This window comes from Paraburkholderia lacunae (assembly GCF_003353175.1).
GTDB lineage: Bacteria > Pseudomonadota > Gammaproteobacteria > Burkholderiales > Burkholderiaceae > Paraburkholderia > Paraburkholderia lacunae.
This window is the reverse complement of sequence record NZ_QHKS01000031.1, coordinates 1-57,671: the sequence shown is the minus strand read 5'-3', so window position 1 is coordinate 57,671 and position 57,671 is coordinate 1. Positions and strand designations below refer to the sequence as shown.

The window sequence follows — 57,671 nt, the reverse complement described above, 5'->3', positions numbered from 1 at the left end:
CCAGCGCGTGTCGGCAGGGCCTGCGCACAGCACGACTTCACCGAAACGTCGCGGCATGAAGTCGTCCATCGCTATGCCAGCGTCGCCGGGCACAGCGATCGTCAAATTGTTTTCCGCATCGATTGCCAGCTGCATAGTGCACTCGCTCCAGTCGTTGATCAGGATGTCCGCATCAGGTTTGGCACCGATCGACATCATTGTTGTACTCAACTCTATTTGAGCGCCGGCATGGAAGCCGGTCAGTACGCGAATTTCTTTGGACATGAACGAAACCTCTTCGATTGTGATTGACGGGATGGCGCCCGCCGTCACCATCCGCGTCCGCGGCGGATCAGTGCAGCAAGCGCGGACACGCCCATCGCGCGGCCCGCGCGGGTGCGGCTGCGCCCGAGGTTGAGCAGCGCGATGGGCAACAGCAGATTCATCGATTCCTCCGCGGCGGACAACGGGCGTCGAGCGGCCCCGCGCGTTCCATTTTGTGTGTTGCTTTGTGGATTGTTTTGCATGTCGCGTCCGGCCCGCGTGGATGCCGATACGAGCCGGTCGCGTATCTGGGCGAGCGTGGTGCGCGAGGTGCGCTCGCCGTCCGGCATCTGCAGAAATTCGCGGACGATCGCGAGCACGACATACGTCGGGCTGGCACGCCCGGGCTCTTTGCCCGCAACGGCCGGCTCCTGCTTGCGCGCCGCGGTTTGCACGCCGATCAGCGCAGCCTCGGCCTGATTGCCAGGCGAGCAAGCCGGTCCATGGCTGACCGCGCCCGAGTGCTTCAACAGCGCCGTCTCGTCGCGCGCCGCGCGCTGCGAAAAACGCATCGGCAGCGCGCGCGCAGGCAGATCGTGCGTGTCGTCGGAACGCGCCCATTTGTCGTTCGGCTCAGCGCCCGCGGAATGCTCGTCCTGATCGAAGCCATGCTGATTGCCGCGCGGCTCTCGCGCATCGACCCGCATCACGTCGGTCTGGCTGCGCCGCAGATGCTGGTCGAGCATCATCAGCAGTTCCTCGCTCTCGGCAGCGGGGTCGTTCGCGTCCGGACTCTCGGCGCTGCGGCGCTTCCTCAGCGACGGGCGCTTGGCGCGCGTCAGCGCATGTCCGTGACGGTGATGCGGCACGGCCAGCGCCGCCTGTTGCTGGGCGACAGTATCAGCATCCGAAGAAAGATCGGCGGGCGGCGTGTAGCCGCCGCCTATGCGTGGAATGCTCATGTGAACATCACCTGTACTAGGGTGCGCGCGAAGTTCTGGATCGCGGCCGCGCCCCATGGCGCGGCGATTACGATGACGACCGTGACGACCACCAGTTTCACGCTCTGCGAAATGCTGGAATCCTGCAATGACGTGACGGCTTGCAGGAACGCGATGAGCAGGCCGGTCACGGCCGCCACCGCCACCGGCGGCAACGATACGAGCAGGCACAGGGTGAGCGCCTGCGTGGTGAAATGAGTGATCGCGTCGTATTCCACGGCGTTACCTGTAGGTGGAGATGAGACCGTGGATCAGCGTCGACCATCCATCCATCGAAACGAACAGCAGCAGCTTGAACGGAATGGCCACGTTGGTCGGATTGACCTGCGATAGCCCGAGCGCCATCAGCACGTTGGCGATGACGAGGTCGATCACGATGAAGGCGAGGTACAGCAGGAAGCCCATCTTGAAGGCCGCGGTCAGCTCGCTCAGCGTGAAGGCGGGCGCGAGCACGATGAGATCGTCCTGCTTGAGTTCGGCGGCGCGCTCGGGCGGCCAGATTTCGCGGGCCGAGCGCAGAAAGAAGGCCTTCTCGCGCTCCGACGCATGACGTTTCAGAAACACGCGAAACGGTTCGCGCGCGGCATCGAGAAGCGGCATCACCTGCATGCCCGAGCCTGCCTCGTTGGATAGCTGCGCGCGGTGCATGGCTTCCATGCCGACCGGCGCCATGATGAAGCACGACACCATGATGGCGACGCCATTGAGCACGGAAGTGGGCGGCACCTGCTGCAAGCCCAGCGCGTTGCGCAGCAGCCCGAGCACGACCACGATCTTCGTGTAGGACGTGACCACCATCGCGGCGAATGGCAAGACGGCCAGCGCGAGCGCCGCGACGAGCAGCGAGGCGATTTCAGGTGTGCCGTTCATCGGAGTTCGCAATGTGCTGGATGAGGAGGCCGAGGTTGTCCCCGACCGCGACGAGTTCGCCGAGCGCGAGCGTCTGCCCATGCGCGACGAGACGGATTTCCGCATCGGCAAGCTTGAGCGGCAGCGTCAGGACGTAGCCGGGCCGCAGCGCAGCGATTTGCCCGAGCGGCAGATTAACGGTCACCACTTCGATATGCACGGGCAGTTCGACCTCGTTCAGATCGACGGTGCGCTCCGCGGTGGCGGTCTCGCCGGCGAATCCGGCAGCGCTCTCAAGGGAAAGATCGGGATCGTGGCTCATCGTCTCAGGGAACGTCTCAAGGGTCATGTGGTGGCCGTCGATGCGGGCCTGCGCGCAGGCGGCGCGACCATCCGCTGCGCCCCATAGCACGGTCGCGTGTTCGAGCGGTGCGCTTTGCGCATAGCCGCTCGCGCGCGGCCATCCGAGCAGGACGTCGCCGACGCGCAGCGAGGCCAGTAGCGCCGTCGTGCAACGGCGGGTACGCAAGCGGATGCGGGTTGGCACGGCGATGGCGGCAAGCGCGTCGGGCAGCGCGACCGAAGCCGCGCGCGTGCCGGTCATGCGGCGCTCCAGCGCGGCCGCGAGAGGCGCGGGGGCTTCCAGCAGCACCGCCGTGTGGGCGGGGTTGTCCGCCAGTCCGTATTCAAAGTGGAGCGCGCCGGCGGCGTTCTGGCTATCGGGCTGTTCGGCATCGAGCGAAATGTCCAGCACCGAGGGCTGAGCGACGCCGTGACCGGCAAGCGTGTCGAGCGGTGCCGCGAGCCACAGATTGCCGAGCGCCGCGCGACGGTCCGGGTCCGGCTCCAGGGCAATCGCCTCGAGCGCGGCGTGACGGCTCACATCGACGCAAACGCACAGCTCGCCATGCGCGCTGCCGATGCGCAGGCGCGCCGTGCGGTGAGAGGACAAGGATTGCGCCGCTGCCGGTTTCACGCCGAGGCCGCCGCGCGCATCGAACAGCGCGCGCGACACGCCGGCGAGCGCCGGTGTATAGCAGCGCAACCGATCGCTGATGCTGGTGCAGCCATGAGGCATTGACATGATCTCGAACCCTTCAGATAACTGTAACTTCCACTGCGACGCGACCGCCGAGACGTGCTTCGAGGCGGGTCCTGAGCTCGTTGCTGTTGTCACAGATTAGCTGCCGCGCCCGCGCGTCCCGGCTATCGAAACGAAGAGATAAACTCCAGCCCGAAAGACTCAAATGCAGCTCGGTGCGCGGCAGAATGGCCGGGTCAAGTTCGACAGCGACGTCCCACTGGCCCGCACGTTCGACGGCGGGGTTGGTGCAAAATCCGGCCACGCGTTCCGCGAGATGCTCGGCGAGAAGATCGCCCTCCGCCGCCCTCGCACAGCGGCGGATCATCTGCATGCCGAATGACGGTTCCGCAACGGCGTGCTGCGCGTCTTGCGTGGCTTCATGCACAGATTTGCCTGGCGCGCCGCGCACGCCAGCCTTGCGCGCCGGACCTTTTGCGTGTGCCGCGGAAGTGCACGCGCGGCGATTCTCGCGAAGGGCGAGCAACGCGCCGTTCAGCGCAAGCGAGGGCGGCAGAGGAGGCACGGCGGGCAGCAGGGGCAAAGGCGCATCCGTGGCGCTGATGCCCTCGGCTGCTTCCTGGTGTTGAGCGTCGCCGCCGGAGTCGTCGCCGCCGCCCTGCGCATCGTCGTCAGGCGCGGGTTCGCCGGGCGATTCCTGCTCCTGCTTTTCATCACGCCAGGCCTCGCCGGCCTGCTGCCGCGCGGTCTCATATAAGGTCTCGAAGCGTTGCGCGCCGGCGCCGCTCTCGCCGGTTTTGCCGCTCGTGCCCGAGGTGTGCGGCGCAGTCGGCGGCGTGATGCTGACTTCGCGCGTGGAGCGAATCCGTGTCATCGCGTAACCTCCGCTCAGAAGGCGACGCGGCCGACAGGCTGAAGATCGACGCCATCGCCCAGTTCCTGGAACGAATAGACCTGCAGCCACTTCATCCGTTGCTCGATCATGCGGCGGAAGTAACGGCGAATGTCCATCGACGTGACGATCGCGAGGTTGGGCTGCGGCTCTGTGCCGACCAGTTCCTCGAGCGCATCGAGCAACTGGTCGATCTGTTGCGGTTCGAGCGTGAGGAAGTTGCCGGCGGGCGTCTGCTTGATCGATTGACGGATGGTCTGCTCGACCTCCACGTCCAGAACGATCGCCGGCAACTGCCCGGTGCCACCCGTCGCCCGATGCCCGATGAAGCGGCCGAGATCGCCACGCACGTATTCGGTGAGCAGCAGCAGGTCTTTTTCCTTAGCGCCCCAGTTCACCAGGCTTTCGAGAATCGCCCGCAAGTTGCGGATCGGCACGTGTTCTTCGAGCAGCCGCTTGAGTACATCGGCGATGCGCAGCACCGGCACCACCTTCTGCACCTCGGCGACTAGCCCCGGATACTCGGTGCCGACGCGTTCGAGAATCCACTGCGTTTCCTGCAAGCCGAGAAACAGATGTGCGTGTTCGCGCACCGCGTCGCCCACCGCATCGGCAAGCGCCTGTTCGCGGCCGCTGCGTGCGGGCGCGAGTTCGACCGGCGGCTGCGGCACGTCGTGCAGCAGTAGCTGATAGGAGGCGTCCGGCACAGCGTCCGCCGTCCATACGGCGGTGCGCGGGAACGGCAGGCCCAGTTCGTTGACGAGCGCGCGGCGCGCCGCATCGAATGCGCGATTGAGTTCCGCCGTGTCGAGCTTCGCCGCGAGTTGTGGCGCGAGGCGCACCGAGAGCGGCGCGGCGAACGAAGGCGGATGCGCGCCGATGGTCGGCGGGTGTCCCTTGTGGCCGTCGGTGCGTAGCGAGGGGAGCTCCGGGCCGGCGTGCGGCGCTTTGTCCTTCAACTGCTTGCGCAACACGTGGCCGGCGCCGAACAGTGCGACCGCGAGCACGACGAACAGCGCGGAGGGAAAGCCCGGCACCAATGCGAAACCGCCCAGCAGCGCGGCGGCGCTATACAGCGCTCGCGAACTGGTGGAAAGCTGGCGCACGATCTCGGTGCCGAGCGAACTGGGCTTGCTGTGCTCGTCGGCGACGCGGGTGATTAGAATGCCCGCCGCCACCGAAATCAGCAGCGAGGGAATCTGCGAGACCATCGCGTCGCCGATCGACAGCACGGAGAAGCGGTTGGCCGCTTCGCCCGCTGTCATGCCGTGGTAGCTCACGCCGATCACGATGCCCGCGAGAATGTTGACGAGCGTGATGACGAGGCCCGCGATCGCGTCGCCCTTGACGAACTTCATCGCGCCGTCCATGCCGCCGTGCAACTGGCTTTCGATCGCCAGCATGCCGCGGCGCTTTTGCGCATCTTCGGCGGTCATGTTGCCGGCGCGCACGTCGGCGTCGATGCTCATCTGCTTGCCCGGCATCGCGTCGAGCGTGAAGCGCGCGCCGACTTCCGCCACCCGCTCCGAACCCTTCGCGATCACGATGAATTGCACCGTCGCGATGATCAGGAACACCACCAGGCCGACCACGAGATTGCCGCCCACCACCAGCTCGCCGAAGCTTTCGATGATGTGCCCAGCCTCCGCATGCAGCAGGATCGACTTGGTCGACGCGATGTTCAGCGACAGCCGGAACAGCGTAGTGAACAGCAGCAGCGACGGAAACGAATACAGCGCCGTCGCGTACGGTATGTACATCGTCACCATCAGCAGCACGACGCTGATCGTAATGTTGAGCCCGAGCAGCGCGTCGATCAGAAACGGCGGTAGCGGCAGGATCATCAGCGAGATCACAGCGACGATCAGCGACGCGATCGCCACCTCGCCGCCGAACTCATTGAGGCGGAGCGTCTTCAACATGGTCTTCTCCATCGGATGTCAGGGGGTTGCCTCGGTGCCGCCGCGCCGTCCGCCGATGCCTTCCACCCAGGCGAGCACCGCGGCGACCGCGTCGAACAGCGGCTCGGGAACCGCGTCGTCGAGCGCCACGCGGTAAAGCGCCCGCGCCAGCGGCGGATTGCGCGCGATTGGTATGCCGTGGCGGGTCGCGGCCTCCCGGATTACGCGCGCCTCCGCGTCCACGCCCTTGGCGATCACGCGCGGCAAGCCGGATTCGGAGGGTTCATAGCGCAGCGCGACCGCGTAGTGGGTCGGGTTCACCACGACCACATTCGCGTTCTTGATCGGCTGCTGCCGATCGGAGGAAGCAGCCTCGCGCGCGATCTTGCGGCGCTCGTTCTTGATGTGCGGATCGCCTTCGGAATTCTTGTGCTCGCGCTTCACTTCGTCCTTGCTCATGCGGTGATCGCGAATGAACAGCCAATGCTGCACGCCATAGTCGGCGGCGCCGATCACGAGATAGAGCGCGCCCGAGATGCCGAGCACCTTGCACAGCGTGCCCCAGGCAATGCTGTCGATGCTGCCGATCGGCTCGTACACCACGCCGACCATTAGCGGCACGAGCAGCACGAGCGTTTTCCACAACACCGCCGTGATCACGACCGCCTTGATGACAGTCTTGGTGAGATCGATCAGCGAGCGCACCGAGAAAATGCGCTTCAGGCCGGACGCGGGATTGATCGCGTCGAACTTCGGTTCGAGCGGCTTGAGCGAAATCTGCAATCCGACTTGCGCCGCGATCGCGGCGATGCCGACGAGAGCCGCGCCGAGCGCAATCGGAAGGATTAGCATCACGGCGTGCAGGCCGGCTTCGACGAGCAGGTCGTGCAGCGGCGCATCGGGCGTCTGCAAGTGGGCCACGTCGAGGCCGCTGCGCAATACGAGGCGCAGTTGCTCCGCCATGCGCGGCCCGCCGACGCCGAAGCCGACCGCAGCGGCGAGCAGGATCGCCGCGAACGGGAGGTCCGTGCTCTTCACGGTCTCGCCGTCGCGTCGCGCGTCGCGCAGCTTTTTGTCGGTGGGCTGTTCGGTCTTCTCGTCAGACATCGCGAAGCCTTCGTGCTGTGGATTGCGGTTAATTGCAGTGGATTGCGGCGGATTGTCATGGGCATGCGCCGCCCTGGCCCGCCCGCGCGGCGAACCAATGGGTCCGGCGCCGAACCGGGCGCCGGCGGCCCAATGTGCGGTCCGCCCGCGAAGCAGGCTTTTCGTTCGGAGCGCTCGCGGTTCGTCGTTACTCGCGTTCGCGGGAGCCGCCTCGCGTTACGGTTCGCACACCGCCGGCCACAGCGTTGTCGTCCGCCATCTCGGCAGACGCGCAGACATACGGCGTTTTGATCACCAAAGGAGTGCTCCATGTCCCTGACGAAATGCAGTAACCGGCTCGTGTCGGCATTGATCGAGGCGCTGATGTTCGGCGCGAAACATGGCCATATCGAGCAGTCGGAGCGGCTGCTCGCCGCGCTGCACGTGCTGCGTCCCAACTTCGTCGAGCTGCATGCCTACGACGCGTGGATGATGATTCGCCGGCGCGACTTCGCCGAGGCCGTGCGCCTCTTGCGCCCGCTCGAGCAGCAGGCGCTGCGCGGCTCGTTCGGTCCTTACGTGGCGGCGCTGCTCGCGGTGTCGCTGTGCGGGCTCGACGACCCTGCGTGGCGCGTCTATGCCAACGAGGTCGCGAGCCGCAATGAAGACCCCGATTCCGTTGAGCTCGTGATGACGCTGATGGGTAAACAGAGCGCAGCCGCGGCGCCGGCCGCCGAGGTGCAGATCGACCGCGGCGAGCTTCAGAAACTGATGCAGCATCGCCATCTGCGCGCCTAGTGCAAGGAGCATCGCGATGAACGTAACGATCCCACCCATCCCGCCGCTCGACGCCGCGTCCGCGGTGCGACCCGACGAAGCCGTTGGCCGCGCCGGAACCGGCGGCGCGTCGGGCCCCGGCGCGCTGCCCGAGCCTGCCTCGAGCCTCGTTGACCTGTTTCGCAGCAAGCTCGACGCGGCGCGTCTCGCACCGCCGAGCGCCTCGCACACGCACGGTCCGTCAGCGTTGTCCGAAGTCGTCACGCAGCAAGACCAGGCGGTCGCGAACTTGCGCGGCGAAGTGGACCGCTTCGCCGGCGAGGTGCCGACGATGACGATGCAGGAAGTGGCGGCACAGTCGATCAAGATGCAGCTCCAGGTATCCGAGATGGTCGGCAAGATGTACGTCGGCGAGGCGGTCGCGCAGGGCACCAAGGGCTCCGTACAGACGCTGATGAAGAACCAGTAGTTGGCGTACGAACGACAGGACGGACTAAATGGCTTCCTATTTGAAACTGGCGCGCACGGTCGTGCTGCTGTGCTGCGTGACGGCGTTGATGACCGGCTGCAGCAAGCAACTGTTCGCGCAACTGTCGGAAAGCGACGCGAACGACATGCTGGCCGTGCTGCTCGACGCGAGGGTCGACGTCTCCAAGCACAGCGACGACGGCGGCAAGACCTGGAGCGTGGCGGTCGAAAGCGACCAGTTCGCCCGCGCGATGGACGTGCTGCGCGCGCATGGCTTGCCCCATCAGCGCTTCCAGAATCTGGGAGACATGTTCAAGAAGGACGGACTGATCTCCACGCCGACGGAGGAGCGTGTGCGCTTTATCTACGGCGTGTCGCAGCAACTCTCCGAGGTGCTGTCGCGAATCGACGGGGTGGCGTATGCGAACGTTCAGATCGTGCTGCCGAACAACGATCCCCTTGCCGCGACGGTCAAGCCGTCGTCGGCCGCGGTGTTCATCAAATACCTGCCGGGCACCGATGTGTCGACGCTCACGCCGAATCTGAAGAACCTGGTCGTGCATGCTGTCGAAGGGCTGACCTACGACAACGTTAGCGTGACGATGGTGCCGGGCACGGCGGCGCCCGAGCCGCCGCCGCCGGTTGCGCCAAGTTTGCCGCAGGAGTGGTTGTGGGCCGGTGGAATCGCCGGGGCCGCCTTGCTGGCCGGCGCGCTGGCGTATCTCGCACGCCGGTTCGGCGCGACGCTGAAGGGCGCGGGTACGCGCTTGCGTGGGCGTGCCGGCGGGGTGGCGACATGAGCTTGAGTTACGCGCAGGCATCGGCGGCTGCAATGGGGACAGGCGCCGACTTGCCGGATCCACAGCGCCAGCTCCGGTGGCTGAATTCATACGAGGCGCGCATTGCCGACGCGGCGGCCCGGTTCAGCGAGCGGCAATGCCGGCGTTGGGGCGCGCCGTGCACAGACCGCGCGAGGGCCGCCTGGTACGCGGCGCGCGACCTATGGCTCGGCGCGTCGATGCCGGTCAGCGCGTATGCGCCGCGCGCCAACCGGCTTGCCTTGCTCGACGCAGCGTCGCTGCGCCCGGTGCTGGCTGCGCGCGCGATCTATCCGTCGCGCGGAACGCTGCGCCGGGTTGTGTCGGGCGCGCGGCGGCGCGCGCTCGCCGATGCGCTGGGGGACCATGCGCTGGCCGCGCTCACGCAGTTGGGCGTGAACGCATCGACGGCCAACGCGCCCCTTCCCGCCGATCTGTCCGCCGATGCACTGGTTTGCGCCGGCCGCGCGCTGTTCGAAGGCGACGAAGCTTGGCCGCTTGCGCCAGCGCGCAGATTGATCGGCTTGACGCTGGACGATGACGCCGAGGAGACCGATCTCGCCGCTTGTGCTCGTCCACGCGAAGCAGCGACGTCCGATGCCGGGCCCGACGCTGAGGGCGAATCGGAAGAGTTTCTGTCCGCGGCCTGCATGCTGTTTCCGGAGCTGACATGGTTATTTGGCTAAGAGCCCAGCAGGGCGGGATCGGCATCGAGAGCGATGTCGTGCGAGCAGCGGACCTGGCGCAGTTGATCGAACTAGATCGTGCTTCCGGCCACTTCGAACGGCGTGCCGACGAAATGCTCGCGAGCGCGCGGCGAGAGGCCGAAACGATACAGCGCGCGGCCGATGAAGAGGCCGAACGCACGCTGCGTGCCGCCCAGACGAAGTACGACAACGCCGCGCGCCTGGGTTACGAGGCTGGACGCCGTCGCGCGATTCGTGAAGCGCACGAAGCGATGCTGCACGGCGCGGCATCCGAGCGCGACCTGCTGGTGGCGTTGCGCGAGCGTGTTGCCGACATCGTCATGCGTACCGTTACGCGGGTGCTCGGTGAAGCCGATCGCGACGCGTTGTTCGCGCAGATCGCGGTGGGGCTGTCGCGCAGTCTCGAGGGCACGTCTTTCCTGACCGTCCGCGTCGCCGACTGCGACGTGGATGAGGCGACGCGAGCGTTTCGGCGCGTGTGCGACGAGCATCGCTGGCCGGTGAATCCCGAGGTGGTGAGCGATGCCGAGGCGGAGCCCGGCAGTTGCGTGTGCGAATGGGACCACGGCTTGGTCGAAGCCGGACTGCCGATGCAGTTGCGCGCGATCGCGAGTGCCATTCGACGCGTGACGCGCACCGACACGGAGCAGCAGGCCGCGGCCGCCGTGAACATAGCCGCCGACCAACTGCTCGCCGATGATCCGCAGTTCGATGACCAGCCCACCGGAGCGCCGCAATGAACGAAGTCACCGCTTTCATCGACGCGCTGAGCCAGGAACTCGCCGAATCCGACGGTACGACGCGTCACGGCAAAGTGGTCGAGGCTGTCGGCACGTTGCTGAAGGTCGGCGGGCTCGACGCGACGCTCGGCGAGCAATGCGAACTGCGCGACGCGCGCGGCGTGCTGCTGCAACGCGCGGAAGTGGTCGGTTTCACGCGTCAGTTCGCGCTGCTCGCGCCGTTCGGCAGCGTCGCCGGCTTGTCGCGCACCACGCGCGTCACGGGGCTCGGGCGTCCGCTGTCGGTGCCGGTCGGCGAGATGCTGCTCGGACGCGTGGTCGACGGCCTGGGCGAACCGATCGACGGCCTTGGGCCGTTGCATTGCGCCGCGCCACGCCCCGTGATGGCCGCCGCGCCCGATCCGCTGAAGCGGCGCATGGTCGATACGCCGCTGCATACGGGCGTGCGGGTCATCGACGGGCTCATGACGGTGGGCGAGGGCCAGCGCGTCGGCATCTTCGCGCCCGCGGGCGTCGGCAAGAGCACGCTGCTCGGCATGCTCGCGCGCGGAGCAGCGTGCGACGTCAACGTGATTGTGCTGATCGGCGAGCGCGGCCGCGAGGTGCGCGAATTCATCGAACTGATCCTGGGCGAAGCGGGCATGGCCCGTAGCGTGGTGGTGTGCGCGACGTCCGACCGCTCGTCGATCGAACGCGCCAAGGCGGCTTACGTGGGCACCGCGATCGCCGAGTACTTCCGCGATTGCGGCTTGCGCGTGCTGCTGATGATGGACTCGCTGACCCGCTTCGCGCGCGCCCAGCGGGAGATCGGTCTGTCGGCGGGCGAGCCGCCGACCCGCCGCGGTTTTCCGCCGTCGATTTTCGCCGAACTGCCGCGACTGCTGGAACGCGCCGGTATGGGCGAGGAAGGTTCGATTACCGCTTTCTACACGGTGCTCGCCGAGGACGAGGAAGGCAACGATCCGATCAGCGAGGAAGTGCGCGGTATTCTCGACGGACACCTCGTGCTGTCACGCGCGATCGCGGCGCGCAACCGTTATCCGGCCATCGACGTGCTGCATAGCCTGAGCCGCGTGATGACGCTGGTCGCAAGCCCCGAGCATTGCAGCGGCGCGGGGCACGTGCGCAAGCTGCTCGCTCGCTTCGACGAGGTCGAATTGCTGCTGCAGATGGGCGAATATCAGCAGGGCGCCGATCCGCTCTCCGACGAAGCGATTTCCCAGCACGAGGCTATCGAATCGTTCCTCGGCCAGAGCACCGAGGAACTGACCGAAGGCGAGGACAGCCACGCGTTCATCTCCGGCTTCGCACAGTCATGAGGGCGCTCGTGATTCGCAAGTGGCGCACCATCGTCGCCGCCAAGGCCCGGCGCTGCGAGCGGATCGAGGCCGATCTCGCACGGGAACGCGAGGCGCTCGCCGAGCGCGAGGCGCAGTTCAAGGATGCCGCACAGGCACATGTCGAAGCGCAGCAAAAGCGCGCGGAGCACGAAGCGCGCATCGTCGCCTTGCTCGACGGCGACGCGCGCGTCGCGACGTCCGACTATCTGTGTCACGACGCGTGGCGCGCGCCGCTGAAGGAAGCGCTGGAAGCCGCGCGCGCGGCGGAGCAAAAGCGCCGCACGGCGCTGGATCGTCAGCGGCAGAAGGTGGCCGAGGTGCAGGCGGCGCTCGCACGCGCGCAAGCCGCGGTGGAGGAATGTCGCCGCAAGCTCGATACCTTGCTGCGGGCCGCCGCCACGGCCGTCGAGCTCGCCGCCGACGAGGAAGCCGCGGAAAACCTGCTGGCGCGCCGTTACGCGAGGTAGCCGATGACACATGATTTTCACGCGTGGGCCGAGGCCCTGCTCGGCTTCTTCGAGGCGTATCACAACTTCATCGTCATGCTGATGCTCACGGGCATTCGCATCATGGTGACGTTCATCCTGCTGCCCGCCACCAGCGACACCGTGTTGCCCGGCACCGCGCGCAACGGCGTGGTGTACGTGCTGACGATGTTCGTCGCGGCGGGCCAGGTTCCGCAGGCGTTCGACTCGCTCAACAGCGCGGCGCTGCTGGTGCTGGCCTGCAAGGAAGCGTTTCTCGGTTTCGCGTTCGGCTATTGCGCCGCGCCGGTGTTCTGGATCGCGCAGTCCCTCGGCACCTTGATCGACGACCTCGCGGGTTTCAACAACGTGCAGATGACCAACCCGCTGCGGGGCGATCAGAGCACGCCGGTTTCGACGCTGCTGCTGCAACTCGTCGTGACGCTCTTCTATATCGGCGGCGGCATGCTGTTCGTGCTGGGCGCGCTCTTCGAGTCCTTCAAATGGTGGCCGCCGTATGTGCTGTATCCGTCGCTCTCCAATACGGCGGAGACGTTTCTGATCCAGCGCACCGACACGATCTGGACGGCGCTCGCCAAGCTCGGCACGCCGGTGATGCTGGTGCTGATACTGGTCGATCTCGGCCTCGGCATTGTCGCGCGCGCGGCTGACAAGCTCGAACCCAGCTCGCTCAGTCAACCGCTGCGCGGCGTGATCGGCGTGCTGATGCTGATCGCGCTCGTCGCGGTGTTCGCTTCACAGGTTGTCGGCGACGTGCAGCTCGGCGGTCTGTCGGCAGCATTGGCGAACGGCATGGTGGCGAAACCGGCACACTGAACATTGTTGTGAAGTCCCCTGCTGATTGTTGAGTTTTGTTGAGCACGATGTCTCTACCATGGTTTCCGTGCCCGGCGATCGCCGGGACCACAGGTTCGCAGGGCGGATCAGATGGTCCGCCACATCGGTCACTCCTGAGGTGGAACCATTATGTTTTCGACAATTTATTTCGCGCTGTCGTCGGGGCTCGCGCAGAAGAACCGCTTGCCGGCGTATGCGGCCGCCATGCTCGACGGCGCATCGGAACGCGGCTATTGCCTCGTCGACGATGTGCTCGAACGCCCGTCCCACAAACTGGATGACGCGGACGTCGCGCGTCTCGTCGCCGTAGCTGATGCATCGCTTCTGCTCGGCTACGAGCAGGATGCCGAAGAGATGTACCGGCGCGCTCAGAAAACGATCGTGGGCGATGATGACCGTCTGCGCATCATGTCGTGCCGCAACACCGGTTGGCAATTGATGATGCGTGACCGCTACGCGGCCACCGCCAAGTGCTTTGCGCGTATCATCCAGGACGAGGCGGCGAGCCCCGCGGAAGTTCTCGAGGCATTGATTGCATCGGCCATGGTGCAACATCAGGTGGGACGTCAGCGCGATGCGGACGACGCGCTCCTGCAAGCCGCCGAACTGGCCGACATGCATGAGGAACCCGGCTGGCGACTCGTGATCGCGCTGCTCGCGCGCGAATTTGACGTGCAATTGCGCATTCGCACGGCGACCACGCTGAGCGATCACGCGTTCTGGAGCTCGGCGCATGTGGCGCGTGCTCAAAGCGCGGGCGACCGCGCAGAAGTGACGCACAAGCTCACCGAAACCACGGTGCTGATGTCGCCGATGCCGGCGCTTCTCGCGCAGCGCCACGAGTATCTGGAACAGATCGCGGCGCTGGCGCGCGGTGAGCGCATTGCCGCCGCGCCGCTCTTCGACGCGGTCAGCCGGCCGCAGCATTTTCGCGGCGCCGGCCAGGCGTTCCTCGCGAAGCTGGACATCGTGCTCGCTGGACTTGCTGGCGGACTCGACGATGTCGCCGATTCGGTGCTTGCCAAGATCAGCCGCGCCGAAGCGGATACCGGCACACGCCGCTGCAATTTCGACTACCTGTATTGCGTATCCAAGATCGCGGTATGGCGCGGCAACCCAACCGAGGCGCTCAAGCTGTACGCCAGCTATGCGTCCGAAGCGTTGCGCTGCCTGCGCAGCGAGACGCCTGGCCTCGGCGCGATTCAATCGCCGGCGAGCCGCGCACTGCCCGCGGACGACGTTTCGGCGCGCCTGCCCGCGAAGTATCGCCGCGCATATCGCTACATCATCGAGAATCTCGATCGCGCCGATTTGAATACCCGCGAAATCGCCTCGCAGATCGACGTCACGGAGCGCGCGCTTCAAATAGCCTTCAAGCGTTCGATCGGAATGTCGCCGGGCGGGCTGATCCGCAAGCTGCGGCTCGAAGGCATTCGTAACGACCTGTTGAACGACGAGCGCATGCAAGGCTCGATCTTCGATACGGCAAGCCGCTGGGGCGTGAAGAGCCGTTCCGCGCTCGCGAAGGGTTATCGCCGCGAGTTCAAGGAATCGCCGTCAGAGACGATGCATCGTTAAGCGGAGCCGCCATGAAAGCTATCGTTCCCGTCCGCCGCGGCGCGGCTGTCCGTATGCGCACGCTGTGCGCGGCCCTCGTCGCAGCCGGCGCGCTGGCGTCGCCGTTGCCGGCCCATGCAGAACGTGTCGCATGGCAGGGCACGCGCTTCGAGTACGTCGCGGATCATAAAGACCTCAAGGATGTGCTGCGCGATTTCGGCGCGAGCCAGCACGTGATGACGTGGATCTCGCCGCACGTCGAAGGCAGCGTGTCGGGCCGGTTCAACGCGGCGCCGCAGCGCTTTCTCGATCAGATGGCGGAGTCGTTCGGCGTGCTGTGGTACTACGACGGGTCCGTGCTACGTATCTACGGCGCGAACGAAGCCCGCAGCGCGACGCTTGGTCTGTCCAACGCCGGCACCGAAGATTTGCGGCGCGCGCTGGGGCGCTTGCAGATCGACGATCCGCGCTTTCCAGTGCGCTACGACAGCGTGTCCGGCACGGCGGTGGTGTCCGGGCCGCCGCGCTTCGTCGAACTGGTGACCGACGTCGCGCATCTGATCGATCACAAATCCGAGTCGGGCGAGAAGGTGGTCGTGCAACGCTTTCCGCTGCACTACGCATGGGCGACCGATCGGACCATCACGATCAACGGCCGCGGCATTGCCGTGCGAGGCGTCGCGTCATTGCTGCGCACGCTGTACGGCCAGGGTGTTCCAGCCAACGGCGAGGCCTCGGGCGATGCGCCGCCGGCTCGGCGCGACGCATACCGCGTGCCGAGCGTGCGCGAGATGCAGGACGACGGAATGACGACGGGCGTGACCCGGACGGCGGGCGGGCATCCACCGCCGTTGCCAACGCTGCCCGGCCTCGGTGCGGGACAGTCGTATGCGAGCCCGGGCGAGGGAGGGGTGGCGCCGCCTGCCGGAAGCGTCGGCGACGGCGGCATGGAACCTGTCTCCGCGCGCGACGGCACGGGCTCGGCATCGTCCTCGGCGAGTCGCGCGAGAGCAAGTACGGCTGCTGGCGGTGCGCCGACCATCGAGGCGGATTCGCGCAGCAATTCGATCCTGGTGCGCGACCGGGCGGAAAACATGGCCGCGTTCGGCACGCTCATCGAATCGCTCGATACGCGGCCGGGCATTCTCGAAATCGACGCCAGCATCATCGAAATCACGGATAACGCGTTGCAGGAACTCGGTGTCGACTGGCGCCTGCATTCCGGGCACATCGACATTGAGACAGGCAATGGGCAGCAATCGCAGACGGGCAACCCCGGCTCGCTCAATCCACAGGGCTTCGGCAATCCGCTCGACGCGACCACCGCCGGCGTGCTGGCGACGCCGGCGGGCGGTGTGCTGACCGCGGTGATCGGCGGCGCGGGACGATATCTGCTGACCCGCATCAGCGCGATGCAGCAGACCGACCAGGCGCGCATCACGGCGAGCCCGAAAGTCGAGACGCTTGACAATGTCGAAGCGCTCATGGACAACAAGCAGACGTTTTATGTGCAGGTGTCGGGTTATCAGTCGGCGGATCTGTACAGCGTGTCCGCCGGGGTGTCGCTGCGCGTGCTGCCCTCGATCGTGAGCGCGGGCAATGGCGAACAGATCCGCATGGACGTACATATCGAGGACGGCAGGCTGACCGATCAGCAAGTCGGACAGTTGCCGGTTGTCAGCAACAGCACGATCGACACGCAGGCGCTCATCAAGGAGGGCGATAGTCTGCTGATCGCGGGCTATTCTGTGGATCAGGACGATCACACTGAAACGGCGGTGCCGCTGCTTTCGAAGATACCGGTGATCGGCAACCTGTTCCGCTATCGCAAGCATCAGGGGCAGCGATTTCAGCGGCTGTTTCTGCTGACGCCGCGGGTGTTGTCAGCGGCTGCGGGTGGTGGTGGTGGCGGGGGAGATGCAGTTCCAGGTGGTAATGGCGCGGGCTTCGTGCCGTCGCCACCGCCGCCCCCGCCGGATGCGATGAATCTTCCGGGGCAGCCCGCTGCGGCCCGTGTCGCCCAGCTCGTTGGGTTGCCGCCGCCCCGAACGGGTAGCAGCGGCGGCAATGGCGGCAACATGAGCATGCCCTTGGGCGATAAGCCTTGAGGTGACGCGTTAGGTGGGGTGCCTCTGCTCGCTGCAAGGCCGACGGCACCACCGCCCGGTTTGTTCGTCACTCTGTTGGCCTTGCCCGCAATACTTGCTTTTCATTCCGCCCCTGCAGCGAAGCTTTGAATATCAATAGAGGGGGCGGGCAACAGTCCTCGGTAGGCGTTCTGGTCGAAGGGACCAGCCGCCTGGTGCTGCCTGCGAAGATGGAAGATGCCACGGCGGCTTCAGCGCTGGCGGGCTTCTCCGCCAGACTCAATTCGATTGCCGAGCCCTTACGGCAGAACTTCACCTACGACCAGGGCAAAGAAATGTAGCGACATAAAGAGCTCGCCGCCGCCACCGGCGTGAAGGTGTACTCCTGTGACCCGCACAGTCCATGGCAACGGGGCACCTGCGAAAACACCAACGGGCTGCTGGGACAGTATCTGCCCAAAGGCACGGACCTTTTGGTCTACAGCCAAGATGAACTCGATGTCATTGCCGACAGTCTGAATAGCCGGCCGCGCGCCACACACGCCTTCCATTCCCCATTCGAGGTCTTCGCCGCGACACTTGCTTCAGCAAGTCAACCTCAAGGCTCGAAACATTAATCCCGCTGTTGCGCGGCACCCTTGAAAGCACCCAGAGAAAAGTAAAAGACGGAGCAGGAGAGACACGCGAGGATGACGAATAGCAGGCTTGATGGTCCATCCATTATTCTGGATACGTAGCCGTATGAGAAGGCTTGCATTACAACTGAGGCCATGACGTACAGGAAATATTTCATCGTTGTGGGCTTATTGCGCAATGCCGTAGATTACATGCTCGTCTTCCGTTGCGTGCAGCCAACGCTTTGCATTTTCGCAGACTTTCTATTTGTCGGGATCTGTTGGGAAACGTCATTCAATTCCGAAAAATTGTTCAGATTCACACTGCGGCAGAGCGAAATGGTTTTAATCAATTGTTTTGACTTCACCAATTTTCATAAACAATCAGGCGCTCCTGCTTCTCTTGTCGGAGGACATCACATAACCATAGTAGAACCGGCGGTCGCGTAGGGTGCCGCGAAACGTGACTTTCGGTTTCCAAAATGAATACAGCCCGCACACCGTGCGGGCTGTATCGTTACTGCGGCAAGGTTACCGTTAGCGCAAAACAATCAGAGTCCGAAGCCTGACTGCCGTCAGGCGACGCGCCGCTGGTTGTCCGCAAGATAGCTGAGCAGCAGCGTATCGAGCACGCCCGGAGGCGGTCCCGCCTGCAGGGTCTTTTCATCCTTTTCCTTTTCCTTGTCCTTGGAGTTGTCCTGCTTCTCCCTGGAGTCGGATCTGGTTTCGGTTTTCCCGTCCTGCTTGTGCCCCTCGGCGCTGCCGTTCTTCGGTGTTTCACCTTCCGCTGAACGGGTGTCATGCGAGCCTTCCACGCCGCGATGCCCGCCGCGCCGGCCGGAGCCGCCAGAGGCGGAGGCCATCGCCATAAGCGCTACCGCGTCGCCGCCCGTCGCGGTTGCGGTCTCGGCACTGCCGCCGCCCAGCAGCTTGTCGCCCAGCTTCTGCGCGCCCTGGCTGACCTCCATCTCGCTGACCGACTTGATGACCTTGCCGACGCCGCCATGCATCGCGGCTGCGATCGTGTTGTCGAGCGTCTCGCTGCCGATATGCGCCGCGGCGAGCGTCGAGGCTGCGACGGTCGCACCCAGGCCCTCGGGCGTGAGGTCGGCGGCGGCTTCGAGCGCATCCTCCCCGACCTGCGCCAGGTCGTTCACCATGCCCTTGAAATTGCCGTGCGCGAGATCCTTCACCGCGTTGACGGAGCCGGATACGACGCCCTCGACGGATGACACGAGGTCCTGGGCAGCGGCGTCGACGCCCTCGTTGACGTCTTTCTTGACCGTCTCGACTCCCTTTTCGACGCTATTCAACACCTTGTCGAAACCCTTGCCGAGATGCAATCCCTGCAAACCTTCGAGCGTGGCTTCCGCGCTGGCGGTGGCCGCGTCCGTCGCAGCCTTGCCGACGTCATCGGCCGTCTTCAGCAGGTCTTGCATGGCGAGCTTCATATTGCCCTGCATGAGCGCTTCAGTCATTGCCAGTGCGTCCTGCAGCACCTTTTTGAAATCCTTTTCCAGCACATGGGCCACATGCTCGACGCCGTGCGCGACCGATTTCGCGGCCTTCTCGATGTCGTGGCCAATATGCTGGAACGCATGCTTGATTTTCGAAAATATACTCATTGTGTGCTCCTCGATGCGCGCGGCCCACGCAAGGCGGGGCCGATCGGATGGCCTGCCAGCGGGGCCGCGCGACGATGTGGGTGGAATTGCCTCAATTCGTCGACGTTTTCTCGCTCATCGCCTTGTTGAGCATCGGCAGCAATTGCGAAAGCAGCTTGAGCAGTTCGTTGGTGAGCGTGCTCGGATCGGCCGTGCCGTTGTTCGACCCGTCCGTGCCGTCTGTGCCGTTCGTGCTGGTGTCGCTTGGGTCGCTCGCGCTGTTCGGATCGGTGTCGCCGTTGCTCGAACCGTCGGATTGCGACGACCCCTGGAGCTGTTGCAGCAGTTGGATCACTTCGGAAAGCAGATCCTGAATCTGCGAGGTCTGATCGCCACCCTTGTTCGCACCGCCGCCGCCGGCCTGGCCGCCGCCTTGCGCGCCCTGGATCTGTTGCAGCAGCTTGAGAATATCGTCGATCATGCTCGCAGTCTGCTTGTCGAGCCCCTGGCCGCTTTGCGACGACTGCTGCAGCATTTGCAGGATCTGCTGCAGCAGCGACATGATCTGGCTTTGCACGTCGGTCGAGTCGTTGCTCGGATCGACGTTGTTGTCGGTCGACGGACCTTGCGTCGAGTTCGGACCTTGCGTCGAGTTATCGCCGCCACCGCCGCCGGCAGACGGGTTGCCGCCTTGCGAGCTGCCGTTCACCTTCTGTTCGATGATCGCGAGGATCATTTCGAGCAGCTTCTCGATATCGTTGTTGCCGAGCTTGCCGCCGCCTTGCAGGTCCGATTCCAGTTGCTGCAGATCGGCCTGGATGGCGCTGCTGCCGGAGTCATTGGTAATCTTGCTCATGAATAGCCTCTTACAGTAAACGATGAGAGAGGCACAGCGGCTTTGAACACGCTGCGCATTTGAAATCCGATTGGCCGCGCGACGGCCGCAGCATGGCGATCGTCCCGTAACAAAGCGTAAGAGACTGGCTTGATTGTGTTGTTTCGTAAAACGAAACATCAAGCGTGGCGGCGAATCGGCGGGGAAGGGGGGCGGGGGAGAGAGCAGACGGCGCAGGAAGACGATGCGGCGCCGCGCGAAACGCGCGGCGCCGCACTTACCGGCGAACCGGAAAAAACCGGCAAACGACTAACGATCAGGAACGATCGGGCTCCGGCGGCGTGACCGGCCGCTCCGCGCGCAGCACGCTCAGCTGACGCGGATGGGACACCTCGGTGACGCGCTGCAGCGTTGCAAGGAAGCTCGGTCCAAGCGTGCGCGACGCGCCGTTTGTTTCCAGCGAGTACAGGAAGCGGTTATCCCAACTGTCGTCTGCCTCGAGCAGGGTGGCGATCTGCGCATTGCGCTCGTTGATCTGCGCGAGGTCGCCCTTGCCTGGCTTCGCGCCAGGTGGTACCACCGCGTCGCGCAGCTCGCGCAGAATGTTGATCTTGCTCGCCGCTTCAGGCTTGAGCCAGACACGTTCCGCAAAGAGCTGGTTGCCGCGTAGCGCGTCCTGATCCACTCGCGCAAGATAATCGTCGATCGGCTCGGATTGCGCGGCGCCCGCTGGCTGCTTGTTGTACGTGTCGTCCCACGATGCGCGGCGGCTGTCGACATACCGCTTGAACTCCTTCATGCTCGTGAAGGTGGTGTCGCGATAGCTGAGCGATGCGTCGATGTGGCCGTCTTCCTCGGCGATGCGCCATGTGGAACCCGTCTCCGATTGAAGCACCGTGGTGCCGAAGCCGACAATCGAGACATTGGGCAGCACGACCGATTTCACGTGGCCCGTCTCGTCGGCGAAATTGCCTTGCGGCGCGAGGCCGGCGACGAGCGTAGCCGATGCACCTGCCATGCGCGCGCTACTGCTGCCCGCGAACTCGGCTTTCAACGGACCGGTTTCCTGACGGTGCGTGCGCGTGAACCAGGTCTTCGTGCCGCCCGCCTGCAGCGACGGGCCGATCTTGTACCCATCGTGTTCGTAGCGGACACCGGTCGACGCGTTGACCGTCGTCGAAAGCGATTGCGCCTTGGAGTCGAGCCAGTTCACCGACACGTCCGGATCCTTGTAGAACGAGTGAGCAATGGCGTCCCACATCGACCCCGCGTCGTGCGGCAGACCGCGGTTCGGCCCACTCGCGGTTGCCTCATCGATCACGCCGAGCATCTTCGCTCGCCACGGGTCGGGCTCGCCCGCGGGCTGCTGCCCGGCCGGCAGCGTGCCGGTCGGCTGAAGCCGCGCGCGCACCATCACGCCCTTCGGCTGCGACGCGTCGAAAACGGCCGGCAAGACTTGCGCCGAGCCGATCGCCTGGAAGCTCTTGTGGAACAGATTGACGCCGCTTGCCGCGCTCACGCCCGCATGCGACGCCCAGCGTCGATCGCTGCCGATGAACAGTTGCCCGTGATTCGCCGAGGAACCGCCGTTGATCATCGCGTGGCGGCCGTGGATTAACTTGATATCGGGTCCGGCGAGCACGAACGGCAGCTTGCTCGCGCCCGGCAAGTTGAGCAGTTCGGCCACGCCGGTGTTGATGCCGAACTGTCCGCCGTCTGACAGGCGCACGTCGTAGGTCATGCGCGGTTCGGTGATGACACGCCTGAAGTTTTCAAGCACGGTCTGCGGCGTGGAGCGGTCGGGCGTTGCCTCGCCGTTGCGCTCGAGCGTCGTCAGGTTTTTCAGCGCGGCTTTGAATTGTGCAGCTTGCGACGCGGCGGGCGCGGTCTGCGTTTCTACTGCCGTGATTTCATCGGTTTCGTCCAACTGTTCGGATGCCTGTTGCGTCGTCGGCTGAGGCGTTGCGTCGCGCGGCTCACTGGCTTCGAGGCGGTTGATCCAGCTTTCCAGCGTCGCGGTCGTGAGCCGCGAGCCGGTGCGCGATTTCAGCGCGGCATATTCCGGACTGAGCTTGACTTCCGTTTCGCTGACGCCGGTCAGTGCCGCGGCGCGTGCGGCGATCGCATGCCGCATGTGCTTCGGCACGCTGGTCTTGTCACGCCAGCCCTTGTGCGCCACGCGCTGATACCACGCTTCGAGCGTCGCGGCTTGCACGGCGTCGGCAATGCGCGAATCGGGCGGCCCGTCGCCATGCGTTTGCGCGCGCTCCGCGAGCGCGCCGCCCAGTTGCCAGATCACATCCGCCTTGAGCAAATCGTCCTCGGGGTGACGCAGGCTCGCGCCGCCGGTGCCAAGCGCAAGCGCGGACATCGGCGACTTGTTGAAGCCGAACATACGCCGCAGGTTCGCGAGCGTGCCCGGTTGGCTGGCACGCCGTGCGTAGCGCGACAGCTTGAAGAGTCGGTTCTGCGCATGCGCGAGCAGCGTACCGGGCCCTTCATGCGTGAAGCCGCAGCGCCACGTGAAATACGCGGACTTCAGGTGCCGCTCGGGTTCAGCCGTCGGATCGTCGGCAAGCTGCACCGCGGCCAGCAGCGCCTTGGCAGGCACGCTGACATCGCCGTTCATGCGCTGCGACGGCGGCACGTTCGTGATGCCGGTCGGACGCTGATGTTCGGGGAGCGCGGCCAACGCGAGGCCGACGACTTCATCCATGCTCTGCGGCGGCGGGTGGCCTTCGGGCAGCGCGGCAATCAACGTGTTGGCCGCGCGCAGCGCGAGCTTCGTGGCGTCTTCGCGCATGGCGTGCTGGACTGGGTCCGCGTCGGCGGCGACGTCGCCGCTCAACGTACGCAGCGTGCCGTAACCCAGCGACGATACCGCGAGCCGGTGCGCCAGTTCGAACGCGCCGCCTTTCACTTCGAGCAGCGGACCCATACCGCGCAAGTCCTGAAGCGCTCTGCTTGCGCGGCCGACATCGGCGCCGAACGCCTGATTCATGCGGCGCAGCACGAGTTCCTGACGGGCCGCTGCCTTCAACTGGGTGTCCATGTCGCTGCCTTCGGGTGCGCCGAGACAGGCTTCCAGTTCGCTCGCGAGATCCGTCGTGGGTTTCTGCGGACCGAGCCCCGACCGATTGAAGAGCCGCGCCGCGACCGACGCCGCACCGCCTTCGCTGACGACCCGCTCGGCGGGCGCGGTCTTATCGGTTCCCGCGAGCGTCAGTGCGACGTTGTGCTTGTGCCTCGCGATGGCCGCGGGCGGCGTCGCATTTTTATCGGGCTTGTGACGCTGATCTTCTGTCACGCCGATCTTCGCGCGTGCGGTCGTGGGACGCGCTGTCGTGACGGAGCCCAACAGCGAGTTCGAGACCGTCATCGGCCGCGGCGCGAGCGTGCGCTTCAGGTTCGACCAGAAACCGTCGCGGCGGCGGCTTGCCGTGGGCCGCGTCGTTTGCAGTCCCGTCGCGGCAGAAGACGACGTGCCGGCGGTGACGTCGCCGGTCGCCACGGGCTCGTGCGCGTGGCCCGAACTGGATACTTTAGGAGGAGTCATGGGCGTTGAGATGAAGTGGACCATTGGACGCAGGCCGCTGCGGCTTGCGCGGATGCCGAAGTGGCGCGCGAGAGCGGGCGTGCCGGGGTATCGACAGGGTAGCCGCGAGATGCGGCGGCCCGGCTGCCGTTGCAGCGAAACGCAGTGCGCGCCGGCGAACTCACCGGACCATCGCGGGGAAGATCGAAGGTTTCGCTCCGGTCGATAAGGTTTCGCCGGTTGGCCGCTCATGTCATACGCAGTCCCGATAATCAGCGGCATCGGAGGAGGAAACATGCGGTTTACCAACATGTTGCGGAATGCGACGTCGATGCTGCGGGGAACGCCGCGCTCGTCGACGACAGTTGCTCCGGCCGCGAGTCCCATCGGGTCGACGGGAGCAGGCGTGCAACCCGCGTCGCCGGGCGCGCGGGCGGGCGCCAAGGCAGGCTTCGCAGCCACGCGTGAGCGCTTCAAAAGCCTGCTTGGATTGAGCCGTCCGCCGTACGCGACACCCAAGGTGCCGACGGACCGCCGGGCGCTCGTGGAAACCGAGTGGCGCATACCGTTCGTGCGCGCGAACAGGTTCGGCCGCTCTTTTCCGGCACACGCTGTGCGCATTGCGCCGCAGAAACCGGCTCGCCCACTCGATCCGTCCGGCGACTGGGGCGAGGTGAGCAGGGCGGGCCCGGCGCCGGGTACGAGCGCCTCCGCCCAGCGGCGCGCGGCGAAGGCGCAGCGCATGCTGGCCAAGACGATCGGCAAGTTCACGGCGAAGCGCGCGGACAAGTCGGCGAATGCCGACGCGGCACACGCAAGCCGACGCCCGCACGATGCGGCCGAACTCGAGCACTGGCTGAATCATCGGGAAGGGCTGGATAGCTGGGTGCGGGAGTACTTCGGCGCGGCGGGCGGCAGCAGTGCGGGGACGGCAAGCGAGGGTAACGTCAACGAGGGCAACGACGTCAACGGAAGCGACGACGTCAACGAGAACAACAACAACAACCCCAACGACGTCAGCACCACCCCGAACAGCGACCCAGCACCTGCCGATCCAGTCGCCACCCTGTCCGCATTGCTAGCCCAGGCGGCGCAGCGAACGGAGGCCGTCCACGCCGCCACGGGCGAGGCCATCGAGCAAGCCGGTTCATCCATAACGGACAGCACCCATCGATTCGCGCCTTCGCTGATGCTCGGCTATGCCGTGCTCTCCGCGCTCGGCTCGAACGAGCCGGCGCGCGCGGCGGCGGCATTGCAGGCGTTGCCGGAAGCGGTGAGCATCGAAGAGATCGCGCAGCGGGCCGCGACGTTCGACCCGAACGCCGCGCGCCCCTATGTCACGACGACGGAACAGCAGCCACCGCTAAATGACGAGCCTGTCCGGGTAAGCCATGCGGACGAAGCGTCCGCCGAAGAAATCACGTCGGAAGACGCAGGCGAAACCACTCACGACCACGGCACGGTTGGCACGACCAATGCGGTAGATCCCACTTCGTCTCACGAGCCGGTCAATCAGGCGCACGAAGACGCGTGGCGCATTGCCCGCTCGCTCGCGCACACCCACCTGGGCTTCGACGTACTGAAGAGCCTCACCCGCAGCGACGCATCGGGCGCCGACAATGCGACCGCGCTCGCGCTGCTGCAAGCGTGGCATGCGTTGCCCGAGCCGCCCGCCGATCTCGATGCGGCGCTCGCCGCCGCGCACGCCACGGTCGACGACAAAGGCAACCTCGCGCCACGCGTGCTGCGTGCGGTGTCGGGCTCGAGCACGCCGCGCGATGCCGCGGCGCTGTTCGCGTGGCGCCAGGAGTTTCGCAGCGACGCGCCAGGCAGCCCGCTGAAGCAGGCGCAAACGCGGCTGAACCGTTTCGTGACGCGCGGGATATTGCGGCTCGACAAGGCCAACTGGTTCTTTCAGCGCATGTTCGGCATGAAGAAGTCCGCGTTGCGCGGCATGATGCTTGGCACGTCGAGCGCGGCGCTCGCGTCGTACACGAAAGAGGCGACCCGTTACGCCGACGCGCTCAAGGCGGCCAGCGCGACTTTGGCCGCCTCGCTGCGCAGCCCGCGTCTCGCGCTCGGCGCGCCGGATGGTCCTGAGGCGCGAGCGCGTGAAGGCGCGGCGGCGGCGCTGGAGGCGATTGCCGCGCGGCCCGCGGCGCACATCGGCGATCTCGAATTGGACGAAGCTACCAGGGCCGCGCTGGAAAATCGCGAGCCGGTGCCGGGCGTTGCGCAACGCGACGAGGCTCCTTCACTGCTCGACCTCGGCGCGTTGCGCGACTGCGCGAAGCGCTTTCAGGTGCATCGATGGCAAGACGTGAAAACCGCGCTTGCTCACGCCGAGAAAGTCGGTGACGCCAAGCCGCTCAAGCCCGAGCGATTGGGCCGCGAGGAAGTCAGAACCGTGCTGCGTCAGTTGATCACCGATCTGCAGCAATCGACCCAGGTCGCTTTCGCGGACGGTGCGCGCTACGGCTTCAGCACGCGCGGTCTTTCGGTGTCGGCCACCAAAGGGCTGCATCACCACTTGCCGGTCGGGGGCGAACTCACGCTTGGGCATTACCGCGGCCGCCGAGCCCTCGTGACCCTGCAGCGCAATAACGTCGGCTTCGATATCTTCATCGGCACGGAACACAGCAAGCGCTCGCAGCTAAAGGTGGGCGCCCGCATCGGCTACGCCAGGCGTCTCGACTGGCTCTGCGGCTTGCGCCTAGGCGGCTCGCTGCGCATCGCGCCGGTCGATCGCGAATTGCGCGAGCCGCGTGGCGTGATGATCCGCGTCGCCCGCGAGCGTCTTACCGACGAGAACCTCGACTGGGTCGCGATGAAGTACGACGATCCGCGCACCACCGAAACCGTGCTCGACATGGTCGACTTTCTGTTCGAGGAAGCGCGCGAACCGGTGCGCAAAAAGGGCGCCGAAACCTCGCTGTTCGAGCGCCTTGCCGAGCGCATCGGCGAGCGCACCGATATTTCGATCGGCTGGCAGGACGGTAGGACCAAGGCATCTCGCCAGAGTATTCAGGCAACGGGAGGCGCGTCGGTGGCCGGACCCCAGGCGACGGCACGCGGCACTTTCGGGCTCGACGGCACGGTGACCGTGGACCTGAACAGCCGTAACGACACGGCCGTCAACGAGGCAACCGGTTCGCTCCGCTACGACCGCCGAACCGTGACCTCGAGCATGCGCGTCTCCATGCAGGGCACGGCCGGCGTCGGCCCCGCCTGGCATAAGGGCGACCTGACGGGCGGGCTGCCAGGCGCGTCGCCGCTCGGGATCGGCGGCGCGCTGCCGGAGCGGCTCGTCGCAGCGCGCGTGATGCTGCCGGAGCGCGAAGGGCGGCTGCTCAATCGCGGCTGCTACGCGGACCAGCAGTTCGCGTCGTTCAACGCCTTCATCGCGGCAGTCAACAGTTCGCGCGAAGAATGGATCGAGATGTACCGGAACAGCCACAACTGCGACTATCCGACGGCTGTCGTCAAGCTGAACGCGGACCTCGCGATGCTGCGGAGCCATCAGCGCTCCAATCACACGTTCCTCGTGCGGCGCCGCCTGAAGCCGGAGCACGCGCGGCGCGGCGACGTCTATCGCGCGCTCGAACGCATGCACGACGCCGCCGCGCAAACCGCGGGCGGCAAAGGCGAGGACTGGTCGCGTCCGCTCGACGCCATGCTGCGCGAGCGCGCGTCGTGGCTCCCGGAGCGGATCGCGGTCAACGAAGTGGCGGGACGTGTGCACAGCACACCGGGCGTGATTACGCCGATCGGCGGCGTCGCTTCCGCAAGCGTGCTCGCGCAGCGTGAACTGCTGCGCTCGAAAGCGTGAGGTGTCGAAGGGCCGGATATCGATGAGTCTGCACAGGTTTGCGTGAAGTTGCGCAGGGTTGCGTCGGCGTTTCGTGGGGTTTCGTTAAGGGATGCCATGTTTCGCTGCAACCGCAAAGGAGGGCGCCGGGAGGCGCCTAGCATGCTTTCGCGCGCCACCCTGAAACTCTCTTGGAGAAAAACATGACTCGCATCAATTCGGCTCACACGTCAGCGACCGATCACACCTCGGAGGCCGGCTCGTCCGGCACCGGCGAATCCGCCGCGCGTCGCGGCGGCACTTCGCGCAAGCGCGGCGCAACGTCGCTAGGCGGCACGGGGAGCCCGCAGCCGTCGGCGCCCAAACGCGCCGCAACCGGCGGTGGCGAGAGCGCCAATCCGCCGGTGCGGGCCGGCGCGGACAAGCTGCTGCGCGCTCACACCCGCTTTTTCGACGACAACAGCGTGTCGGTGCGAGGCTTCGACGTGTCTCCCGCAGGGCCTGGCGCAGCGGGGCAGAAGCGCGCGGTTTCGCAGGCTCTGCGCGGCACGCCTGAACTGTCCGCCATGCTGACCGCCACCGTCGACACCATGGCGCAGCACCCGCTGGAGAATGCGCACGCGAGCCGCAACGCCACCGGCGACTGGATGTCCGATTCGCACTTCCACCCGACGAATTACGTGCAGCAGGGCATGGTGCCGCGCGAGATGTTGAAGATGATGGACGAAGTTGGCATCCACCGCACCGTGATGTCGCCGATTCCGACCGACGTGATGCCGTGCGGCAGCCATGACGAGCACGCCCACGCGCCGAACCACAACAACATTCCCGCCGAGTCGTACTACGTGCAGCAGAAGTACACCAACATCCAGCCGCATGAGTTGACGCAGGGTGTCGAGAAGGAAATCACGCAAGGCGCGCACTTGATGCTGAACCAGCAGGTGGATGCCGACACCGCGTTGTTCATGCAGATCGCACAGCTCTCTCATGCCGAGCGCGATCGCCTGGATCCGATGGTGACCGGCCTGCACCTGGGTTCGCCGCTGAGTCCGCAAGCGCTGCTCCTGAAGCTCGCGACGCACCCGGGCATGTTTACCGGCGTGGGCGAAGTGACGATCCACAAGGAACTGGTGCAGCAGCAATACGAGGGATCGCGCCAGGCGAATCTCACTAACAACGTGCAGTCATTCAAGCATCTGGTGGCGACGGCCGGCGTGATCGGCATGCCGGTGGTGCTGCATTGCGACGTCGATTCGACGGCGAACCAGCGAGCCAATGGCATCGGCCAGCCGCAGTATCTGAATGACCTCAAGAAGCTTTTTGCGTCGCCGGAGACCAGCAAGACCACGCTGATCTGGGCGCATTGCGGAGGTATCGGACGCTTCGTGCGCAAGCCGATCGACCACGCGAACAATCTGCGCACGATCCTCTCCGATCCGAAGATGAGCCACATTCACATCGACATTTCGTGGTCGCGCGTGGCGCGTCAGATCGTCATGAAGACGCAGCCCGACGGCACCGAGGTGCCGGATCACGAATCCGTGCATGCGTGGGCGGCGCTCATCAATGAGTTTCCGGACCGTTTCCTGTTCGGCTCGGACGCGCTCAATCCGCAGGTGAAGGACACCTGGGCGGAAACCGGCAACATGTATAAGCCGCTGCTCGACAAACTGACGCCGGAAGCGCGCGTCGCGGTGAAGACGGGCAACTACGATCGCGTGATTACGGAGGCGCGTCCGAAGGTGCGTGCTTTCGAACAGCATGTGTTGACCCGGGATTTCGTGGAAAAGGGCTTGCGTTCGTCGGGCGACGGTCGGGTCAATGACGGTCCGCACATTAACCCGGATGCCTTGCGCGCCGCGCGTGACGAAGCATATGCGAACGCAGGTGTCGATCTCACCGGGCGCCCGCTGGACGCCGCGGCGCACTGAGCATTGTCTGGCTGCCGGCGCTCGCGTCGGCCAACGTGTGTGGAAAAAGCGCCCCGCGAGGCGCTTTTTCTCGTCTTGAGGTCTGCACCGATGAATGAAGCGGCGAGCTTCAGCCTGCAGTCCTTCGCGGCGGCGCTTGCTCCGGCCCGCGAGCGGCGAGCGTCTCCAGTGCGCTCCGATAGGCCGCCTGCAGTTCGAGGAGCGCCACCTTGCCGTGGGCAGTCGTCGGGTTCAGCAGTCGTTTCTTGAGGTTGTAGCGTTGCATCACGAGCTCAAGTGTCGCGTGCTCCTGCGGCACACCGAGGACCGTGTGCCACGGGCGCACCGGGCTTGCACTGCCGGGGTGATCTGCGACCTGCGCCGGTTGGCCCTGAGCCGCCGCTCCGCTTGCGGCGTAAGCCGCATGATAGCCATGCGCGGCGAGCCCGTAGTGATACGCGGGCGGCGTGTGCCAAGGGGCCGACGACGGCCAGACAGGTGGCGGCATCGCGTTCATGCGGCCGCTGTGAGTCGACACGAAGAACGGCCGCGACGCGCTCGGATAGAGGCCGAAGCTTAGCGTGCGAAAGCGGCCGTTGAAATGGAAACCGATGTGCATCTGTTTGCCGACGGGACCGTCGCCGGAGCCGTATGTGAAGCCGAACCGGCTGTTTGCGCCGACTACCCGGCTGTGATAGGACGGCATGCTCCAGCTTGGCTGCGGTTGCCAGTGCTGCGGTTGCGTGTAGGCCGCGTATCCGTGTGGTGAAAACGCGGATGCCGTTGCGGGATGCGTCTGCTGGGCCGTCCAGTTCCAGTTCGAATAATAGGGCGCGTGGTAGGGTGCCGCCCATGGTTGCATGTGCGGCGCGTACGCATGGGACGCGTAAGACGCATAACTCGGTCCCGGATTCGGAACGAAATACGGGACCGCATACGGATGGGCGGGGGCGCCGTGGCCGCTCTGCGGCTCATGTGAGCCGGCAGTGGTTTGCTCGGGCGCGGCATGCGTGGTTGCCGTGGTCTCCGGTCTTGTCGCGCTCGTCTCGCTTGCGATGCCGGTCGCGTTCTGCGGATTGCTTGCGCTGCCGGCCGCCGACGCCGTTGCCGGGGTCTCCACCGCCGTGTCCCTCTGCGGTGGAACCGCCGGCCGCTCCTGCACATCACGCGCGTGCGTGATGCTGAAGCGCGCGGCGGGCGGTGTTTCCTGGTCCTCCCGAAAGCGGCGCGAAAAGGCGGCGACGCGATCGGTGATGTCGCTGTGCGACAGCGTGCGCCGCAACGTGCGCGGCGCGGGCGCACCCGGGGTTCGCCTCTGCAACGAAGACGCGCTTCCCGGCCCTTCCTGCAAGCCGGCGCTCAAGGCGCGCGAAGGCCGATTGCCTCGCCCGGCGGCGTGGTCCCGTGCCGGCTGGGCGTCCGGTCTATCGACGGTGGAAATGCTGGGCGAGGAAGTGATTCGATCGGGCATCGGATGCTCCTTGTGCCGCGGATGCGCACATTCGCGATGTGATGAGCGGCCGGTCTGCGGCTCGCGCGGATATCGGAGCGTAGACCCGCGCGGCCCGCGCGCCAGGCGCGCGCGGCGACACCATGGCGCCGCAAACGAAGCGCCGCGCTGACTTCGCTGCCGGCGCACCGGTTTCGCCGTCGTCCCGCGCGAACGAGGGCGGTCCTGGCTAATGTCACGCTATCCATAGACATGCAATTCCAGCCGGATACGGCAAAGCGAGGCCCGATGACTGTAACGATCCAACCGCGCGCGCAAGCGCTTGTCGACACGATTCGCGAGCGCATTGCAGAGGCGGGGCGCATGCCGGGACTGGTGGCGCGGCACGAAGCCATCTTCGATATCGTGCCCGCGATGAAGGCGCAAATCGACGAGTTGCTGGCCGACGACGCCCTCGTCGCGGACCAGGCCATGCAGTCGCTGCGCGAAGCCTTCGAAGCGTTCAAACACGATCATGCGATTCCGCGTCTGCCGTACTCGCCGCAAATAGACGCCCGCTATCCGTATCGCGACGAGTTGTCGAATCCCGTTTACATCGTCGCGTTGCGCTCGAAGCAGGCGCCGAATGCGACAGCGGACTCGCATCTCGCCGCGGTGCAGCGCTATATCGATCCGGGTCTGCCTGACCGCGCGCGCGCCGATGCCTATGCAAACGCCATGTACTGCCGCACGATCGGCCCCGCTGACCTGCGCGATGCGCGCGAGCACACGCTCATTGGCGAGCGCGGCGCGTTCGCGGCGCGGGCGATCCGCGCGGGCGAATGTCTCGGCGTCTATGGCGGCCGGCTCATGAGCGCGGCGATGTTTTTTTCCTGCGTGGAGGAATCGTTCGTGCTGAGCGCGAATTCGGACAATGCCGTCGCTTTTATCGATGGCGAGAACATTCTGGCGATGGCGAACACGTCCCTCGCGTACGACGCCGAAGGCGCGCCGGTTGCCCAGGCCGATGACGACGGCTACAACATGGAGGCGCTGACGTTCGATGCGTCGTCACGCTGCGGCCGGCACTTCTCGATCCGCGCGTTCTTTGCCCGACGCGAGATCGAACCGGGCGCCGAACTGAGGTGGAACTATCGCTATTCGCCGGAAATCGTCGAGCACGTGTTTGGTGGTGCACGCCGGCAAGCGCAGCAGGCACGCGCGAACGAGTTCTGTTCGGGCTGAGCGGCGCGGGCATGCGTGTTCGTCAATGGACGTGTTGCTGTTGCTCGCCGCGCCCCAATCCGGCGCCTGGGACGATATGAGCGAACGCGCCGAAGGCTGCGTGCGGGAAATGATGCGTCAATTGGAACAGTCGCGCTTCGCCGACTGATCAGCGAGTGCTTCCTTGATGGCGACGCACAGGCGGAAGGCGACGATTTGCGCGTTGCCGCCGGCCCGCTCGATGGCGTCGGTCTGCTCGAGTTCGAGCGCGTGTTCGTATTCGCGCAACGCGGCGATGTCGTCGCCCGATGTTCCGAGGCATTGCGCCGTGCCGGTCAGCCGGCGTGCGATCGTCAGCGCGTCCGCATAGCGGCGTTCGGACAGACACAGGTCGAGTTGCGCGCAGTAGTCGCGAATCTGCCCGAAGTGCTTTTCGAGCAACGCGACAAACTGTTCCGGCGGACAAGTGAGTGCGAGCCGGGGCACATCGCCGTCGACGTCGCGCGGGTCGCCTGCACGGGTCGAGCGCTTCAGAGATTTCATGTATCGAAGGGTATTCAGCAATTCATCATAGTTGACAGGCTGCGGATCGCAGTCGGTGAGACCCGCGGCAATCGACGCAACGATACATCGATTGGCGGAGCCGCGCAGCACGCGTGAAGCATGAACGTTCGCATCGAGGGCCAGGTTTTCGGCCTCTGGCGCTCTTTCGACGGCGTTGGCGACCTAGCATCACGACACCGTACGTGACAGGCGACGAATTGATGAAGGCGACAAACCTTCGAGGGACCATACGGCAAACTGAAGTGTTGCCAAGCGCCGATAAGACGTCTCCCGTACCTGCTATGTCGGCGCGCGGATCGCGCAGTTCCAACGGCGTGATCCGCGCGTTGCAAAGCCTTGCGACGGCTTTCTCAAAGTCGGGCCCGCCAGCCCAACACGCGCCGCACCGGTCGACGCAATCACCGCAGAATGCCGAGGCTCATCGCCGCGGCGATATTGCGGCCGCCATCAAGCGCATGCGTGGTGGCGAAGCGACCAGCAAACCGTCACCCGTGCACCTGAGCAGTACCACCGGCTGCAGGCAGGTGCCAGCCGATCAGGTCGCAACGCCATCGCATTCCTGATCGGGGCGCCGACTGGGCGAGTTGTTGCACGAAGAACGGCCATGAGGCCATGAGGCGTCCAATTCGAAACCTCGACAAAGACTTTGTGCATATTGAGAAGGATTGTTCACAGTGGTCAAGACGACAAGAGCGGTATTGTTGGGGTTGGTTCTTTCGGTGAGCGCGCTTTCCGCGCAGGCTGGCGAGACGAAAAAGGTCGATGTCCTGCTGGTGGGCGGCGGCATCATGAGTTCGACGTTGGGCGTATGGCTCCATGAGCTCCAGCCCGACTGGTCGATCATGATGATCGAGCGCCTCGACGGCGTGGCCAAGGAAAGCTCGAATGGCTGGAACAATGCGGGCACGGGACATTCCGCGTTGGCCGAACTCAACTACACGCCCGAGAAGCCGGACGGCACGATCGACATTTCGAAGGCCGTCGAAATCAACGAGGCCTTTCAGGTGTCGCGCCAGTTCTGGGCCTGGCAGGTCAGGAACGATGTGCTCAGGAATCCGCGATCGTTCATTAATTCGACTCCGCACATGAGCTTCGTCTGGGGAGACGACAACGTCCGTTTCCTCAAGAAACGCTACGATGCGCTGCAGGCGAGCCCGTTGTTCCGCGGTATGAAGTACTCGGACGATTTCGACCAGATCAGGCAGTGGGTTCCGCTGATGATGGAGGGGCGCGACCCCGCGCAGAAGGTCGCGGCGACCTGGTCCCCCGTGGGCACCGACGTGAACTTCGGCGAGATTACGCGCCAGTTCGTCGGATACCTGCAGAGCCAGCCCAATTTCACGCTTTCGCTCTCCAGTGAAGTACGAAGCATCAAACGCAATGCCGATGGTACGTGGCGAGTGTCCTACGTGAAGACCCAGACCGGTGATTCCGGGCAGGACGTGGACGCGAAGTTTGTGTTCATCGGTGCAGGCGGTGGTGCGCTGCACCTGCTGCAGGCATCGGGCATCCCGGAAGCCAAAGACTACGGTGCGTTTCCCGTCGGTGGTTCGTTCCTGGTGACGGACAAGCCGGAGATCGTGAGCCGGCACCTGGCCAAGGCTTACGGCAAGGCTTCCGTCGGTTCGCCGCCGATGTCGGTGCCGCACCTGGACACGCGCATCATCGACGGCAAGAAAATCATTCTGTTCGGACCGTTCGCGACATTCTCGACCAAATTCCTGAAGACCGGGTCGTACCTCGATCTCCTGAGCAGCACCAATGTGCATAACGTCGTGCCGATGGTGCATGTGGGCATCGACGAGTTTCCGTTGGTCGAATACCTGGCCGGTCAGCTGATGTTGTCGGATGACGATCGCTTCAATGCCCTGAAGGAATACTTCCCGCAGGCGAAGAAGGAAGACTGGCGCCTGTGGCAAGCCGGTCAGCGCGTTCAGATCATCAAGCGCGACGGTGCGAAGGGCGGCGTCCTCAAGCTCGGTACGGAAATCGTGAGTTCGCAGGATGGCAGTATCGCCGGTCTGCTGGGCGCGTCGCCGGGTGCCTCGACCGCTGCGCCGATCATGCTCAGCCTGCTCGAGAAGGTGTTCAAGGACAAGGTCGCGACGCCGGCCTGGCAGGAAAAGATCCGCCAGATCGTGCCGAGCTACGGGACCAGGCTGAACGACAGCCCGGCCAGGGTCTATCAGGAATGGACCTATTCCAGCGACGTGCTGCAGCTGACGCCGCCGCCGCAGATCGACCTCACCGTCGCGCCGCGTTCGACCGCGGGAGCGGGTGCGCCCCGGCCGAACAAGGCTGCGGCTGACATGGCGCTATAAGCGCCATGGGCGCTCTCAAGCGTCCTGCCGCTGTACGGAAGGTGAGGCGTTTGCGATAGCTGAACCGATCGGGATAGGTATGTCCCGATCCGCATTGGAACGAAGTCACACGAAGGGAGCGGCGCGCGAGCCGCAGCATCCCCGTCGTGTTTCATCGCGAGTATCACAGCCAGAGAGGAACATCATGAAACGGATAATGAAGGCGAGCTCAATGAACCTACCGAAAGGCAGGCGCGGTCTGCTTCGCGCCTTGGGTGTCGGGGCTGTCGCCGTGACTGCGGGTGCGAGCATTTCGGGGGCTCGTAGTGCTGTCGCTGCGACCACGGGAGCAGGCACTTCGGTGGATGCTGGGGTACGGGCGTTCAAGCTATACACTGGGCCCGATAATGCATCGCGTGTGCTTGAAGGCACGATAGACCAAATGGATCGCACTGATGTAGTCGCCATCCATTTTAAGGAAACGCCCGCGCACGCCTCGTACGGTTGGCACACTGCCCCGGAGTCTCAATACGTGATTACGCTGTCGGGAACGCTTGAATTCACTACCCGTGAGGGCGAGACATTCGTGGTGCGACCCGGAGATGTCCTGCTCGCCGAGGACAATATCGGCATCGGCCACAAATGGCGCCTGATCGACGATCAGCCGTGGAGGCGTGCATATGTAGTGCTGAAGCCGGGCGCCAGGGATTCCTTCGTGGCGAAGAAGGGTGGTTGAGAACTTTTCCATGAAGAACCTGGCAATTGCTTTAGTGGACCGTCCTGGTACCCTCGCCGAAATGGCCGACGCTCTTGACAGAGCAGGTGTGCGCATTGAAGGTGGCGGCGTGTTCGTTGTTGACGGATGTGGCGTGGGACATTTCCTTGTTAAGGATGTATCCAGTGCCCGTCGTGCGCTTCTCGCCGCAAACATACAAGTATTGTCCGAACGAGATGTGCTCATCCCGAGACTCAATCAATCCGTAGGAGGACAGTCCAGCCACTTTATGCGCAGAATGGCCGACGCTGGTATCAATATCGAAGTCCTGTACACCGATCGACACGGCCAGGTCGTCATCGTAGTTGATGATATCGAGGCATCAATTGCAGTCAGCAGGGCATGGGATATCGAACAGGACATGCTGTGGAGTCTGTTCAATGACGGACTCCACTAGACGGGATATGCGCAGCATCGGGACTACCGGGTCAACGCTTCTCGTTTGTGCGGGTTAGGCCGTGGCGCGTTCAGGCATCGGCGGCCTCCGCGACATATTCGTGAACCTGACGGCGTTGCCCATGGGCGTCGTGCCGGGATATTCCGCATATCCGATGCGCGTCGCGCGCTTCAATACGGCGATATCCACGGATGCAAATGGCTGATACGCGCGCCCTGGCCGCGTATCCATTCGAGCGCGTACTGGCTCGTGCCAGTACGCGATTCCTCGACGCCGCGCGCACTGTTGCGCACGCCGTGGCCTATGGTCCGGCCATGATGGCAGAGCGCGTCGATGCGCCCACGCGGATAGCCTTGCGCAATGCGCTCGAATGCGTCGCGGTCTTGCGCAACGAGCGCCGACTGAGGCTGCTCGATTTCATGACGTGCGACTTCGGCAATCACGCGCAGTAAGCCGGCGCGCGAAACGAACGTGCCCGTGCGCATCACCTTGCTCATCCGCGCGTGCATCTGCCCGGATGTCTGTTCGACGTGCACCTTGATCACGCGTTCCAGCGCGCCGCGCGAAATTACTCGCAATAGCGCCGGTTCGCGCGAGACGCTGTCCCACAGTTGACCGAGACGGTTTTCGATCGGTTCGCTCTGATTGCCACGAGCCGTACGCTGCCGCATCTGGATTTTACTTCCATCACGCAAATCCTTCAGCGTCTGGCGATGAGCCGACAGTTGTTGCCCGATGTCTTCGACTTCGTCGGATACGGTCATGTGACGCGCGCTGAGCTTCGCGTAGTGCTCGAACTCTTTCTTGTGCTGCTCCGCGTATTGAAGTATTTCGCCTTGTAGACGTCCAATGCGAATTTCCAGTTGGTCGATATCGCCATGGCTTGCGCCTGTTCCGACCGAAAGTGACTCACCTGTTTTCGCTTTCGGCATGCCCTCGCGCGTGAGCCTGGTGCGCTCGGCGTTCACTTCGGCAATCCTGTCCTTGTAGTAGGCGTCGAGTTTCGGCGCCACATGTTGACCCAGTGCTTCGATGTCGTCGATGTCGATGAGCTTCGCGAACTGTTTCTCCACCGCCTCGATCATGGCCTGAAACGCCGCGCGATTCGCGGTGAGCGCCGTGGTCACGGTCTCGACCTGCCCGGCCGCGCGCGCGATGTCCGGACCTATCAGGCGCACCTCGCCGAAGGTCACGCCGGACGATTGACGTTGCACGGCGGCCTGCAGGTTGTGCTGCGCGTTCCTGAACACCCGCAACACCTCGCGCGTGGCGATTTGCGCGGGCGTCACACCGAGCCAGCGGCGAAACCCATTCATGTGGTCCATTGTTTTGCCTTGCCGCCGCGCAACCGTCGACACGCGCAAGCTGCGGGCGAAGTCCTCCACCAGCAAGCGCTCGACGACGGGGTACAACGGCTTGAGCCGGGGATGCAACACGAGCGCCATGAACGCCTGCAACGCGTCTTCCGGCTTGACTTGCGGTTCTGCGGCACCACTTTGCACAATGCGATCGAGCGCAGTGTCGAAAGATTCCTGAAACTGACGCTCGGGATCCGGCGGACGGCGCGACGGCCGGCCTTGCGCAGGCTGCAGGCCGTGCAGCCATTCGGTGACCTTGTCCGCGAGTTCGGGACTCACGTGGTCGATCATTTCGAAGGTGCCGACGTCTCCCAAAGCGCGCAGCGTATCGCGGCTCGCCACGGCTTGCACTTCGCGCGCCGCGTTGCTGCGGCTGCTCTTTAGCAGATGGACCTGCTGCCCCAATGCGGCGATACGTTGCTCGTGCGCGGCGCGCAGTTCGGCGCGGCTCGTGCCGGCTTGCGGCGGACGTGCCGCGATGCTTGCGACGGGCGCGTCGGCGGTACGGGCTTCATGCAATTGTTCGAGGCGGCTCGACTTTTCTTCGAGCGACGCATTCAGCTTTTCGACAACCGCACGCGCGCGTTCGCACTGTTTGCCGAGCGTGTCGACGCTGCGCTGTGCGATCTCGTCGCGCGCTTCGAGCCGCGCAATGGCCTGCTGAACTTCGGCTTGCGACATTGGCGGGGCATCGGGCGCGTCGGGCGCATCGGACTGTGCGGGTGCCTTCAGCGCGAGTAACCGGGTCTCGATCTCGCGGATTTCATCGGCGAATGCGAGTATCGCATCAATATCGCGCTGCCTCGCCCCGAGCACGATGGCACGGCTCGTGGGCTCGGACCGTTGCTGCGTGACGGGCGTCGCTTCGATCGAAGACGATGACGACGCGCCTTCAGCCGCCGGCGGACGCGCCGGCAAGCCGGCGATGAGCGGATTCGCGCCGGCACGCAACCGGCGTCCCTGTTGCGCGGGCTGCTGTGCGCCGCTTTGCGCGCCGCTTGTTGTTCCAGTTGCTCCGGTTGCTCCGGTCGTTGCGGCTTCATGCTCCGGCACGTCGTGAGGTCGTTGCGGGGATCGAATCGGCTGAACCATATGCATCCTTTCGTCGGGCGGTGGCTCACCGATGCCGCCGCGCGAAACCAGAGGATTCCGCGACGCATGAGCCTGTGACGAGCCGATTGTGGCCGCCGACAATCCGCAAGCAACCAAGATACGGCGAATAGGCGGCGACGACGGCGAAACAGCGCGGCTGTGTAACCCAACAGTCGCTCGCTGCGAAACAAGCCTGCCGTTCAGGCTTCATTGAACCGGTTCGCTGACGGAATACGGATTTCGCTGACTCTCGATCGTGTGCCGCGCGGCGCTTGCGATACTTGGCGTATTCAGGAGACGTCGCTTTCGCGATCCGCCTGCAAGTCCATGCGCGCGCAGCGTCACTCGCGTTGCGCGTTTGTGCCGTGGTGCGTTGTCGACCGCTTGCATCGCTGACCGGCACGCCAAACCGATCTCAGGACAGCCATGAAACGTGTCGATAGCCCCTCCGCGCCCTTCACGAGTGCCGCAGCCGACGCTGCGGAGCACGATCAATCGGGATCGACGTCGTCTGGCGCGCCGTCACGTAGACGTTCACCGCTGCGCAGCCGCGCTGCGGGATTGTTTGCGGCGCTGACGCCGTCGTCCATGCGCGCACAGCGGCATCAGCAGCAACCCCGGCAGCGTCCCCAGTTGCACGGCAACCTGCCGGCTTCGCTGCATCGACCGGGTGGCGCAGGCACCGATGCCCACACAGCCGCCACATCAACGGGTGCACCAAGGCCCGCGATGGCAGCGGGCAGTTCGACGGCTCCCACGATGCCGGAACCAGTGGACCTCGCGGCCGAGTACGGCCTTTCGCGCCCGCCGATACCTGGAATCATCTTCGCCGTGAGCGATGCCCGACCGGACTATCCCGCACCGGTTCCGGGACGCCCATTGACATCCGATGAACGGAACGTGATGTCGAATTGGGCGAGCCGGATCGACAGAACCTTGCCTCGTAGCGCCAAGGCCGCATTCCACCACGACGTGGCGGCGCTCGGCCAGGAGATGTCCGGCGATGGCGCGCTCCTCAAGACCTGCATCGACCACATGCGCGAAGGTCTGACCGAATGCGCGGACCGCGCGCTGCTGATGTGGCAACAGGTGCAGACCGCCCGTCACGCGCATCATGCGAGCCGGGGCGCATACGATGCAGGCCAATTGTTTTTGCTCGGCCGCGGCATGTACCGGCTCGGCCAGGTGGACGCCTACGCGCTCACGTCCGCAAGCGGGCGAGGGTATGGACACGACGAAGGCGTCGAGGTCGTCTTGCGCGCTCGCGAAACGTTACGCGAAACCCTCGAACTTCCGATTCCGCACACGGACGGCGCATCGACGCACGATGCCGGTGTCGTGATCGAAGGACTCTCGGACGACGCGTTGAAAGCAGCGTGCTCGCGGATCATCAGAGGCGAATTGCGCGACGGCGGCAAGGCGCTAGCCGAGTTCCTCGCTAGCTGGACGCCGCTCGTCACGCATCTCACGGCGACCACGCCCGAACTGGCCGATTTGCATAAGTCGATCAATCAATACCGCGATGGATTGATCGATAGCATCGAGGCGCACTGTCACGATCCAGCGTCGCAGGCAGCCGCCGGCAAGGCGCCGCTGACGAGCGCGCAATACGGCGCGCGGCTCACGCAGGGCGGTGCGCAGGTCGGCGAGTTGCGCGATGCCGCGAATCTTGCCGCCGTGCGTGGCGCATATTTCCCGGTTGAGCCAGGAGCGCTCGAATCGCAATGGCAGGGCGTCACCGCGATGCGCACGCGGACAGCGGCGAGACCTTTCGTTCAAGGCTTGCGCGATGCGGCGAGCCAAGGCATGTTCAAGGCCGGCTGGGTGCATCCGACATATCGCTGGAATCATCTGCATATCGCGGCGGCCGCGGGCGATGCGCAATTGACTCGCGCGCTGATCGAGCACGGCGTGCCAGCGGATCAGGCGGACACCTCCGGGCTCGCGCCACTGCACGTCGCGGCCGCGAGTGCGAGCGCCGGTTCCGTTGCGGCCTTGATCGCTGTGCGGGCTGATGCGAACGCGCCCGACCGCGCGGGGTATCGTCCGTTGCATTGGGCCGCGCGCTCGGGCGACCGGCGCACTGTGGAAGCAATGCTGCCGTCGGTGACGGAAATCGACGCCGTGCATTCCGACACGGGCACGACGGCGTTGCATCTTGCCGCGACGCTCGGCAAGCTCGACGTGGTTCGTGCGTTGCTCGCGGGCGGGGCGAATCCGTTGCTGAAAACAGCGGACGGATCGACCGTGCGCGATGCGCTGAAGCACTCGCAAGCCGCCCGTCGCGCGCCGGAATACAAGCTCACTTACGAAGCATTGAAGGCGGCTGAACGCGTGACGCTCGCCGCTGCGTCCAGCCACGCGCGGTAGGTGTCGATTTCAGGAAGCGGTCGTGCCGGGCAGCATATCCGCCACGCGGCACGACTCACGTTGCGCTGAACGCGCGCCGTATCATAGCGGCTTGCGCGCGACCACAGTCGGGAACATGCGCGCGCGGTCGTCGATGAACTCGATATCCACGAAACCGGCTTCGCGAAGTTGGCTATCGGTTTGCGCATGAGTGCGGAACGCGCTCCATTGCGCTTCGATGATGCGCACGAAGAGCAGATGCTGAAGCGCAAGCACTTCACGGTCGATCTGCGCCATGTCCCACGGCGACTCCGGCGACAGCGTGGGCGGTGGCGTCAGGAAACTCGTGACGAGCTTTCCGCCCGGCTTGAGCGCATCGAAAAACGAGCGATACAGCGCGACGACACGGCCGTCGTCGGGCTCGTAGATGTTCAGGCCGTTGCTCGTCAATACGTCGAAGCCGCGATGGACGCCCAACGACCATGCGTCCTTGCGATGCAGCGATACGCGCGCGGCGAGGTCTCGTTCACCGGCGAGCGCGGCCGCGTGATCCAGCGCGGCCTGATCCAGATCTACGCCGACGAGTTCGATGTCTTCCAGCCCCGTGTAGTCGAGCAGTAGCAATTCGCCCATCACGCCGCACGGAACCGATGCGAGCACCATCCCCGGCGCGAGCAGTGCCTGCAGCGTACAACGGAAAATGCCGAAGCGTTCGCGCGTCGCGAGCACCGCCGGCAGCGTGTCGAAAATCCGCGATTCCAGCGCGGTCATCGCGACGGGCGTAGCCGCGCCGGCTTGATACGTGACCAGCCGATGCGTCCAGTCAGCATTCAAGCCGCGATGCTCGAGCAGAAACCTGCCGAGTTCGAAGCCGGACAACTCGTTCGCGAGCGCGATCTGTTGCTCGACGGTGGCGCCGGGTATGTCTCCCGCGCCGCGCAATCTCTCGACGATGGTCCGCAGCCGGTCTTCATACCCGCTCTTCGCGTTGCCGCCGTGAGAAATCAATCGGTCATCGGCGTTGGCTTCAATTGCGGCTTGATCTGCTTTCGTCATTACTGGTCCTCTAGAGCGATGTTCGATGTGCGGCATGCCGTGGTGTCGTTGGCTGCCATCGGGGCTTCGCACTGTATCGCAGTTCCGCGGACCGCGCCGCGCGAAAAGATGGCAATCGGCGGATCGACGCCGACACTTCGGTAACGGAGAAAGAACTTCGCTGTCCCACGCCGGGCGGCTCGCATTTTTGCGTAAGGTATGCGCCACCCGATCGGAGCTGAAGAAGTCACCATGTCCAAAGTATCGGCGGAAAGCGGCGTTCAGGCGCTTGCTGAGCTCGCATTGTCAACAATCGGCGATGCAGACGTCGCACGAATGCCCGCGCATTCCAGGGCGAAGCTGGCTCCCGGCTTCGCAGCATTGAAGTCGACGGCCGCGCACTGCAGGCAACGCCCGATGGACCGCCCCAAGCTGATGCGTACGCCGCAAACGCGCGAGCGGCTGCATCGCCTGCGTCACGAACTGGGCAGGATCAGCCCGCCGCCGTCGACTATTGAAGAGGCGCGCGCCGAAATCATCCAGGCCATGGCGCGCGCGAATCTTGGCGCGTGGCGCATGCCGGAACTCACCAGCGACTCGGCACTTCACCATGCGGACGGCTCAGTGCAAATCGTTCTCATTGCGCATGTGATCGTTTTCAACAGCACCGGCGCCTTTCAGATTGTCGACACCCACCCGCCCGGTGCGCCGTATTTCGAAATGCGCGGACGCGATGGCGCGGCTTTCGTGCCGCCTTGCGATATGCATGCGGAAGCTGACCGTAATGTAGGCCCACCACAAGACGAAATCTGCGGACGTGCGGGCCCGGCGCATCTGCGGCGCGCCTGACCGCTGGTGGGGCCCGAACAATTATTTTTGCATCGCTCGCAACTTTTCGCGGCGGCGGCGACACTCACGGTCATCCACACAATCTGGCGGATTGCGAGCACAGCGACATGTCACCGGAACCGATCGTTACAAGCAACGTCTGTCTTGCCGCGCGTAGCGTCGACGCGGAGGATGTCGCGCTGCTGCAGCGCATCTCGGCGGCGGACAGGTCCGCGCTGGCCACGCTCTACCGCGAATATCACCGGCGGCTGGTCCGCTTTCTCGGCCGCTTCACGCGGCGCGACGACGTGATCGAGGAAGTCATCAACGACACCTTTATGATCGTCTGGCAGAAGGCTGGCGAATTTCGCGGCCAGTCGCGCGTGTCGACGTGGCTCATGGGCATCGCGTACCGCGTTACGTTGAAGGCCCTGCGCCAGGGTGGCTTGCCGGCGGAACAGCAGCACGACTATGAGGGGCCGTGCGTCGAGCCGTTCGCCGAACACGAAACGACCGACTGGGTGACCAAGGGGCTGACCAGGCTCGCCCCGGAGCAGCGCATCGTGATGGAGCTGGCCTACGTAATGGGCCATTCGCTCGAAGAGATTGCGGAGATAACCGAAAGCCCTGTCAGTACCGTGAAGGCCAGAATGTTTCATGCGCGGGTCAAGCTGCGCAATCTGCTGCCGGCGCTCGCCGGCATCGATGGGAGCGCTCGATGAGCAATCCAGCCGAGAGCGAACTCGCTCATCTGCATGTATGGGAACTGTTGCCGTGGATCGTCAACGGCCGGGCGTCCGACGCCGAACGCAAGCTGGTCGACGCGCACGTGCGCGATTGCGAACGATGCCAGGCCGAGCTCGCATCGCAACGCACACTGTGCGCGGCGATGGCGTCGCGCGAGGGCGCAGGCCCCGACATCGAACGCGGTCTCGATCATCTGTGGGAGCGTTTCGACGAAGCGGCGCAGCCGGCCGTTCGCACCGGCACGTTGTCGTCGGCACCCTGGCGCGGCCGCATGACGGCGATCGCGTGCGGTCTCGCGGCCATCGTGCTGCTGGAGACGGGCGCACTGGCGACGCTCGGTTTCAGCCGCGGCGCCGATAGCGCGCCGGCGAACTATCGCACGCTGTCCGAGGCCAATGCGGGCGCTGCGCGCGCGACGATCCGCCTTGTCGCCGATCCCGCGATGCCGGTTGGCCGGCTGCAGGCGCTGCTCGTGCCGCTGCATCTGCAGATTGTCGGCGGGCCGAGCGAAAACGGCGTCTATTCGCTCGCGCCGCTCGTGCCGGTTGCTCCGGGCGACGTCGCAAGGCAGCTCGGCGTGTTGCGCGCCGCGCCCGGCGTGCGCTTCGCGGAGCCGGTCGGGGAGGGCGCCAGCGGTCCCTGACAATTCCTTGTCAGTTTTTTTACTGTTCGGGGTCATCGGTTAAGATCGGCAAGCCTGGTGCGTTCCCGCGCGCCCTGGGCTTGCCGGATGGCTTGTATAACGCCATTGCTTTTCCATCCCACCCGGATCAGTGAACGACAAGATGGTGTCGAGGTTTCGTTTGATCGCGCTTTGCGCCGGCGTGGCGCGCCCGTCAGCGCGTCCAGTTCGATGGTATGCATCGTCCACGTTGCTTCCGCTGCTGCTGCTGTTTCTTTCTGCGCCGCGGCCCGCGCTCGCCGCCAGCGAGGACTGGCAGGTCGAGGCCGGTATCGCTACCGACAAGGTCACGCGCGGCATGGACATCAGCTACCATCAACCGTCGGAGAGCCTTGCGGGGAGCTGGTATCCTGGCAACGGCTTCTTTGCGGGCGCGTCGGCGGCCTCCATCAGATGGGGCGACCCGATGACCACGGGCGCGGGGTTCGTCGTCAACGCGGGCTATGGCTGGCGCCTTTCCGGCGACTGGACCGCGCAGGCCATGCTCTCGCACTACCAGTTCACCCGGGCACCGTCCGCGTCGCGTTTCAATTACGACGAACTTGTGTTGACCGCAGGCTGGCGCGACTCGGTGTTCGCGTCGCCCGCTACGCCACTTCTCGGTGGTGGACGAACCGGTTCGCCCGCCGGCCACACTGGGCGTTATCCAGGGCGCATGCTCTTATCAGGCAATTTCACTAGTCAAGTGAGCGGCCTTCCGTCCGATGTCCGGTTCGACGCAGCGACAGGTGATGGCTCTTCCTTGCCCGCCGAATTTTCCAGTGGAGCCACGTCATGCGTACACAGCGCACAGCCAGCACCCTTGCAACCGATCTCGTCGATTCTCACGCGCCCCGGCGTGCCGGTGGCGATGCGAGCCGGTCACGGTCGAAGTCGCGCTTCTCCGGTTCGGCGAGCGCAATCCTGTCGCAGCTGAGGTCGATTGGCGGCGGCTCGCGTCCCGCGACGCGCTCGCCCGGGGCTGCGTCGGCGACTGTCACGGCGAAGGAAGATCCTGTCGGGAACGCCGTCCAGTGGATCAATCAGCAGCGTCGGCGAGTCGATGCGCCGCGCGCCGGTGCGAATGGTGGCGTGATGAAACTGACTCGCGAGCAGGCCGTGGTGATGAACAAGGTCGTGCCGAAGCGGGCCGCGCCCAAGCCGCAGACGGGCGCGAGCGGCGCAACCGCCAAAGCGCAGCCGAGCACGACAGAGTCTTCTCACACCAACCCGGAGATCGAGTCCGACGACGAGCTGTTCGAACTGCCTCTGCCGGCCACAGAGCGCGCGCCGCAGAAGACGCTACTTCAGTTGTTCAATGAAGAGCGCGCCTTTCAGCACGCCCCGGCGTCACCCGCTCAGACGCGAACTCAAAACACGGCAGCGGCTCCCGAGTATGACGACGATCTGATCGAAGTGGATCTGCACAGCGGTCGCGTCAATACCGGCGCGAAGGCATCGGGGCCAGCGGAGCCATCGGCCCCAACCGGGCCGAAGAGCGCATTGCGCAAACCGGGCGCGGCCCGCCGCGAGGCCGGGCCGCGCGTGAGTTGGCATCCGGATGTCCGGGACACAAAGTTGGCGTCCGCGGAAGAAAAGAGCGGCTCACCGCAACGCGAAGCTACGGCGAACACCGGAGAAATCGCGGTGCTTCAGGACCCCAGCAAACTTCATATCGACGAGGCAAGCGATCAAGGCAAGGAAAGCCATGCAGGTGTGACTGACGAGCCGACGCTCGCGCGGTCGCCGTCACGCCGTGAGCAATCGGGCGCGAGGGTATCGTCCGCGGCTTCAGTCGCGACGCCCGGGACATCAACTACGCCCACAGGTCGCGCGCGTCGCAGCGGTATCACGGGCATGCTCGGCCGCATGGTCCAACTGCCGCGAAAACTGTGGCGCTGAGTGACGAGGTCACCCAGCAACATTGCGGGGGCAGGGGCGCACTTTGAAGCGCGCTCTCAAACGCACTTGACCTTCCCCAACATATCCATCGTCTCTCGCAGCTTGCAGCGCGCCCGATGCATGCGCGCCTTGACCGTCGTCACCGGGCAGCCGGTGATCTCCGCGATCTCTCCGACCGAATGTCCGAGCACATAGGCGAGCGCCATCACGAGCCGCTGCTCGACGGGCAGCAGATCGAGCGCCTTCGATAGCAGGTCCGACAATTCATGGTCGTGCCAGTACTGAGCCATTGTATCGGCATGGTCGATGTCCAACGGTTCGAATTCCGAACGGCGCTGGTCGCGCAACGCGCGCAGCGCCGAGCGATATGCGATGCCGATGATCCACGTCGAGACGCTGGCCTCGCCCCGGAAGTCGCCGGCCCGCTTCCAGACGACCATGAAGGTGTCGTTGATGATTTCGTCGATCACCTCGCTCTTCCACGTGAGCCGGGTCAGGAAGCGCGCAAGCCGCCGATGGTAGAGCCGGTACAGGCGGGCGAGCGCCGAGGCGTCGCCCGCCGCCACGCGCTCGAGCAAGGGCCGGTCGTGATCGACGGCAGCGAAGCCCTCACGCGCGACGAGATTCGCGGACACGTGGCTGGTGACTTCGTCGATCTCCTGGCGCGCGGTTTCGTGTCCGCGCAGATCGCCGATGTCGTGCATCGCGCCGACGATGCCGGTGATGCGTCCGTCCTCGCCATAGACGACGCCCTTGTAAAAGCGAACCATGCGCACGATGCCCGCCCCGTTGCGCACACCGGCCGCATACGTCTGCACGCCGCCGTCGGCTGCGAGATCGAGGTCGGCCTTGTGATAGGTCAGCGCGAGGTCCGAGGGCGCCACGTCATAGACGGTCTTGCCGAGAATGCCGCCGCGGTCGATACCGAGAAAGCGTTCGAAGACCGGGTTGCAGCCGGTGTACAGGCCATTCGCGTCCTTGAAGAACACCGGCGACACCATGCCGTCCGTGTGATTTTGCAGCGTGGAAAAGTCGGTGACGCCGTCGCGCGCATACGCAAGCAGCCTCGTCTGGGCGCGTGCGCGTTCGATGATGGCGTCCGGGTTCAACAGGTCTTCGTCGTTCACCGCGTCGTGGGCGCCGCGCGCGATGAGCGAGACGACTTGCCCGGCAGAAAGCTCGCGTAACACCGGGATCAGATAGTGTTCATCGCCGTTCTCGATCCGCAGCTTTTCTATTTCGACGCTCGCGTCGGTATCCGCGCAGTCGATAAACACGACCGCCGGCAACGGGTCTTCGATCAGATGCGCGAGCCTTAGCGCCTGTGCGCCATGGCGCCTGATTGCCGCGGGCGTTGGACGATCCGATGAACTCGACCAGAAAATGCGCGTTTCGTCGACAAGATGTGCCACCATTCGCTTTCCTCACTTCTTTCTCATTGACTTGTGCACCGAACGAAAGAACGGCGGCAAGTCAGGTCATGCGGGCAAGCGAGGCACGGATCGGATAAACCATGGGGCTGACGAAAGTTGCATGGCCCGCGCCTCAAACCGTTTGCCCAGCTATGAGCATACCTGCCCGACAGCGCGGAAATTATTGAATCGCGCGGCAGTTGGGAGCGGCGGCCGCGTCTTGTCCCATGTATCGGGAACTATGTGACTCAGCGATGAATGATTCGCTTAATTCGCGTCCGGATCGCGGGTAACCTGCGCTTCGTCGCGCAACGCGAACTATTCTTTGCGCAATTATTTTTTTGCGATGCGGGTCGGATTCGGTGATGAAGTTGGCGATGCATCCGGCATATCGTGCCATTGCCTGACGATGGCCGCGATATGCCACGCGTAAAGATCGCGCTCGGCTGGCGTCTCCGAGTGATAGGCACCTACCGCGGTCCAGGTGTTGCCGCACTTTTCCATCTTGCCACGCAGATGCCACGCGGCGATATACACGTTCTTGCATCGGCGCATCAGCGCATCGCGATCGATGTGATCGTGCGCCAGCTCGCGCAGATGAATCGAGTTGATCTGCATGACGCCGTAATCGGGCGAGCCGTTTGCATTGAGGTGCGTCGCGTTGGGCCGGTTGCGCGACTCCTGCCACGCGATAGCCCGCAGAATCAGCGGATTGACTTGCTGGTAGGCGGCGGCGTCATCGAAGCAATCGCCGCGCGCGGATGGCGTGATGAGCGCGATGGCCATGCCGAGGGTGATGGCGAGCGGCGAACGATGAATGGCGTGCTGCATGACGAACTCCTTCGAATCCTGCCGGACGGCGCGATTATGGTCGTCGCGTCAATGAACGCAGGTGTGACGGCCTGAAAAAATGAAGGCATGAACGAAGCCTGTCGCGCGGCGGCATACGGCGTTGTGCATGGTTCGCGCATGGACCCGACTTTTCGCGGGGCTTCAGCGGACGTGCTCGGGAGCAAACGTTCAATACATGCTCAGCCGATGCGGGGCGCATCGTGCCGCGTGCCCGCGGCCGTTCGCTTAACCGCCTGCCGCGCAGAGGAGGCGCCATGAAAACCCGTTCAGCGATCGACGCACGCTCGATGTCCGATCTCGGCCCGACGCCCGAGACCTCGACGCGCCGCAACGACACAGGCCGTCGTGCGCGCGCTCGTTCAACCGACTCCGCGTTGCTCACGCTCGGCGCGCGTTCGCCATCGCCGTCGCATTCACCGGCCGCGGTCGGCGACGGACGTGCGTCGCGCGCACCGGTTGAGCAATTGCAACGCTGGGGCGCGAGCGGAGAAATCCGGGAAGTGGCACCGGGTACGACGCTTGGCGAACTGATGCACCGCGAACGCCCCACGCCGGAGACGACCGCACACATGGCGCGCCTGCAACAGCACAACGCGACGCACGAACGTTCGGTGGGCGACAGCGGCAGCATGGTCGGCATGCGCTCGCCATCGCGTGGATCGCCGTCGACGCGATCGCAAGGTGGCGTCGATCCACAGATGTCCTTGCAACCGAAAACACGGGCGCAAACATCGACGCGCACGGCAGCTCCCGGCGCGACCGGAAAAGTCGCGCCGGCGCCGCAATTCGCGGGGGCATTGCCTGCTTCCGAGGCGCGCACAGCAAAGCCGCGCTCCATTCGCGCGTTGCCCTCAGGACCGAAGATCAACGGTATGGACAACGTGCTGATGTCGGCCTACAACCTCGACGACGAGCAGCTCTCGTCGATCACCGGAGCACTCGGGCTTGGGCCCGCGCATGCCGATGAATACGTACGCAACATGCAGACGGCCACACTTGGGCGCATACTGCGCGGCGCGGTCTATCAGGAGCCGCCCATGCCTGACGCGGCTTCGATCGCGCAGTTGGAATTCGGCCGCGGTTTGCCGCCCGAACGCCTGCAGCATCTCGTCGCGGTAGCCCGCCGGGCCGGCTGCTTCATGACGGAGCGCCAGCAGCGAGGCAAGAATGGCGAGACACAGCATCTGTTGCAGCTGCATTTCACCGGCGACGATGGCGCCGAGCCCCTCGCATCGCAGCTGGATTCCGTCAACTACAAGGCCGTGAAGGCGCTGGCCGAACTGATGGCCGAGCTCACAGCGCCCGGGCATCGCGAGGGCGCACAGCGCTTTTCGATCGGCTCGGTCGCCGCAGGGATGAGGCAGGGCGACAGTTCGCAGGTATTCGTCGAGCACTTCGCAAAGCACACGCAGGCGAGTCCGCCGCGTATCCAACTGGTCTCTGAACACTTCAACGAGGCCAACATCCGCAACGCCTGGCTGTTCACGGCGCTCACTCCCGAACAGAAGGAGAAGCTCGTGCATGCGTCGAACGTCTCGCATCTTCAGTTCGAGGAACGGCGAACCACGGCGGCGGACGGCACCCGCTGCGTGAAGCTGCGCGTCTTCTTCGGCGGAACGGAGAACTGGCGCGATGTGCGGCAGGCGCTCGTCAGCGGGACGGGCGGCGTCGGCACGGTGTTTGGCGCGGTACGCGACGCGGCGGAAATCATTGCGCAAAAGATCGAGCACGCGCAGCGCGAAGGTTATCGCGTCGAATTCGACCACATCGCGGGGGCGTCGATGGGCGGGGCCAGCGCGCAACTCTTCACGGCGGCGCTGCAAAGCCGCGTCAGGTTGCAGAAGCAGCCGCCGCTCGTACTGCTCGATCCGCAATTGCCCAACACCGCGCAGTTGCGGCATGCGGTAAAGGGGGGCACGCTCGAATACGACTATGCGAAGCCGCGGGGCGTCGCGGTCACGCTCGACTATCCTGCGAACCCCCGAAAAGGGCTGATGGGCCGCATGAAGGGCCTCGGCTTCAAGTCACCGGGCCTTGTGCGGCTCAAGCTCGCGTTAAGCGACTTCGACGCCACGAGCCTCACGCCGGACGGCGACATCGAGAGGTCGCCTCCGCAGACGAGCGGCCCTCCGGGCATGGGCTATCACGCCGACCCCGAGCTGTATCTCGCGGCGATAAACCGCTTCACCCGCCGCGTCGAACTGAGTTGATACGCGAGCATTACGCGTTGTGCGTGAGCTCGCGCGCCCGCATCCGTAAGCTGACAGTTAGAAGCACGACACGAATCTTTCACATGTGCTCGCAGCGCGACTTATCGTGCGCACGACCCCGCATCGCGCCGTTTAAGGCTTTTTTGCTGGCAATGGCGGGCAATAGATAAAAGTTGAAAGAAGATGCGCTGTCTTGCGAGGCCATGTTTTACGCGCCGCACAACAAAATAAATACGCGATGTGCATCCGTCGCGTCCTGCCGATGCACTAACGGACAGAGAGATCTCACTCGATACCGTCAACGACGTTTCGCGCAACGAAGCGGGCCTTTTAGCGCTCCGTTCCCGCGCTCCGCGGCATACGACGAACAACATATCGCGAGTGAGAGGACAACAAGCTGTCTCGGGGATGGCGGTCGGCATCGCAGGAGGGGTGCCGGCCAGTAATCGGAAAGGTTGTCACTTATTTGGATGCGAACCGCCCGTGAATAATGACCTGCTCTTTGCAATCGCGACTGACGATCGGATGCTTCGACGCAATCTTGAAGAATCACTCGCCGGAGATGGCATCGTTGTCGAGTCGTTCTCGTGTGAGCTCGACCTGTTGCGCGCGATGCGTGCGAACCGCTACGACCTGGTGCTGATCGACTCGAAGACCGAGCCGACAGCGACGAGCGCCATACTGTCATGGCGCAGCTGCAATGCCGACATCTGCACGCCGCTGATCGTGCTGACGAACCAGTCGAGCTGGGCTAGCCTGTTGCGCTGGATCGACACGGGCGCGACCGACGTCGTCAATCGGTACGACATGGAGCAGGTCCGGTTTCGCGCGCACCTTGCATTGCAACGGAGCGTTTCCAACAGCACGACGCACGAGATCCAGATCGGCCGCTATCTGCTGCAAAAGAACCCCGGCCGCGCGACCAGCGACGGCGTCGAAATTCCGCTGACGGCGCGTGAATTCGCGATTGCGTGGCTGTTCTTCTCGAACCCCGGCAAATTCTTCAGCCGCGCGCAGATTGCAGCGAGCATCTGGGGCGCCACCGAGCAGATTGCTGCGCGTACGCTCGAGCAGCACATCTACAAGCTGCGCAAGAAGCTGGACCTGTCGCGCACTTCGGAGCTGAGCCTGAAGACAGTGTATGCGCTCGGCTACAAGCTCGACGTCGCTCAGGCGGCGCAAGCGGAACTCGATGCGAGCGTCGAGCCAGGCTTCGCCGCGCTGCAAGGCTGTCTGGACAAGAGTGGTGCGCGCGAAGCAGACCATCTGCGTGGCGCCGAGCGGATGATGCTCGCCGCTGCACTGTCGTAAGGCTCTGGTGGAACGCCTGTCCGGGCCATCGGGTCATCGGGCCGTCGTGCCCGGCGGGCCACACGTGTCGCCGACCTATCCGACGCATGCGGCCCTGGGAGGGTTTCCGTGCCGCTCACGCGGAGTCCGGATCTTCCTCCTGTTCTTCCGCGCGGCGTTCCTGCTGGCCCTTCTTCGCATTGCCTTCACCTTTTTTCTTTCCGTTCGAGATTCGTTTGCTCTCAACACACCGGCAATAGGAGCTGAAGTGGCCAACGCTGGGAAAGCGGGAAACTGCGCCGGTTTCAAGCATGATCGTAGCCGCAAGGATGTTGCCGATGCCGGGTGCGGTTTTGAGGACCTCGAACTCGGGGCGCAGTTTTACTTCACGATCAAGGACAGTTTCGATAGCAATGATCTCTGCCTGCAGCGTGCGCAGGACCGCGAGGTTGGCCATCAGGGCGCACTCAGTATGGGCCGGCAACCGCAGTGCGGTCACGGCCGCACTGTCGAGGTGACGGACCTGCTCGGCGTTGAGGCGCAAGTTCATCTGCCTCGCCAGGATGCTCTCGATACTGAGAATGTTAAGCGCGCGCTGCTGTACGAGCTGCAGACGCTTGCGGGCGAGATCACGCAATCCGCGCTCCGCTGGCGGATAGATGTAACCTTCGGGCAGTAGCCCAAGGCGGAAAATGTGCGCGAGGAACACGGCATCGCGTTCATCGCCGGAATACTTAAGACCTTCGTACTGCTTGGTGGCCGCAGTGTTAGCCAGATGCACAGCGAAGCCGGCGCCCATCAAGCCGTCGACCAGCCAGTACCAGTTAAAGGTTGATTCCACCACGACTCCTTGCAGGTCCTCGTGATATGGCTCGAGGGCCGCGATGATCAATGGCAGGTCGTTGGTGAGTCGCCTGCGGTACAGCACTCGGTCCTGATCGTCGATCACGGCGACCACGGCGTTGTTCGAGTGCAGATCGATGCCGCTATACTTCATTTCAGCTGTCGGGTAAGGACGCGACGTTACCGTCGCGTCCTCCCCTAAGAACCGGACAGGCGAGTCACCCCGCATCCGGCTCAAGCCATTCTTCAGCACCATGGTGTGGCACCGAACAACTTGATGGAGCGTTTTGCGGCTCGACGGCGGATGAGGTAGTCGTCCCACTCGGGATCGAATGGCTGTGTCATGCTGCGAATCTTGACGTGCCTGGTAATCGGGACCGTCGATGCACGGAAGAGTTTCAGGCCATTACCGCCGTAGGCCGGATCGACCGTAGCGAAGACCCATGAGCGACATCCATCTACCCGGAAGTATTTCTTCCTGACCCACCGTGCTCCTTTCGTGGGGTGCCGATGCGTTGCCCATTTCCAGAGCAGTTGCCAGATGTGCGAGTCTACCAATGAGAAGGTCGCTTTCGCCACAACGTGACGGTGATACATGGCCCATCCCCGGATAACCGGGTTGAGCGTTCGTATCAACGCTTCCTGCGTGGCACTCGCGTTGCCTTTGACGATTTCCCTGACCTTATCAAGCAGCGATTTGATGCTCTTCTTCGCTGGCTTGATCAGCAGCTTGCCGCCGTACTTTCGTACGTTCTGGCCGAGGAAGTCGAAACCGTCCGCTATGTTCGTGATCCTGGTTTTTTCCTCCGAGAGTTCCAGACCACGATCCGACAGGAAACGGCGGACCGCGGGAAGAACCTTGGATTCGAGCACTTCTTTCGAGGTGCAGGTCACCACAAAGTCATCGGCATAACGAACGACGTGGAGTTTGGTCCTGCTTCGTCCGGGCTTACGCAAATTCTCGCTTGCGTAAACAGCCGCTTCAAGACCGTCCAGTGCCATGTTCGCGATCACGGGCGAGATAACCCCTCCCTGGGGTGTACCGGCCCGCGACTCGAACAGGGTTCCCTCATCGATATATCCGGCTTGAAGCCACTTGCCCAGAACCTCCTTATCCATCTGTATGTACTTCAGAATCCAGGAGTGACTGAAGTTGTCGAAACAGCCTCGAATGTCACCCTCCAGAATCCACTCCGACGAGGTGCGTTTCGCCAAAGTACTGAAGCACTGCTCAATGGCATCAGCGGTCGAGCGTTCGGGCCGAAAGCCATAGGAATTGGCGTCTGCAAAGGTCTCCGCAACGGGTTCCAGAGCGAGCTTCCATAAAGCCTGCATCGCTCGGCACCGCATGCAGGGGATACCCAGCGGCCGCTTCTTTCCATTACTCTTGGGAATGTAAACACGCCGCAGTGGCATCGCGCGATAACCGCGATGACGTAGCGACAACATCCCGTTCCATCTGGCCGCCGGAGATGACCATATCCTGCCGTCCACCCCCGGCGTTCTCTTACCGCGACTTTCCGTCACGCGCTTCGCGGCGAGCATCTTGCCGCTATGCGAGCGGGTGAGCAGACGTTGTAAGGCTTGCACCTTACCCCATCGGCGTTCCCGGGCTGCCTTGGCGATACGCACCTGAAGTCGTTTCACCTCTGCCTCGATGTGGGACCAGTTTGCCTGTTCCCACATTTGAGCAGCGCGCGAGGGTGCACCGGACTCCGGCGCTTGCGCGTCGATCTCCGTCATCTGCTTTCCCCCGTATAACGATTGGTCAAAGTTCTCTCGCCATGAATGACCACGCGGAAGTCTGCCCGCTTTCGCGTCGGACGATGTCTCAGTCCGTATCCCGTCCATTACAGCCGGGCCTTCGCTTTCTCCGCGATCCTTTACCCACAACGCCAACAGCGTTCCTTGCGGTTCGCCTGCCGTCACCGGCAGCGCTATGGGCTTACCCTGTTCCGCTAAAGTTTCCGAGCGGGGCGGACCCTTCCTATTCGCCGGCGGCTTATCGTCCACGATGGCCCACCATATAAGAGCCATGCCTTGCCGCACACCATTTTGGTTCAAGCCTGTCGGCACGTTTGGCTTGTTGAGGCTGACGACGTTTAGCGGAAGTTCACATACGTTGGTCGTACCCACTCATCCCTTGCTCCTCTCCGCCTTCGTGCTGGCAGATTCCGCCTCGCCTCGCGGCTCAGCGTACCGGATTCCCGGTGGCTACGTTGTCCCCGGGGCTTCACACCGAGCTGTTACCGGCTCCGCATGTCCAGGTAGGGAACGGTTGATGGAACAACCGGTTTCATCAAGTCATACTTCTCCCGTGAAACAGAAACTCAAGCGACTTTCAGGTCGCACATATGAACGCCTCCCGTTTGCGAAGGGTTCTCGTGTGTTCTGACGGACAGGATGGGCTGCAGTACTATATCCGGCCTTGTTGCAGCCTGATTCGCTGCGGGCCACTATGAAATCCGCTGACTCGCGCCTCATTCCTCCAGCGAGCTCGAAGCTCTTGCTGAGATTCAGGTTTGGCGAGTCCCGGTCCGACCTGTTTTGTCATCACACTCGATTGCCAGCGCAACCTTTCGACGTGTCATCCTGTACAAAAGTTGATCTTCTACGTAACGCTAGTCGTTCATGCCGGTTTCGCGCTGACGTAACCTTTCTGGTACGGTCTGTCGTAAGCTAGGATTGCCCAGACTGTCCTCGCCATCCTGTTGGCGAGTGCCACGGTGACTACGTTCGGTGGCCGACGCCTGCTGATCTGCTCGACCCACGGGCTAGGCTCTTTTGCGTGACTTAATACGCTGCGCGCACCATGAATCAGCAACGTGCGCAGGTAGGGGTCGCCGCGTTGATGCCCAGCAACGTGACCTTGCCACCGGACCCGAGCTGCTTCGGCACGAGACCGATCCAGGCCGCGAACTCCCGGGCTGAGCGGAACGACTTCGCATCGCCCATCGTTGCGACCACGGCTGTCGCGGTCAGCACGCCAACGCCTGGGATTTCAGCAATCGCCTTGACCGCCTTGTCCTCCTGCATCCATTGCCGCAACCGTCGCTCGATTACGGCAATTTGCTCGTCGAGCTTCGTCAGTCCAGTCCACTGCTCGCGCAGCGTGTCGATCAGTACTGCTGGCAGTCGATCCGCAACCCTTGCCAGTACAGCCGGTATCGCCCTATCCAGCGCAGTCCGGCTCCTGGCCATAACCTCGCCGTACTCAGTCAGCAGACCACGCAGACTGTTCATCTGCATCGTCCGGAACTTCACCAGTTGCTGGCGCATCCGGTGCAGCGCCAGCACCGCCTGCTGCGTTTCAGTCTTTATCGCTACGGCCTTGCCTGGCTGCTGCACTGCCAGCCAGATCGCCCGGGCGTCCGCCGCATCGTTCTTGTTGCGGATGTTGAACGCCTTGACGAACTCCGCAGGCATTAACTTCACCTGATGCCCCATCTTTGTCAGCTCCCGTGCCCAGTGCTGTGCACCGCCGCAGGCTTCCATCCCGATCAGACTGGGCTCCCGGTTCGCAAAGTGCTCGAGAAACCTGGCTCGCTTGATCGGCTTGTTCACGATTTCCCCTGTCTCAGCGTCGATGTAATGAAGCTGAAAGACGCTCTTCGCAATATCGATCCCAACTGGCGTAAGCTTCATTTCGGACCCTCCGGTTTGCCTGTGAAGACCTTTATGATCTTCCATCCTGGGCACTCTGATGCCGTCGGCCCGTGAGGGTCCGCTTAACCTTTCTTGTTCCCACCACTCACAGGTGGGAGGCGTTCATTCCATTCCTCCTGAACGGGTCGGTTGAGCCTCGCATCTCAACTGTAGACCCTGGCCGCCCCGCTCCTTGGGCGGCCAGGAGGCCTTCCAGTGATTATCAACTGTGCGCCATTAAAATCGTCAACTCGTCAAGCCTCCGGCATTGAATGTGGCGGCGCCTTGCTGGACAAGGGTTCCTGCGCGCGAATTAAAAATGTCAACTGCCGGCGTGGCTAACCTGAGAATTTCTCGAATGCACAGACGCGGTCCGACTAAGCGCGGTCGCCGAAACTGGGGCTGATGCTTGTCAGGCAGAGACCGGCCAAAAGGAATAGTTGACGAATGACATCCGCGGCGGAAATCAACTCGATACTGCTGGCTCGACGACGGATGGGGAGGATTTGGGGAGGAGCCGTTTTCGCATGCACGTGGCCGTTGTCAAACGAAGTAGAGTTGAGACAAATTTGCTACTAAAGTTGCAACCTCGATGCGTAAAGCGCTGTGTCGCATCAAAAATTCGTTAGATAACAAGCATTTAGCCAACAATTGACGTAAAGATGCAACCCTTGCCGCGGGTTGCCGTGTGCCAAGACTTCCAATGCGGATAGCCGATTCCCAGCAGTGGCGCGGTTGTGTTCGAGCGCAGCGTCGCAAGATCCCGAGGTGTACAAGCCGCTCGTTCCGCAGATGGTTGCCCCGGACACGGGTGAAGAGCGTGACGCGCGGCTATGTCTGGCTGATCACGTGAGGTCGTCGATAGGCACAAGATCATCTGGTCCCGTCAGCGAGAACTGCGGGTTCCTCGGCGGAATGGTAGGGCGCCTCATGAGGCCGTCCGGCGAGAGCAGCGGCGGTATGGACGCGACACCCTTTGGCGAATGCACGTGAGAAAGTGTGCCAGCTGATCGAACAGCTTGGGGTCGTTGCGCCATCGCTGCCAATGTTTCGTGCCCTGGCTGCAATTGATCGCTGCTCCTCACCTGGGACATTGGTGTGTCGGAGATGGGGCATGCCGCCGAAACGTTCCGGTCCGTCGCGTAACCCATATTATTCGCATGCCGAATTAGTACCGAAGAAAAAGGTCATTCTCTGAAAATAAGCGGCGTTTGCGCCTAGAAAACGTGAGGCGGGTTCGGGACAAACTCCGATCACGAGAGCGTGTCTTCGCAGCGATAATGTTGAAACTTTAGTTCAATTCCCATGAGTGTCGCGACTTTAAGTCAATTTAAAGTGACAACAACTTGCAACCCCCGATGGGGTGGTTTGTTGATTGGTGCGGGTTTCCGGCCACCGAGGGGGTTGCATGTTTAGTTCGATCGACAGGGGTGTCCAGTACTACGAGCTCGGAACAGACGACATGGTTGTATGGGAAGGGGGTGGCTTGCGGCGCTTGATGTGTAGTGGTCTAATTTCCTCGGACAGGTCGATAGGAGGACAATCCGGAATCGACGAGGAAAAACAATAGATGACAAGAAGGCGCCGACAATTTGACGCCAGCTTCAAGCTGGAAGTGGTAC

44 protein-coding genes and 2 pseudogenes (1 of these 46 running past the window's edge) are annotated in these 57,671 nt (G+C 64.0%); 26 read left to right on the top strand and 20 right to left on the bottom strand.

Going from position 1 to position 57,671, the window contains the following annotated elements:
• The 8 genes in view from hrpD5 to sctU are tightly spaced (at most 44 nt apart) and all read right to left on the bottom strand, a layout consistent with a single transcriptional unit that may run on beyond the window.
• Nucleotides 1-264: the beginning of an HrpD5 family protein gene (gene hrpD5 / locus DLM46_RS32430; RefSeq protein ID WP_133300411.1), read on the bottom strand. The gene continues 744 nt to the left of window position 1, outside the view; the window shows 264 of its 1,008 coding nt (coding positions 1-264); it begins with the start codon at nt 262-264; its stop codon lies off the left edge, out of view.
• A 44-nt stretch (nt 265-308) separates the two neighbouring features.
• Nucleotides 309-1,205 (bottom strand): hypothetical protein, encoded by an 897-nt coding sequence (locus DLM46_RS32425; RefSeq protein ID WP_115107736.1) that lies wholly within the window; start codon nt 1,203-1,205, stop codon nt 309-311.
• A complete protein-coding gene (sctS, locus tag DLM46_RS32420; RefSeq protein WP_115107734.1) occupies nt 1,202-1,462 on the bottom strand; it encodes a type III secretion system export apparatus subunit SctS in 261 nt (86 codons plus the stop codon). Before sctS ends, DLM46_RS32425 begins: the two co-directional genes overlap by 4 nt.
• 4 nt (nt 1,463-1,466) lie before the next feature.
• Entirely contained in the window at nt 1,467-2,114 is a 648-nt protein-coding gene (gene sctR / locus DLM46_RS32415; protein WP_115107732.1) for a type III secretion system export apparatus subunit SctR, read from the bottom strand.
• Nucleotides 2,098-3,177: a type III secretion system cytoplasmic ring protein SctQ gene (gene sctQ / locus DLM46_RS32410; protein ID WP_115107729.1), complete on the bottom strand. Its 1,080-nt coding sequence runs from the start codon at nt 3,175-3,177 to the stop codon at nt 2,098-2,100. Before sctQ ends, sctR begins: the two co-directional genes overlap by 17 nt.
• A gap of 13 nt (nt 3,178-3,190) precedes the next feature.
• Nucleotides 3,191-4,009, bottom strand: coding sequence for a type III secretion system protein SctP (gene sctP / locus DLM46_RS32405; RefSeq protein ID WP_115107727.1), 819 nt, complete (start codon nt 4,007-4,009; stop codon nt 3,191-3,193).
• A gap of 14 nt (nt 4,010-4,023) precedes the next feature.
• Nucleotides 4,024-5,949, bottom strand: coding sequence for an FHIPEP family type III secretion protein (locus DLM46_RS32400; protein WP_208866365.1), 1,926 nt, complete (start codon nt 5,947-5,949; stop codon nt 4,024-4,026).
• 18 nt (nt 5,950-5,967) lie between these two features.
• Complete coding sequence (gene sctU / locus DLM46_RS32395; protein WP_115107722.1) at nt 5,968-7,035, bottom strand: type III secretion system export apparatus subunit SctU; 1,068 nt, start codon at nt 7,033-7,035, stop codon at nt 5,968-5,970.
• A gap of 309 nt (nt 7,036-7,344) precedes the next feature.
• Between sctU and DLM46_RS32390 the strand changes: the two genes are divergently transcribed.
• The 11 genes and pseudogenes from DLM46_RS32390 to DLM46_RS32340 all read left to right on the top strand — a co-directional run.
• A complete protein-coding gene (locus tag DLM46_RS32390) occupies nt 7,345-7,812 on the top strand; it encodes an HrpB1 family type III secretion system apparatus protein (RefSeq protein ID WP_054036870.1) in 468 nt (155 codons plus the stop codon).
• A gap of 16 nt (nt 7,813-7,828) precedes the next feature.
• A complete protein-coding gene (locus tag DLM46_RS32385; RefSeq protein WP_115107720.1) occupies nt 7,829-8,260 on the top strand; it encodes a hypothetical protein in 432 nt (143 codons plus the stop codon).
• Between the two features lie 28 nt (nt 8,261-8,288).
• Nucleotides 8,289-9,059, top strand: a complete 771-nt coding sequence (sctJ, locus tag DLM46_RS32380; RefSeq protein ID WP_208866364.1) for a type III secretion system inner membrane ring lipoprotein SctJ — start codon at nt 8,289-8,291, stop codon at nt 9,057-9,059.
• Nucleotides 9,056-9,763, top strand: a complete 708-nt coding sequence (locus DLM46_RS32375) for a type III secretion protein HrpB4 (RefSeq protein WP_115107718.1) — start codon at nt 9,056-9,058, stop codon at nt 9,761-9,763. The genes sctJ and DLM46_RS32375 overlap by 4 nt, the downstream gene beginning before the upstream one ends.
• Nucleotides 9,748-10,524, top strand: a complete 777-nt coding sequence (gene sctL, locus DLM46_RS32370) for a type III secretion system stator protein SctL (protein WP_115107714.1) — start codon at nt 9,748-9,750, stop codon at nt 10,522-10,524. Before DLM46_RS32375 ends, sctL begins: the two co-directional genes overlap by 16 nt.
• Complete coding sequence (locus DLM46_RS32365) at nt 10,521-11,843, top strand: FliI/YscN family ATPase (protein ID WP_115107712.1); 1,323 nt, start codon at nt 10,521-10,523, stop codon at nt 11,841-11,843. Before sctL ends, DLM46_RS32365 begins: the two co-directional genes overlap by 4 nt.
• A gap of 8 nt (nt 11,844-11,851) precedes the next feature.
• Nucleotides 11,852-12,331, top strand: a complete 480-nt coding sequence (locus DLM46_RS32360) for a hypothetical protein (RefSeq protein ID WP_165848096.1) — start codon at nt 11,852-11,854, stop codon at nt 12,329-12,331.
• 3 nt (nt 12,332-12,334) lie between these two features.
• Entirely contained in the window at nt 12,335-13,165 is an 831-nt protein-coding gene (sctT, locus tag DLM46_RS32355; RefSeq protein WP_115107707.1) for a type III secretion system export apparatus subunit SctT, read from the top strand.
• Nucleotides 13,166-13,315: 150 nt separating this feature from the next.
• A complete protein-coding gene (locus tag DLM46_RS32350) occupies nt 13,316-14,764 on the top strand; it encodes a helix-turn-helix transcriptional regulator (RefSeq protein ID WP_115107704.1) in 1,449 nt (482 codons plus the stop codon).
• 11 nt (nt 14,765-14,775) lie between these two features.
• Nucleotides 14,776-16,851, top strand: a complete 2,076-nt coding sequence (gene sctC, locus DLM46_RS32345) for a type III secretion system outer membrane ring subunit SctC (protein WP_244306449.1) — start codon at nt 14,776-14,778, stop codon at nt 16,849-16,851.
• Nucleotides 16,852-16,988: 137 nt separating this feature from the next.
• Nucleotides 16,989-17,447 (top strand): annotated as a pseudogene (locus tag DLM46_RS32340) (IS30 family transposase); the annotation flags it as partial.
• Nucleotides 17,448-18,019: 572 nt separating this feature from the next.
• Here DLM46_RS32340 and DLM46_RS32330 read toward each other — a convergent pair.
• The 3 genes from DLM46_RS32330 to DLM46_RS32320 form a co-directional block, all read right to left on the bottom strand.
• Nucleotides 18,020-18,976, bottom strand: coding sequence for a hypothetical protein (locus tag DLM46_RS32330; RefSeq protein WP_133300410.1), 957 nt, complete (start codon nt 18,974-18,976; stop codon nt 18,020-18,022).
• Between the two features lie 184 nt (nt 18,977-19,160).
• Nucleotides 19,161-19,904, bottom strand: a complete 744-nt coding sequence (locus tag DLM46_RS32325) for a hypothetical protein (protein WP_115107696.1) — start codon at nt 19,902-19,904, stop codon at nt 19,161-19,163.
• Nucleotides 19,905-20,199: 295 nt separating this feature from the next.
• On the bottom strand, nt 20,200-23,439 hold the full coding sequence (locus DLM46_RS32320; RefSeq protein ID WP_133300409.1) for a hypothetical protein: 3,240 nt from the start codon (nt 23,437-23,439) through the stop codon (nt 20,200-20,202).
• Nucleotides 23,440-23,713: 274 nt separating this feature from the next.
• Here DLM46_RS32320 and DLM46_RS32315 point away from each other — a divergent pair, with 274 nt between their 5' ends.
• Both DLM46_RS32315 and DLM46_RS32310 read left to right on the top strand, forming a co-directional pair.
• Nucleotides 23,714-27,247, top strand: coding sequence for a hypothetical protein (locus tag DLM46_RS32315; protein WP_115107692.1), 3,534 nt, complete (start codon nt 23,714-23,716; stop codon nt 27,245-27,247).
• Nucleotides 27,248-27,429: 182 nt separating this feature from the next.
• A complete protein-coding gene (locus DLM46_RS32310) occupies nt 27,430-29,157 on the top strand; it encodes an amidohydrolase family protein (protein ID WP_115107689.1) in 1,728 nt (575 codons plus the stop codon).
• A gap of 109 nt (nt 29,158-29,266) precedes the next feature.
• Here the strand turns inward: DLM46_RS32310 and DLM46_RS32305 are convergent, their stop codons facing one another.
• Nucleotides 29,267-30,607 (bottom strand): hypothetical protein, encoded by a 1,341-nt coding sequence (locus tag DLM46_RS32305; protein ID WP_133300408.1) that lies wholly within the window; start codon nt 30,605-30,607, stop codon nt 29,267-29,269.
• Between the two features lie 267 nt (nt 30,608-30,874).
• On the opposite strand from DLM46_RS32305, the gene DLM46_RS32300 reads away from it, so the two are divergent.
• Both DLM46_RS32300 and DLM46_RS41020 read left to right on the top strand, forming a co-directional pair.
• Nucleotides 30,875-31,810 carry an SET domain-containing protein gene (locus tag DLM46_RS32300; RefSeq protein WP_115107685.1) on the top strand — a complete coding sequence of 312 codons (936 nt, stop codon included), beginning with the start codon at nt 30,875-30,877 and terminating at the stop codon, nt 31,808-31,810.
• Between the two features lie 25 nt (nt 31,811-31,835).
• A complete protein-coding gene (locus DLM46_RS41020; protein WP_279635246.1) occupies nt 31,836-31,958 on the top strand; it encodes a hypothetical protein in 123 nt (40 codons plus the stop codon).
• Here the strand turns inward: DLM46_RS41020 and DLM46_RS32295 are convergent.
• Entirely contained in the window at nt 31,928-32,332 is a 405-nt protein-coding gene (locus tag DLM46_RS32295; RefSeq protein WP_133300407.1) for a hypothetical protein, read from the bottom strand. The two genes, DLM46_RS41020 and DLM46_RS32295, sit on opposite strands and share 31 nt — an antisense overlap.
• Nucleotides 32,333-33,027: 695 nt before the next feature.
• Here DLM46_RS32295 and mqo point away from each other — a divergent pair.
• The 3 genes from mqo to DLM46_RS32275 all read left to right on the top strand — a co-directional run bounded on the left by mqo (nt 33,028) and on the right by DLM46_RS32275 (nt 35,825).
• On the top strand, nt 33,028-34,674 hold the full coding sequence (gene mqo / locus DLM46_RS32285; RefSeq protein WP_115107678.1) for a malate dehydrogenase (quinone): 1,647 nt from the start codon (nt 33,028-33,030) through the stop codon (nt 34,672-34,674).
• Nucleotides 34,675-35,095: 421 nt separating this feature from the next.
• Nucleotides 35,096-35,389 carry a cupin domain-containing protein gene (locus DLM46_RS40655; protein WP_244306448.1) on the top strand — a complete coding sequence of 98 codons (294 nt, stop codon included), beginning with the start codon at nt 35,096-35,098 and terminating at the stop codon, nt 35,387-35,389.
• Nucleotides 35,390-35,399: 10 nt separating this feature from the next.
• Complete coding sequence (locus tag DLM46_RS32275; RefSeq protein ID WP_115107788.1) at nt 35,400-35,825, top strand: amino acid-binding ACT domain-containing protein; 426 nt, start codon at nt 35,400-35,402, stop codon at nt 35,823-35,825.
• 170 nt (nt 35,826-35,995) lie between these two features.
• On the opposite strand, the gene DLM46_RS32270 is transcribed toward DLM46_RS32275, so the two are convergent.
• Nucleotides 35,996-38,275, bottom strand: a complete 2,280-nt coding sequence (locus DLM46_RS32270) for a hypothetical protein (protein WP_133300406.1) — start codon at nt 38,273-38,275, stop codon at nt 35,996-35,998.
• A 903-nt stretch (nt 38,276-39,178) separates the two neighbouring features.
• On the opposite strand from DLM46_RS32270, the gene DLM46_RS32265 reads away from it, so the two are divergent.
• Nucleotides 39,179-40,645 carry an ankyrin repeat domain-containing protein gene (locus DLM46_RS32265; protein WP_244306450.1) on the top strand — a complete coding sequence of 489 codons (1,467 nt, stop codon included), beginning with the start codon at nt 39,179-39,181 and terminating at the stop codon, nt 40,643-40,645.
• 81 nt (nt 40,646-40,726) lie between these two features.
• On the opposite strand, the gene DLM46_RS32260 is transcribed toward DLM46_RS32265, so the two are convergent.
• Nucleotides 40,727-41,680 (bottom strand): SAM-dependent methyltransferase, encoded by a 954-nt coding sequence (locus DLM46_RS32260; RefSeq protein ID WP_115107673.1) that lies wholly within the window; start codon nt 41,678-41,680, stop codon nt 40,727-40,729.
• A 231-nt stretch (nt 41,681-41,911) separates the two neighbouring features.
• Here DLM46_RS32260 and DLM46_RS32255 point away from each other — a divergent pair, with 231 nt between their 5' ends.
• From DLM46_RS32255 to DLM46_RS32235, 5 genes are all read left to right on the top strand, one after another.
• The gene (locus DLM46_RS32255) at nt 41,912-42,508 is read left to right on the top strand and encodes a hypothetical protein (protein WP_133300405.1); all 597 of its coding nucleotides are present in this window, start codon (nt 41,912-41,914) and stop codon (nt 42,506-42,508) included.
• Between the two features lie 107 nt (nt 42,509-42,615).
• The gene (locus tag DLM46_RS32250) at nt 42,616-43,209 is read left to right on the top strand and encodes a sigma-70 family RNA polymerase sigma factor (RefSeq protein WP_115107671.1); all 594 of its coding nucleotides are present in this window, start codon (nt 42,616-42,618) and stop codon (nt 43,207-43,209) included.
• The gene (locus tag DLM46_RS32245; RefSeq protein WP_115107670.1) at nt 43,206-43,877 is read left to right on the top strand and encodes a zf-HC2 domain-containing protein; all 672 of its coding nucleotides are present in this window, start codon (nt 43,206-43,208) and stop codon (nt 43,875-43,877) included. Before DLM46_RS32250 ends, DLM46_RS32245 begins: the two co-directional genes overlap by 4 nt.
• A gap of 229 nt (nt 43,878-44,106) precedes the next feature.
• On the top strand, nt 44,107-44,832 hold the full coding sequence (locus tag DLM46_RS32240) for a TorF family putative porin (RefSeq protein WP_133300404.1): 726 nt from the start codon (nt 44,107-44,109) through the stop codon (nt 44,830-44,832).
• A 158-nt stretch (nt 44,833-44,990) separates the two neighbouring features.
• Nucleotides 44,991-45,797 (top strand): hypothetical protein, encoded by an 807-nt coding sequence (locus DLM46_RS32235; protein WP_115107668.1) that lies wholly within the window; start codon nt 44,991-44,993, stop codon nt 45,795-45,797.
• A 56-nt stretch (nt 45,798-45,853) separates the two neighbouring features.
• Here DLM46_RS32235 and DLM46_RS32230 read toward each other — a convergent pair whose 3' ends face one another.
• Nucleotides 45,854-47,212 (bottom strand): RNA polymerase sigma factor, encoded by a 1,359-nt coding sequence (locus DLM46_RS32230; protein WP_115107667.1) that lies wholly within the window; start codon nt 47,210-47,212, stop codon nt 45,854-45,856.
• Nucleotides 47,213-47,542: 330 nt separating this feature from the next.
• Complete coding sequence (locus DLM46_RS32225; RefSeq protein ID WP_165848094.1) at nt 47,543-48,040, bottom strand: lytic transglycosylase domain-containing protein; 498 nt, start codon at nt 48,038-48,040, stop codon at nt 47,543-47,545.
• Nucleotides 48,041-48,315: 275 nt separating this feature from the next.
• Between DLM46_RS32225 and DLM46_RS32220 the strand changes: the two genes are divergently transcribed.
• Both DLM46_RS32220 and DLM46_RS32215 read left to right on the top strand, forming a co-directional pair.
• Nucleotides 48,316-50,271, top strand: a complete 1,956-nt coding sequence (locus DLM46_RS32220) for a type III effector protein (protein ID WP_115107666.1) — start codon at nt 48,316-48,318, stop codon at nt 50,269-50,271.
• Between the two features lie 483 nt (nt 50,272-50,754).
• Complete coding sequence (locus DLM46_RS32215) at nt 50,755-51,582, top strand: response regulator transcription factor (protein ID WP_165848093.1); 828 nt, start codon at nt 50,755-50,757, stop codon at nt 51,580-51,582.
• 115 nt (nt 51,583-51,697) lie between these two features.
• On the opposite strand, the gene DLM46_RS32210 is transcribed toward DLM46_RS32215, so the two are convergent.
• The 3 genes and pseudogenes from DLM46_RS32210 to DLM46_RS32195 form a co-directional block, all read right to left on the bottom strand.
• Nucleotides 51,698-52,558 carry an IS110 family transposase gene (locus DLM46_RS32210; protein WP_425274036.1) on the bottom strand — a complete coding sequence of 287 codons (861 nt, stop codon included), beginning with the start codon at nt 52,556-52,558 and terminating at the stop codon, nt 51,698-51,700.
• A 92-nt stretch (nt 52,559-52,650) separates the two neighbouring features.
• Entirely contained in the window at nt 52,651-54,147 is a 1,497-nt protein-coding gene (gene ltrA / locus DLM46_RS32205) for a group II intron reverse transcriptase/maturase (protein ID WP_115107664.1), read from the bottom strand.
• Between the two features lie 886 nt (nt 54,148-55,033).
• Nucleotides 55,034-56,049 (bottom strand): annotated as a pseudogene (locus DLM46_RS32195) (IS110 family RNA-guided transposase).
• Nucleotides 56,050-57,671: the final 1,622 nt, after the last annotated feature.

Excerpts from the sequence above, each read along its gene's own strand:
- DLM46_RS32425 (WP_115107736.1), bottom strand. The coding sequence starts at position 1,205 with ATGAGCATTCCACGCATAGGCGGCGGCTACACGCCGCCCGCCGATCTT.
- sctR (WP_115107732.1), bottom strand. The coding sequence starts at position 2,114 with ATGAACGGCACACCTGAAATCGCCTCGCTGCTCGTCGCGGCGCTCGCG.
- sctQ (WP_115107729.1), bottom strand. The coding sequence starts at position 3,177 with ATGTCAATGCCTCATGGCTGCACCAGCATCAGCGATCGGTTGCGCTGC.
- sctP (WP_115107727.1), bottom strand. The coding sequence starts at position 4,009 with ATGACACGGATTCGCTCCACGCGCGAAGTCAGCATCACGCCGCCGACT.
- DLM46_RS32400 (WP_208866365.1), bottom strand. The coding sequence starts at position 5,949 with ATGTTGAAGACGCTCCGCCTCAATGAGTTCGGCGGCGAGGTGGCGATC.
- sctU (WP_115107722.1), bottom strand. The coding sequence starts at position 7,035 with ATGTCTGACGAGAAGACCGAACAGCCCACCGACAAAAAGCTGCGCGAC.
- DLM46_RS32390 (WP_054036870.1), top strand. The coding sequence starts at position 7,345 with ATGTCCCTGACGAAATGCAGTAACCGGCTCGTGTCGGCATTGATCGAG.
- DLM46_RS32385 (WP_115107720.1), top strand. The coding sequence starts at position 7,829 with ATGAACGTAACGATCCCACCCATCCCGCCGCTCGACGCCGCGTCCGCG.
- sctJ (WP_208866364.1), top strand. The coding sequence starts at position 8,289 with ATGGCTTCCTATTTGAAACTGGCGCGCACGGTCGTGCTGCTGTGCTGC.
- DLM46_RS32375 (WP_115107718.1), top strand. The coding sequence starts at position 9,056 with ATGAGCTTGAGTTACGCGCAGGCATCGGCGGCTGCAATGGGGACAGGC.
- sctL (WP_115107714.1), top strand. The coding sequence starts at position 9,748 with ATGGTTATTTGGCTAAGAGCCCAGCAGGGCGGGATCGGCATCGAGAGC.
- DLM46_RS32365 (WP_115107712.1), top strand. The coding sequence starts at position 10,521 with ATGAACGAAGTCACCGCTTTCATCGACGCGCTGAGCCAGGAACTCGCC.
- sctT (WP_115107707.1), top strand. The coding sequence starts at position 12,335 with ATGACACATGATTTTCACGCGTGGGCCGAGGCCCTGCTCGGCTTCTTC.
- DLM46_RS32350 (WP_115107704.1), top strand. The coding sequence starts at position 13,316 with ATGTTTTCGACAATTTATTTCGCGCTGTCGTCGGGGCTCGCGCAGAAG.
- sctC (WP_244306449.1), top strand. The coding sequence starts at position 14,776 with ATGAAAGCTATCGTTCCCGTCCGCCGCGGCGCGGCTGTCCGTATGCGC.
- DLM46_RS32325 (WP_115107696.1), bottom strand. The coding sequence starts at position 19,904 with ATGAGCAAGATTACCAATGACTCCGGCAGCAGCGCCATCCAGGCCGAT.
- DLM46_RS32320 (WP_133300409.1), bottom strand. The coding sequence starts at position 23,439 with ATGACTCCTCCTAAAGTATCCAGTTCGGGCCACGCGCACGAGCCCGTG.
- DLM46_RS32315 (WP_115107692.1), top strand. The coding sequence starts at position 23,714 with ATGCGGTTTACCAACATGTTGCGGAATGCGACGTCGATGCTGCGGGGA.
- DLM46_RS32310 (WP_115107689.1), top strand. The coding sequence starts at position 27,430 with ATGACTCGCATCAATTCGGCTCACACGTCAGCGACCGATCACACCTCG.
- DLM46_RS32305 (WP_133300408.1), bottom strand. The coding sequence starts at position 30,607 with ATGCCCGATCGAATCACTTCCTCGCCCAGCATTTCCACCGTCGATAGA.
- DLM46_RS32300 (WP_115107685.1), top strand. The coding sequence starts at position 30,875 with ATGACTGTAACGATCCAACCGCGCGCGCAAGCGCTTGTCGACACGATT.
- DLM46_RS41020 (WP_279635246.1), top strand. The coding sequence starts at position 31,836 with ATGGACGTGTTGCTGTTGCTCGCCGCGCCCCAATCCGGCGCCTGGGAC.
- DLM46_RS32295 (WP_133300407.1), bottom strand. The coding sequence starts at position 32,332 with ATGAAATCTCTGAAGCGCTCGACCCGTGCAGGCGACCCGCGCGACGTC.
- DLM46_RS40655 (WP_244306448.1), top strand. The coding sequence starts at position 35,096 with ATGGATCGCACTGATGTAGTCGCCATCCATTTTAAGGAAACGCCCGCG.
- DLM46_RS32275 (WP_115107788.1), top strand. The coding sequence starts at position 35,400 with ATGAAGAACCTGGCAATTGCTTTAGTGGACCGTCCTGGTACCCTCGCC.
- DLM46_RS32270 (WP_133300406.1), bottom strand. The coding sequence starts at position 38,275 with ATGGTTCAGCCGATTCGATCCCCGCAACGACCTCACGACGTGCCGGAG.
- DLM46_RS32265 (WP_244306450.1), top strand. The coding sequence starts at position 39,179 with ATGTCGAATTGGGCGAGCCGGATCGACAGAACCTTGCCTCGTAGCGCC.
- DLM46_RS32260 (WP_115107673.1), bottom strand. The coding sequence starts at position 41,680 with ATGACGAAAGCAGATCAAGCCGCAATTGAAGCCAACGCCGATGACCGA.
- DLM46_RS32255 (WP_133300405.1), top strand. The coding sequence starts at position 41,912 with ATGTCCAAAGTATCGGCGGAAAGCGGCGTTCAGGCGCTTGCTGAGCTC.
- DLM46_RS32250 (WP_115107671.1), top strand. The coding sequence starts at position 42,616 with ATGTCACCGGAACCGATCGTTACAAGCAACGTCTGTCTTGCCGCGCGT.
- DLM46_RS32245 (WP_115107670.1), top strand. The coding sequence starts at position 43,206 with ATGAGCAATCCAGCCGAGAGCGAACTCGCTCATCTGCATGTATGGGAA.
- DLM46_RS32235 (WP_115107668.1), top strand. The coding sequence starts at position 44,991 with ATGAAACTGACTCGCGAGCAGGCCGTGGTGATGAACAAGGTCGTGCCG.
- DLM46_RS32230 (WP_115107667.1), bottom strand. The coding sequence starts at position 47,212 with ATGGTGGCACATCTTGTCGACGAAACGCGCATTTTCTGGTCGAGTTCA.
- DLM46_RS32225 (WP_165848094.1), bottom strand. The coding sequence starts at position 48,040 with ATGCAGCACGCCATTCATCGTTCGCCGCTCGCCATCACCCTCGGCATG.
- DLM46_RS32220 (WP_115107666.1), top strand. The coding sequence starts at position 48,316 with ATGAAAACCCGTTCAGCGATCGACGCACGCTCGATGTCCGATCTCGGC.
- DLM46_RS32210 (WP_425274036.1), bottom strand. The coding sequence starts at position 52,558 with ATGAAGTATAGCGGCATCGATCTGCACTCGAACAACGCCGTGGTCGCC.
- ltrA (WP_115107664.1), bottom strand. The coding sequence starts at position 54,147 with ATGACGGAGATCGACGCGCAAGCGCCGGAGTCCGGTGCACCCTCGCGC.